This window comes from Janthinobacterium sp. 78, from assembly GCF_003096775.1.
GTDB lineage: Bacteria > Pseudomonadota > Gammaproteobacteria > Burkholderiales > Burkholderiaceae_D > Janthinobacterium > Janthinobacterium tructae.
This window is the reverse complement of record NZ_QENT01000001.1, coordinates 2,297,959-2,355,629: the sequence shown is the minus strand read 5'-3', so window position 1 is coordinate 2,355,629 and position 57,671 is coordinate 2,297,959. Positions and strand designations below refer to the sequence as shown.

At 62.3% G+C, this 57,671-nt stretch carries 37 protein-coding genes (2 of these 37 only partly in view); 7 read left to right on the top strand and 30 right to left on the bottom strand.

Annotated elements, in window-relative coordinates; translation table 11 throughout:
* Nucleotides 1-159, bottom strand: the start of a protein-coding gene (locus C8C92_RS10515) for a helix-turn-helix domain-containing protein (RefSeq protein WP_116743749.1). It extends 195 nt beyond the left edge of the window; only the first 159 of its 354 coding nucleotides appear in the window; the start codon lies at nt 157-159; its stop codon lies beyond the left edge, outside the window.
* Nucleotides 160-273: 114 nt separating this feature from the next.
* On the opposite strand from C8C92_RS10515, the gene C8C92_RS10510 reads away from it, so the two are divergent.
* Together C8C92_RS10510 and C8C92_RS10505 are read left to right on the top strand one after the other, a co-directional pair.
* Nucleotides 274-981 carry a glutathione S-transferase family protein gene (locus C8C92_RS10510; protein WP_116743748.1) on the top strand — a complete coding sequence of 236 codons (708 nt, stop codon included), beginning with the start codon at nt 274-276 and terminating at the stop codon, nt 979-981.
* A gap of 160 nt (nt 982-1,141) precedes the next feature.
* A complete protein-coding gene (locus C8C92_RS10505; protein ID WP_207781074.1) occupies nt 1,142-3,196 on the top strand; it encodes a S9 family peptidase in 2,055 nt (684 codons plus the stop codon).
* A 157-nt stretch (nt 3,197-3,353) separates the two neighbouring features.
* Here the strand turns inward: C8C92_RS10505 and C8C92_RS10500 are convergent, their stop codons facing one another.
* From C8C92_RS10500 to C8C92_RS10465, 8 genes are all read right to left on the bottom strand, one after another.
* Nucleotides 3,354-5,408: an esterase-like activity of phytase family protein gene (locus C8C92_RS10500; RefSeq protein WP_099759929.1), complete on the bottom strand. Its 2,055-nt coding sequence runs from the start codon at nt 5,406-5,408 to the stop codon at nt 3,354-3,356.
* A gap of 71 nt (nt 5,409-5,479) precedes the next feature.
* On the bottom strand, nt 5,480-6,406 hold the full coding sequence (locus C8C92_RS10495) for an AraC family transcriptional regulator (protein ID WP_099759930.1): 927 nt from the start codon (nt 6,404-6,406) through the stop codon (nt 5,480-5,482).
* 55 nt (nt 6,407-6,461) lie between these two features.
* Nucleotides 6,462-7,379: an AraC family transcriptional regulator gene (locus C8C92_RS10490; RefSeq protein WP_116743744.1), complete on the bottom strand. Its 918-nt coding sequence runs from the start codon at nt 7,377-7,379 to the stop codon at nt 6,462-6,464.
* A 14-nt stretch (nt 7,380-7,393) separates the two neighbouring features.
* Nucleotides 7,394-8,875 carry a mannitol dehydrogenase family protein gene (locus C8C92_RS10485; protein ID WP_207780991.1) on the bottom strand — a complete coding sequence of 494 codons (1,482 nt, stop codon included), beginning with the start codon at nt 8,873-8,875 and terminating at the stop codon, nt 7,394-7,396.
* Nucleotides 8,875-9,924 carry an ABC transporter ATP-binding protein gene (locus tag C8C92_RS10480; protein ID WP_116743742.1) on the bottom strand — a complete coding sequence of 350 codons (1,050 nt, stop codon included), beginning with the start codon at nt 9,922-9,924 and terminating at the stop codon, nt 8,875-8,877. The genes C8C92_RS10485 and C8C92_RS10480 overlap by 1 nt, the downstream gene beginning before the upstream one ends.
* A gap of 31 nt (nt 9,925-9,955) precedes the next feature.
* Nucleotides 9,956-10,774, bottom strand: coding sequence for a carbohydrate ABC transporter permease (locus C8C92_RS10475; RefSeq protein WP_070219870.1), 819 nt, complete (start codon nt 10,772-10,774; stop codon nt 9,956-9,958).
* Nucleotides 10,775-10,784: 10 nt separating this feature from the next.
* Entirely contained in the window at nt 10,785-11,645 is an 861-nt protein-coding gene (locus C8C92_RS10470; RefSeq protein WP_116743740.1) for a sugar ABC transporter permease, read from the bottom strand.
* 158 nt (nt 11,646-11,803) lie between these two features.
* Nucleotides 11,804-13,114, bottom strand: coding sequence for a sugar ABC transporter substrate-binding protein (locus C8C92_RS10465; protein ID WP_099759934.1), 1,311 nt, complete (start codon nt 13,112-13,114; stop codon nt 11,804-11,806).
* A gap of 309 nt (nt 13,115-13,423) precedes the next feature.
* Between C8C92_RS10465 and C8C92_RS10460 the strand changes: the two genes are divergently transcribed.
* Entirely contained in the window at nt 13,424-14,719 is a 1,296-nt protein-coding gene (locus C8C92_RS10460) for a carbohydrate porin (protein WP_116743738.1), read from the top strand.
* A 122-nt stretch (nt 14,720-14,841) separates the two neighbouring features.
* Here the strand turns inward: C8C92_RS10460 and C8C92_RS10455 are convergent, their stop codons facing one another.
* The 14 genes from C8C92_RS10455 to xsc form a co-directional block, all read right to left on the bottom strand.
* Complete coding sequence (locus C8C92_RS10455) at nt 14,842-17,196, bottom strand: glycosyl hydrolase family 18 protein (RefSeq protein WP_116743736.1); 2,355 nt, start codon at nt 17,194-17,196, stop codon at nt 14,842-14,844.
* 102 nt (nt 17,197-17,298) lie between these two features.
* A complete protein-coding gene (locus tag C8C92_RS10450) occupies nt 17,299-18,726 on the bottom strand; it encodes a glycoside hydrolase family 19 protein (RefSeq protein ID WP_243420170.1) in 1,428 nt (475 codons plus the stop codon).
* 290 nt (nt 18,727-19,016) lie between these two features.
* On the bottom strand, nt 19,017-19,859 hold the full coding sequence (locus tag C8C92_RS10445; protein ID WP_099759938.1) for a sulfotransferase: 843 nt from the start codon (nt 19,857-19,859) through the stop codon (nt 19,017-19,019).
* Between the two features lie 148 nt (nt 19,860-20,007).
* Nucleotides 20,008-27,501, bottom strand: a complete 7,494-nt coding sequence (locus tag C8C92_RS10440) for a YDG domain-containing protein (RefSeq protein WP_116745918.1) — start codon at nt 27,499-27,501, stop codon at nt 20,008-20,010.
* 31 nt (nt 27,502-27,532) lie between these two features.
* Entirely contained in the window at nt 27,533-29,200 is a 1,668-nt protein-coding gene (locus C8C92_RS10435; RefSeq protein ID WP_243420169.1) for a ShlB/FhaC/HecB family hemolysin secretion/activation protein, read from the bottom strand.
* Nucleotides 29,201-29,868: 668 nt separating this feature from the next.
* The gene (locus C8C92_RS10430) at nt 29,869-30,483 is read right to left on the bottom strand and encodes a c-type cytochrome (protein WP_116743732.1); all 615 of its coding nucleotides are present in this window, start codon (nt 30,481-30,483) and stop codon (nt 29,869-29,871) included.
* A 10-nt stretch (nt 30,484-30,493) separates the two neighbouring features.
* The gene (locus C8C92_RS10425) at nt 30,494-31,714 is read right to left on the bottom strand and encodes a molybdopterin-dependent oxidoreductase (RefSeq protein WP_116743731.1); all 1,221 of its coding nucleotides are present in this window, start codon (nt 31,712-31,714) and stop codon (nt 30,494-30,496) included.
* A complete protein-coding gene (locus C8C92_RS10420) occupies nt 31,707-33,140 on the bottom strand; it encodes an amino acid permease (RefSeq protein ID WP_116743730.1) in 1,434 nt (477 codons plus the stop codon). The genes C8C92_RS10425 and C8C92_RS10420 overlap by 8 nt, the downstream gene beginning before the upstream one ends.
* 291 nt (nt 33,141-33,431) lie before the next feature.
* Nucleotides 33,432-34,226 carry an ABC transporter permease subunit gene (locus tag C8C92_RS10415; protein WP_243420403.1) on the bottom strand — a complete coding sequence of 265 codons (795 nt, stop codon included), beginning with the start codon at nt 34,224-34,226 and terminating at the stop codon, nt 33,432-33,434.
* A 79-nt stretch (nt 34,227-34,305) separates the two neighbouring features.
* Nucleotides 34,306-35,121 carry a taurine ABC transporter ATP-binding protein gene (locus tag C8C92_RS10410; protein ID WP_034788398.1) on the bottom strand — a complete coding sequence of 272 codons (816 nt, stop codon included), beginning with the start codon at nt 35,119-35,121 and terminating at the stop codon, nt 34,306-34,308.
* Between the two features lie 85 nt (nt 35,122-35,206).
* On the bottom strand, nt 35,207-36,256 hold the full coding sequence (gene tauA, locus C8C92_RS10405) for a taurine ABC transporter substrate-binding protein (protein WP_207780990.1): 1,050 nt from the start codon (nt 36,254-36,256) through the stop codon (nt 35,207-35,209).
* 115 nt (nt 36,257-36,371) lie between these two features.
* On the bottom strand, nt 36,372-37,811 hold the full coding sequence (locus tag C8C92_RS10400; RefSeq protein WP_116745917.1) for an FAD-dependent oxidoreductase: 1,440 nt from the start codon (nt 37,809-37,811) through the stop codon (nt 36,372-36,374).
* A 25-nt stretch (nt 37,812-37,836) separates the two neighbouring features.
* Nucleotides 37,837-38,265: a nuclear transport factor 2 family protein gene (locus C8C92_RS10395; protein WP_099759946.1), complete on the bottom strand. Its 429-nt coding sequence runs from the start codon at nt 38,263-38,265 to the stop codon at nt 37,837-37,839.
* 283 nt (nt 38,266-38,548) lie between these two features.
* Entirely contained in the window at nt 38,549-40,369 is a 1,821-nt protein-coding gene (xsc, locus tag C8C92_RS10390; RefSeq protein WP_116745916.1) for a sulfoacetaldehyde acetyltransferase, read from the bottom strand.
* 208 nt (nt 40,370-40,577) lie between these two features.
* Here xsc and C8C92_RS10385 point away from each other — a divergent pair, with 208 nt between their 5' ends.
* The 3 genes from C8C92_RS10385 to C8C92_RS10375 are packed head-to-tail and all read left to right on the top strand — an operon-like array spanning nt 40,578 to nt 44,165.
* Nucleotides 40,578-41,423 (top strand): IclR family transcriptional regulator, encoded by an 846-nt coding sequence (locus tag C8C92_RS10385; protein ID WP_092719716.1) that lies wholly within the window; start codon nt 40,578-40,580, stop codon nt 41,421-41,423.
* Between the two features lie 40 nt (nt 41,424-41,463).
* Nucleotides 41,464-42,438 (top strand): AAA family ATPase, encoded by a 975-nt coding sequence (locus C8C92_RS10380; protein ID WP_165829366.1) that lies wholly within the window; start codon nt 41,464-41,466, stop codon nt 42,436-42,438.
* Entirely contained in the window at nt 42,435-44,165 is a 1,731-nt protein-coding gene (locus C8C92_RS10375) for a cobalt chelatase (RefSeq protein WP_116743728.1), read from the top strand. The genes C8C92_RS10380 and C8C92_RS10375 overlap by 4 nt, the downstream gene beginning before the upstream one ends.
* A gap of 4 nt (nt 44,166-44,169) precedes the next feature.
* Here the strand turns inward: C8C92_RS10375 and C8C92_RS10370 are convergent, their stop codons facing one another.
* The 5 genes from C8C92_RS10370 to C8C92_RS10350 form a co-directional block, all read right to left on the bottom strand.
* Entirely contained in the window at nt 44,170-45,309 is a 1,140-nt protein-coding gene (locus C8C92_RS10370) for an AAA family ATPase (protein ID WP_116745914.1), read from the bottom strand.
* Nucleotides 45,309-46,196, bottom strand: a complete 888-nt coding sequence (locus tag C8C92_RS10365) for an RNA ligase family protein (RefSeq protein WP_116743727.1) — start codon at nt 46,194-46,196, stop codon at nt 45,309-45,311. The genes C8C92_RS10370 and C8C92_RS10365 overlap by 1 nt, the downstream gene beginning before the upstream one ends.
* 319 nt (nt 46,197-46,515) lie before the next feature.
* Nucleotides 46,516-48,180: a ShlB/FhaC/HecB family hemolysin secretion/activation protein gene (locus tag C8C92_RS10360; protein WP_116743726.1), complete on the bottom strand. Its 1,665-nt coding sequence runs from the start codon at nt 48,178-48,180 to the stop codon at nt 46,516-46,518.
* A gap of 29 nt (nt 48,181-48,209) precedes the next feature.
* On the bottom strand, nt 48,210-54,782 hold the full coding sequence (locus C8C92_RS10355; RefSeq protein WP_165829364.1) for an MBG domain-containing protein: 6,573 nt from the start codon (nt 54,780-54,782) through the stop codon (nt 48,210-48,212).
* A gap of 193 nt (nt 54,783-54,975) precedes the next feature.
* Complete coding sequence (locus C8C92_RS10350) at nt 54,976-55,281, bottom strand: hypothetical protein (protein WP_133250731.1); 306 nt, start codon at nt 55,279-55,281, stop codon at nt 54,976-54,978.
* A gap of 88 nt (nt 55,282-55,369) precedes the next feature.
* Here C8C92_RS10350 and C8C92_RS10345 point away from each other — a divergent pair, with 88 nt between their 5' ends.
* Complete coding sequence (locus tag C8C92_RS10345; RefSeq protein ID WP_116743723.1) at nt 55,370-56,053, top strand: response regulator transcription factor; 684 nt, start codon at nt 55,370-55,372, stop codon at nt 56,051-56,053.
* An 11-nt stretch (nt 56,054-56,064) separates the two neighbouring features.
* Here C8C92_RS10345 and C8C92_RS10340 read toward each other — a convergent pair whose 3' ends face one another.
* Together C8C92_RS10340 and pta are read right to left on the bottom strand one after the other, a co-directional pair.
* Nucleotides 56,065-56,826 (bottom strand): sulfite exporter TauE/SafE family protein, encoded by a 762-nt coding sequence (locus tag C8C92_RS10340; protein ID WP_243420168.1) that lies wholly within the window; start codon nt 56,824-56,826, stop codon nt 56,065-56,067.
* A gap of 1 nt (nt 56,827) precedes the next feature.
* On the bottom strand, nt 56,828-57,671 hold the 3' portion of the coding sequence (pta, locus tag C8C92_RS10335; RefSeq protein WP_099759954.1) for a phosphate acetyltransferase. The gene runs 158 nt beyond the window's last position; only the last 844 of its 1,002 coding nucleotides appear in the window; its start codon lies off the right edge, out of view — the gene reads right to left on this strand; its stop codon occupies nt 56,828-56,830.

Here is a 57,671-nt window from a genome sequence, read left to right as displayed (position 1 = left end):
CAGGGTCAGCATGCGCTGCGAGATATTCGGCACGGCGCGGCGGATTTCGCTGAAACGCTTCGGCCCCGCCATCAGATAGCTGAGCAGCACGATGCGCCAGCGGCCACCCAGCAGTCGCATGGCTTCTTCCACGGCGCAGCCGGAGACATTGTCTTTCATGGTTCGCTTCCCACCTGGTATAAAAAATGTACCTATACCACATTATTTTGCCTTCTTCCAAATAGTAACCATTACCCTTAGACTGCCCTTCCCTCATCCAATTGGAGCTCCAGCATGGAAACCACCCTGATCTACAGCGTGCCGTTCGGCTGCTCGTTTGCCGCCATCGCCGCCCTCGAATGGAGCGGCTTGCCGTATCGTTTGGCCCGCGTGGAAGCACGCGACCCGGCCAGCAAGCAGCATCCCGCCTTTCTCGCCATCAATCCGCTGAGCCAGACGCCGGCCCTGCTCACGCACGCGGGCGCGCCATTGCTGGAAAGCATGGCGATCCTGCTGCACCTGGCCGCCCGCGCGCCAGGCAGCAAGCTGGGATTTGCGCAAGGCACGCCGCAATACGACCGATTGAACAGCGTGCTCTCCTTTTTACACACGACGTTTCACGCGGCCTTCATGCCCGCCTTCCAGGCGTCGCGCGCCGCCGATAGCGATGCGCGCGCGGCCGTCTGGCGCGAGATGGCCGTCGAGAAGGTGAATAAATGCCTGGCGCATCTGGAACGCCTGCTCGCTGGCCGCACCTGGCTCGCCTCCGATGCCGCACCGAGCATCGCCGACGCCTACCTGGCCGCCACGGCGCGCTGGGCCGAACCGCTGCAACTGGCCAGCCTGGCCGATTATCCGCACGTGGCACGCGTGCTGGCCGCGCTGGAACAAGACTCCGGCATCCGCTTTGCCCACGCCATCGAAGACGGCTTGCAGGCCACCAGCCAGGGCGGCTTCCTGGGCCACGTGGCACTCGACCAACTGGCACTGCCAGCCGGCTAACCGGCGGTCAACTCCCGCAGCAAGCGCATCTTTATTGCTATGATGTCGGGCTGCCGGCGGTACAGCCGGCCACGTCAATACCATATCAATAACGTCGTCATCAGAATCGGGAGTTTGAATGAGTTTACGTCTGCTGCTCTTGGGAGCATTCAGTGCCGCCATGGCCACCACTGCCGCCGCCGTTGCTGCAGAACCTGCATTGGCCGCGCCGCGCGGTTTCACCGTGGAAGACATGGTCGCCATGGAAAGAGTGGGCAGCCCCGTGCTGTCGCCGGACGCCACGCGCGTCGTCTACACGGTGCGCACGACTAACCTGGACAAAAACCGCGGCAACACACAGCTGTGGATGATCGACCTGCGCGCGCCGAACGCGGCGCCACGCCAGCTCACGCGTGGCGATGCCAGCGCCAGCGACCCGCAATGGTCGCCGAACGGCGACGCCATCTACTTCCTGTCCGGCCGCTCCGGCTCCTCGCAAGTGTGGCAACTGCCCCTGAACGGCGGCGAAGCGGCCAAGGTCACCGACCTGGCGCTGGACGTGGACACTTATCGATTGTCGCCGCAGGGCGACCGCCTGGCCTTCAGCATGGGCGTCTTCCTCGATTGCGCGGACATCGCCTGCACGAAAAAACGCCTCGATGAAAAAGCCAAGAACAAGGCCAGCGGCATGGTCTACGAGCAGATGTTCGTGCGCCACTGGGATACCTGGGCCGATGGCCGCCGCAACGCGCTGTACTCGGCGCCCATCGACGCCAGCGGCAAGGTCAACGCCACGCCCGTCAGCCTGAGCGGCACCCTCGATGGCGACGCGCCATCGAAACCGTTCGGCGACAATGGCGAATACCACTTCAGCCCGGACGGCAAGACGGTGGCTTTCTCCGTGCGCGTGGCCGGCCGCACGGAAGCGTGGTCGACCAACTTCGACGTCTACACGATCCCTGCCGCCGGCGGCCAGGCGCCGCGCAACCTCACGGCCGACAATCCGGCCTGGGACGCGAAAGCCACGTATTCGCCCGATGGCCGCACGCTGGCCTATGTCGCCATGACCAAGCCCGGCTTCGAAGCGGACCGTTTTCATTTGGTGCTGATGGATGTCGCCACGGGCAAGAAGCGCACCCTGGCTGACGACTGGGACCGTTCCGTGGCCGACTTCCGCTGGACGCCGGATGGCAAGGCCTTCCTGGTCGCCGCCGATGACGTGGGCCAGCACCGCTTGTTCCACATCGACGCGGCCAGCGGCAAGGTCGCGGCATTGACGGGCAAGGGCGCCGTGGGCGACTTCGACGTGCGCGGCAACACCATCGTGCTGGCGCAAGCCAGCCTGGCCTCGGGCGCGCAGCTGTACACGCGCAAACTCGACGCGAAGTCGGAAAACGCACCGCTGCAGCAGTTGACGAAGCAGAACGCGCAAGCGCTGGCCGACGTGCGTTTCGGCGAATATGAACAGTTCTCGTTCGCCGGCGCGAATGGCGAAACCGTCTACGGTCATGTCATGAAACCGTGGAACGCCAAGGCCGGTGAAAAGTATCCGGTCGCCTTTTTGGTCCACGGCGGCCCGCAAGGCAGCTTTGGCAACAGCTGGAGCTACCGCTGGAATCCGCAAGTGTATGCGGGCGCCGGCTACGCCACCGTCTTCATCGACTTCCATGGCTCCACCGGCTATGGCCAGAAGTTCACGGATTCCATCAGCGGCGACTGGGGCGGCAAGCCGCTGGTCGACTTGCAAAAGGGCCTGGAAGCGGCCACCAGGAAATTCCCGTGGCTGGACCGCGAGCGCAGCTGCGCGCTGGGCGCCTCGTACGGCGGCTACATGATGAACTGGATTGCCGGTAACTGGCCGGACGGCTTCAAGTGCCTGGTCAACCACGACGGCGTGTTTGACAACCGCGGCATGGCTTACGCAACGGAAGAACTGTGGTTCACCGAGTGGGAAAACGGCGGCCCGTACTACGACGCGCCGGCCAAGCACGAACAGTTCAACCCCGTCAATTTCGTGAAGAACTGGAAGACGCCGATGCTGGTGGTACAGGGCGACCTGGATTTCCGCATCCCCACCGCGCAAGGCCTGGGCACCTTCACGGCGCTGCAGCGCCGCGGCATCCCGAGCAAGCTGCTGGTCTTCCCCGACGAGAACCACTGGGTACTGAAGCCAGCCAATTCGCTGCTGTGGCATCACACGGTTTTGGATTGGTTGAATACCTATACCAAGAAGTAACGGGAGAGTGTCGGATTACGGCCTTCGGCCTAATCCGACCTACCCTCGATTTCCACAATAAAAAGCCGCGCGGTGCATCTCTGCACCGCGCGGCTTTTTGTCATGCAGGTCGGATTAGCGGCGCGCAGCGCCGCGTAATCCGACACTGCACATCACATCAATACGTATTGAGCGCCTTGGCAAACTTCACGATCCACAAGCGGCTAGGACGCTCGCGGTCGTCGCCGCGCGCCACGCGGATGGTGTTGGCGGCATTGCAGCCGGCCGCGCTGCTGGTGACGATTGTGCCGTTCGCATCGACCGTGCACTTGGTCACGTCGGCATCCGCCACTTCCACGCCATTCGCGTCGAAGATCTTGGTTTTCAGGCCGAAGTCATTGTCGTTGGCCAGCGCAATGGTGGAGTCGTCGATCAGGGTCAGGCCTTCGGCCTTTTCCGCCGCCCAGCCGATGGCGTTCAAGTCCAGCAGCACGGTTTTCTTCAGCGGCGTGACAGCCGCCCAGTCGGCGCCATTGACGGCCGCGCCGCCCATGCTGCTTTTTTCCAGGTCCGAGCTCGTCGCGTTGAAGGCGGCGGCCGCAATGTCCGTGGCGCCCTTCAGTTCGACCAGCATCAGTTTATTGAAGACCTTGCCCGACGGCGCCGCGCCCTGTTCGATGACGAGGAACTTGCCGCCGCCCAGCGCCACCATGTCACCCAGCTTGGCGTTGCCCGTGCGGCCATCCTGGTAGTCGGCCGCATTCAAGGGGTAGGCGAACATCTTGCCGCTGCTGCCCGTCGTCGGGTCGAATTCGATCCAGCGCGTGAAGCGGGCGAAGCGCTCGACCTGTTCATTCTTCTTCGTCACCGTATATGGTGCCGTGCCGTCGGACAGAGGGCTTTGCAGGAAGGCGTACAGCTTGTCATTGCTCGTGTCTAAGGTCATGCCTTCCATGCCGCGGTTCGCGCGGCGCTTGGCGAACAGCGCCGGCAAGCCCTTGCCCGGCTCGTACTTGGCCTGGATGATGCCTGTGGCCGCATCGATCTTGATGATGAAGGGGCCGTATTCGTCCGAGACCCACAGCGCATTGCGCTTCGCGTCGACGACGATGGCTTCCGAATCGAGGCCGCCCGCATTGAAGACGGCCTTGCCGGCAGCATCGAACTTCATCGCATCCATGACGGGAATCTCGGCCGAATTGCCCACCGCGCCCACGGGCACGGGCAAGCCCGAACTGTTGACGGCGGTCGACACCTTGATCGGCGTGCTCGAACCCAGCACGGCGCCATTCTTGCCCACCGTGATCACGCCGAACGAAGGCGTAAAGCTCGGCGACGGGAAGATCTTGCTGCCGATCGTGCCCTTGCCCGATGGGTTGGGCACCAGCGGGCCGTCGCCGTTCGGGCCACGGTCCGTCAAGCCATAGAATTCCAGGTCGCCGGCTGCATTCTTGCCCTTGTAGGCCAGGCCCGAGCCATACGATGGCAAAAAGCCGTTCGGGAATTCGCCCTTGATCTTGGCATTCGCGCCTTCGTACGGCACATAGTATTTGTCCGCCGCCTGGATCTGGTAGCGCGTCACGGTGACTTTCACTTCGCCCACCGGATTGGCTTGCGTCAGCGCTTCATTGACGGGCACGCCCGCTTTCGAAGCCAGCGTGTCTTCGAAATGCTCGCGCACGAGCGCGCGGCGCTCGGCATCGACCGTGCGGCTGGCGAATTTCCCGCCCACCGCCGCCAATTGCCCGGCCAGCGCCGTGTTGAAGACGGCCGGCACGGTGGCAAAGTCCAGCGTCTTGCCGGTCAGCGCGGCCTTCACTTCGGCCGTCAGCTTGATGCCGTTCGACGGATCGCTGTCGTCGTCAAGCAGTTGCAGCGCCAGCAGGCGGTTGACGACCTTGTCGTCCGCCACATTCGTGCTGGCGGCCAGCGCCAGCGGCGTGACGACGGCGCCGCATGGCGCCGAACCCAGGGCCAGGCCACCCACGCTGAAGGCCACCGTGTCGCCCGGGTTGCAAATGAATTCGCCCTTGGCATTGGTGCTGGCCTTGGCCGCGCTGCCGGCCACGTAATCGAGACCTTCCACCGCGCCGTCGAGGAACACGCCCGTCTGTGCCACGGGCTTGGCCGGTTCCGCCGGCGTACTATCGCTGCCGCCGCAGGCGGACAGGCACAGGCTGGCGGCGATGGCCAGCAGGGTCAGTTTCGGGGTCGACGTTACGGCAGCGTTCATGCATTCCTCGGCTAAAGTGGGATTGAAGCCGTGGAGAGTAACTGGGCAAAGTGACAAGCCCGTGACAGCCTTCAAGCCCGTGGCGTATCCGCAACAGGCCCGCCGATGCCGCCAAAGCGGCCATCGGCCTGACGCCGGAATTCCTTCGGCGTGACGCCCTTCACCTGCAGGAAGCGGCGGTTGAAGTTGGCCACGTTCTGGAAACCCACGTCGTAGCAGACGTTCGACACGTATTGATCCGTGTCCATCAACAGCTGGCAAGCCTTGTTGATGCGCAGCCGGCTGATGAAATCGGTAAAACTGTTGCCCGTCGCCTTGCGGAAGAAGCGCGAGAATTTACTCAGCGACATGCCCACCTGCTCGGCCAGCATTTCCGCCGAAATCGGCTCGCGGTAATTGTCCGTGATGTAATTGAGGACGGCATTCACCTTGGCCAGGGTGGCGTCATCATCGTAGGAACGCAGCGAAGCGCTCGACAGCAAGCGATAGTTGGCCGTGCGCGCCAGCTTGCTCATCAGTTGCACGAATGCGGCGAAGCGCTCGGCGCCATGCGTGGCGCGGATGCGCGCCAGGTGCTGCTCGGCCTCGTGACCCATGTCGAAAAACTCCACGCCATAGCTGGAGCGCTCGAGCAGCGGCAGCAGCTCGCGCAGTTCGGGGATGACGCGCGCGGCGCCGGCCAGCGGCGCGTGGGCGAACTGCACGATCATGTCGCGCAAGGCCACGCCCCCTTCCGGCACGACGTTGGAAATCCAGTTGTGCGGCAGGCGCGGGCCCGTCAGCACCAGGTGGCCGGGCGAGAATTCGCCGATATAGTCGCCCACGAACAAGCGCCCGCTGGTGGCGACGATCAGGTGCAGCTCGTATTCTTCGTGGCAGTGCCAGCGCACGCGCGAGCTGGGATAGCCGTGTTCCAGGTAATTGATGATGCCATCGTAGCTTTCGCGCTCCAGTTCGGGCGCCTTGCGCTCGCTGTCCTTCTGCCACAGGTATTCCATGCTTGTCTCTCCCAGGCGGTCCCCGCCCGTGCCATCGAATGTACCTTAAAAAACCTCAGGCGCCAAAACGGCCCTGCGCCTGCTGGCGAAACTCCTTCGGCGTCATGCCCTTCAATTCCAGGAAGCGCCGGTTGAAATTGGCCACATTATTGAATCCTGCTTCGTAGCAGATGTTGCTGACGTAGCGCTCCGTCTCCATCAGCAGCTGGCACGCCTTGTTGATGCGCAGGCGGTTGACGAAGTCCGTGAAGCTGTTGCCCGTGGCGCTGCGAAAGAAGCGCGAAAACGTCCGCTCGGGCATGTCCACCTGCTCGGCCAGCTGTTTCAGCGAGAACTGGCTGCTGTAATTGTGCACGATGAAGTTGATGGCTGAACTGATGCGCGCCAAAGCCACGTCGTCATCGCTCGACTGCATCGGCACCGTCGACAGCAATTGGTAATCGCTGGTCTGCGCCAGTTCGCCCAGCAGGGTCAGAAACTCGATGAAGCGCGGCAGGCCGCTGCTGTCGCGGATACGCTGGAAGCGCCGCAGCGACTGCTCGCTGACGCCGAAAAATTCCACGCCATGCAGGGCGCGCTGCAGCAGCGGGAAAATCCCTTTCAGTTCCGGGATGGCGGCGGCCATCGACGCCAGCGGCGCATGCGAAAACTGAAGCACCATGTCGCGCAGGGCCACGCCTTCGGGCGGCGTGTCGAGCGAGACCCAGTTGTGCGGCACGCGCGGCCCCGTCAGCACCAAATGGCCGGGCGCGAACTGGCCGATATAGTCGCCCACGAAGACCTTGCCGCTCGTCTCGACGATCAGGTGCAGCTCGTACTCGTCATGATAATGCCAGCGCACCAGCGCATTCGGAAAGCCGTGCTCCAGGTAGCGGATGAAACCGAAACTGCCTTTCGGCTCGAAGCCGGGCGTGGCATCGCGCTGCTGTTCCAGCTCCATCTGCGGCAAGACAGCATCGGCTTTGCGTGGCATGGCGCGCCCTCCCCTCAAGCCACGCTCTGTTCCAGCGCCGCGCGCGCGCCCAGCCCATACAGGCTGGCCAGCGCTTCGCCCACCGCCAGCGTGAACGCCGGTGTGTCGCAGAGGTCGCCGAACAGCTCGCGCAGGGACAGCAACGGCGTGGCGTCCGAGCCGCCCTGCAGCGCCAGCGCGCGCAGGCGCGCCGCATACGGGTCGTTCAGGGGCATCTCGCGCCCCTGCTCGTCGTGGCCCTCCAGGTAGCGGAACCAGCACGCCACCGTGAAGGCCAGCAGCTTGATGGCGCCGCCCCGGGCCAGCGCTTCGCGCACGGACGGCAGCACGAATTTCGGGATGCGCGCCGAGCCTTCCGTGCCGATGCGCGCCAGCTGGTCGCGCACGGCAGGATTCGAAAAGCGCTCGATCAGGGTGGCCTTGTACCGTTCCAGATCGATGCCTTCCACGCTATCGAGCAGCGGCGTGACTTCGTCATCCATCATGCGCCGCACGAGCGCGCGGATGCCAGGGTCACCCATCGCTTCATGCGCAAACGTATAGCCGAGCTGCATGCCGATGTAGCACAGGGCCTGGTGGCTGGCATTCAAGAGGCGCAGCTTCATCTTTTCATACGGCAGCACGTCGTGCGTCATCTGCGCCCCCACCTTTTCCCAGGCCGGCCGGCCCTGCGGGAATTCGTCTTCGATGACCCACTGGCGGAATGGCTCGCACACGACGGGCCAGGCGTCGACGATGCCAAAAGACTCGCGCAGCAGCGCCCGGTGTTCATCGGTGGTGGCCGGCGTGATGCGGTCGACCATGCTGTTGGGGAAGCTGCCATGCGTGGCCAGCCAGCGCGCCAGTTCCCCGTCGCGCAGGGCGACAAAGGCCAGCAGCATCTTGCGCGTCACGTCGCCATTGTTTTGCAGGTTATCGCAGGACATGATGGTAAACGGCGCCAGTCCCCGCTGATGGCGCAGGGCCAGCGCGGCGGCCAGGTAGCCAAACGAGCAGCGCGGCGCCTGCGGGTGCGCCAGTTCATGCACGATGTCGGGGTGATCCGCGTCAAACTCGCCCGTGCCCTGGTTCACATAGTAACCACCCTCGGTGATGGTCAGCGCGACGATGCGCGTGCCGGAGTCGGCCAGTTTTTCCAGCACGGCTTGCGGCTCGTCGGGCGCATACAGATACTCGCCGACGCTGCCGATGATGCGCGCCGAGTCGCCGGCCGCGCTGCGCTCGACCACCGCATACAAGCCATCCTGTGCCTGCATGGCGTCGCGCATGGCCGCGTCATGCGGCAGCAAGCCCACGCCGCAATAGCCCCACTGCGCGTGTTCCTGGCCAGGCAAGGCCAGTAAATCATCGAGGTACACGGCCTGGTGGGCGCGAAAAAAACCGCCCACGCCGATATGCACGATGCTGGCCACGAGCGTCTCGCGCGCGTACGCGGGCACGGCCACGTTGGCGGGCAGCTGCGCCAGGTTCGCCTGGTTCAATGCGATGGCGTCCATTACAGCGCTCCTTTCGCCGCCGCGTAAGTCTTGCCGGCGCGGTCAAAATAGTGGACGAAGCCCGGCTCGAACGTCAGATGCGTCTGCTGGCCCGGCTGCAGGCTGCTGCGCTCCGCCCCGCGCGACACTACCTGCACATTGTTCGGCAGGCGCACATAGGTCAGGGTTTCCACGCCCAGGGACTCCACCAGGTCGACCGTGACGGGCACGCTGCCCGGCTGCGCCGCGCCCAGGTGCACGTGTTCGGGGCGGATGCCGACAAAGCCGTCGGCCTGCGCCGCGCTGCCCGCCTGCGCCAGCAACTGCGGCGCAGCGTCGGCCGGTACCACGTTCATGCTGGGCGTGCCGATGAATTGCGCCACAAAACGGTTGGCGGGATGGTCATACAGTTCCAGGGGCGAGCCATGCTGCTCGATCTGGCCGTCGCGCAGTACCACGACCCGGTCGGCCAGGGTCATCGCCTCGACCTGGTCATGCGTGACATAGATGGTGGTGGCGCCCAGCTCGCGGTGCAGCTTGGCGATCTCGATGCGCGTCTGCACGCGCAGGGCCGCATCGAGGTTGGACAGCGGTTCATCGAACAAAAACACCTTCGGGTCGCGCACGATGGCGCGGCCGATGGCCACCCTCTGGCGCTGGCCGCCCGACAGCTCCTTCGGCGTGCGTTCCAGGTATTTTCCCAGGTCGAGGATGGCGGCCGCCTTGTCGACTTTCTCGCGGATGATGGCCGGATCGACGCCGGCCAGTTTCAGCGCGAACGACATGTTCTGGAACACCGTCATGTGCGGATACAGCGCATACGACTGGAACACCATCGCCAGGTCGCGCTTGGATGACGGCACGCTGGTGATGTCGCGCCCGTCGAGCGCCAGCTTGCCGCCGTCGATCGGCTCCAGGCCCGCGATCAGGCGCAGCAGGGTGGATTTCCCGCAACCGGACGGCCCCACGAAGACGACGAACTCGCCCTGTTGGATGTCCAGGTCGATGCCCTTGATGGCGCGGTGCTCGCCAAAGAATTTTTCGATATTGCTCAGTTGAAGGTAAGCCATGATTGTCTCAATTCTGATTTGTTTTTCGATGCTACTTGACGGCGCCAAAGGTCATCCCCTGGACCAATTGTTTCTGGCAGAACCAGCCCAGCGCCATGATGGGCGCAATCGCCATCAGCGACGCGGCCGACAATTTGGCCCAGAACAGGCCTTCCGGGCTGGAGTAAGAAGCGATGAGCCAGGCCAGGGTGCCCGCGTTGGAAGCGCCCAGGTTCAGCGACCAGAACGATTCGTTCCACGACCAGACCATGCACACGAGGGCTGTGGAGGCGATGCCGCCCACGGACAGGGGCAGCACGACGTGGCGAAATTCATCCCACACGGTGGCGCCATCCATGCGCGACGCTTCCAGGATTTCGCGCGGCAGCTCCTTCATGCTCGTGTACAGCAGCCAGATCATGATGGGCAAATTCATCAGCATGAACATGATGGTCAGGCCGATGCGCGTGTCGAGCAGGCCGAAGTACTGGTAGCAGATATAGATGGGCATCAGGGCGCCCACGCCGGGCATGTAGCGCGAGCTGAGCATGAATTTCAGCAAACCGATGGTGCCGCCCGTGGGAAAGAAGGCCATCGAATACGCTGCCGGGATGGCGATCAGGAGGCCAATGGCGGTGGAGACCACGCTGGTAAACAGCGAGTTCCACGCGTAGCCGAAGTAATTGTCGCGCGCCAGCACTTCGCGGAAGCTGTCGAGGGTCGGCGTGAAGAACAGCAGCGGCGGCGTGGAAATGGCTTGCCCTTCCGTCTTGAAAGCCATCAGGCCCAGCCAGAAGATGGGAAAGAACAGCAGCAGCGCGCACAGCCAGGCGGCGGCCGTGCGGCCATACAAATTGAGTTTGCTATGCATCAAGGTCTCCTTATTTCGACAGATTCTTGCCGATGACGCGCATCAGGAAGAAGGCGGCGATGTTGGCGATGAGCACGGCGAACAAGGCGCCGGCCGAAGCCGCTCCCACGTCGTACGACAGCAGTGCCTGCTGATAAATCATGAAGGTGATGGTGGTCGTGTCGAAACCGGGACCGCCGCCCGTGGTGGTGAAGATTTCCGCAAAGATCGACAACAGGAAAATCATCTCGATCATCAGCACCACCGAGACGGCGCGGCCCAGGTGGGGAATGTAGAGATAGCGCAACTGCTGCAGATAGGTGGCGCCATCCATGCGCGCCGCTTCCAGCTGTTCCCGGTCCATCGATTGCAGGGCCGTCATGAAGATCAGGCAAGCGAATGGCAGCCATTGCCACGAGACCATCATGATGATGGAAAACAGCGGGTGGGCCGACAGCCAGTCGACGGGCGTGGCGCCAAAGAAGATGCTGATTTGCGCGAACAGGCCGTAGATGGGATTGAGCAGCATGTTTTTCCACATCAGGGCATTCACGGCCGGCATGACGAGGAACGGCGAGATCAGCAGCACGCGCACGATGGCGCGCCCGGGGAATGCTTCATTGATCAGCAAGCCCAGCGCCGTGCCCAGCACCACCGTGATCAGCATGACGGAAAACAGCAAAGTAAACGTGTTCTGCAAGGCCGGCAGGAACGAGGCATCGGTAAAGAAAAAGTGGAAATTGGCCAGGCCATGGAAAGGATGGCCGCTCGGATCGAGCATGGAATAGCGCACGAACGAGTAAAACAGGGTGATCAGCAGCGGGATCACGGAAATGACGGAGACGGCAAGCACGGCCGGCGTCAGCAAAGTCCGGGGGATAATGCGTTTCATAATGTTCTCTTGGGGCGTGAGGTATCTTTTAAACCCGCAAGGCTGAAGTACCGGGGTCGGACCCTGAGGGTCCGACCCCAGCTTTCGCCATTCGGGTTACAACAGCGTCACCTGTTTGCAAACTACAAACCGCGCAGTAGGTTTGTCAGGCTATCTTCCTACTTGTAGTACCCACCCTTGCGCATCTCCCGCTCCGCCGTCTGCTGCGACAATTCCAGCGCCTGCTCCACCGTCACCTTGCCCAGCAGCGCTGCCGCCATCTGCTGGCCGGCCGCCACGCCGATCACCTGGAATTCGGGGATCGATGCGAATTGCACGCCCACGTACGGCGACGGCAGCATGGTGCTTTGCACGGCGCGCGTGGTGGCCAGGGCCTTGCCTTCGGCGGCGGCAAATTTCGCCACTTTCTGAAACTCGGGGCTCGCGTATGTCGACTTGCGCGTGCCCGTCGGCACGTTTGCCCAGCTGGTTTCCCTGGCCACCAGTTTCACGTAATCGGGCGAGGTAGCCCAGTTGATGAAGCGTTGCGCTTCATTCGGGTGCTTGGAACTGGCGGGAATGGCCAGCGACCAGATCCACAACCAGTTGGCGCCCCGCTCCGTCACGCCGATGGGCGACTGGGCAAACGCCACCTTGTCGGCCACCTTGCTTTGCTTGGGGTCCGTGATGAAGGAAGCGGCGATCGTCGCGTCGATCCAGATACCGCACTTGCCCTGGTTGAACAGCGCCAGGTTTTCATTGAAACTGTTGGCAGCCGCGCCGGGCGGGCCGTATTTTTTCATCAGGTCGACATACATGGTGACCGCGTCCTTCCACGGCTTGCTGGTAAATTGCGGTTTCCATTGCATGTCGAACAACTGGCCGCCGTAGGAATTGGCCATGGTGGTGATCAGGGCCATGTTGTCGCCCCAGCCCGGCTTGCCGCGCAGGCAGATGCCGTACACGCCGTTGGCCGGATCGTGCAGCTTTGCGGCCACGTCGCGCAACTGGTTCCAGGTAGGACGATCCTCGATCGTCACGCCCGCCTTTTTGACCAGGTCGCTGCGGTACATGATCATCGAGCTTTCGCCATAGAACGGCGACGCGTACAGCTTGCCGTCGCCGGAGAGGCCTTCGCGTATGGCCGGCAGCAAGTCGTCGATATCGTATTTGGCGTCCGGCTTGATGGGGATCAGCCAGTTTTTCTTGCCCCAGATCGGCGTTTCATACAGGCCGATGGTCATCACGTCGAACTGGCCGCCCTTGGTGGCGATATCGGTGGTCATGCGCTGGCGCAAGACGCCCTCTTCCAGGGTCACCCATTTGAGCTTGATGTCGGGGTTGGCTTGCTCGAAGAACTTGCTGAGCTTTTGCATTTCGATCATGTGGCCGTTGTTGACGGTGGCGATGACCAGGTCGGTGGCGGCAATCGCGGACGAAGCGAAGCAGAAGGCGCCGGCGCACAGCGCGGCAATGGCGGAACGTTTCATTGTGTGTCTCCAGTGTTTTTTGTCGTTGGCAATGCTCAGGTACTTAGCACCACGACCACAATGTAGCACCGGACTTTGATACTTTCTGATACTCCAAAACCGCAATTCGATACTCTTTTGCAGACCCGCTATGCACCAGAGTATCGATATTGAGTAAAAACAACACTTTGAAAGAAAGTATCGTCACTTGTACGTTTTGTATCGGTCTGGTTAAAAAAGCGCTGCTAGACTTGGTTTTCGGCATTAGACCGTATGCGCTGCCCGTCCTCCGGGCGCCAGCGCTACCACTTACATTTTTCTGGAGACCGCATGAATCGCACTGCATTGAAAACTTTACCTGCCCTGCTCCTGGCCATCGCCAGCGCTTCCGCCCTTGCCGACCCGATGTACCCAAGTGATGCCGAAGGCTTCCACGGCTACCTGCGCGCCGGCGCCGGCAGCAATACGTCGGGCGACGGCGGTTCGCAAGGCTGCTTCGGCCTGGGTGGCAATACCATGAAATACCGTCTGGGCAATGAGTGCGACGCCTACACGGAATTCGGCTACACCAAGTCCGTCGCCAAGTCCGGCGGCGTGAACTACCTGGCCACCATCTGGGTCAACGCCTACGCGCCAAACTCCGATTTCGGCGACAACAAACTGGGCATCGTCAAGGCCTACGTCGAAGCGCAGGGACTCGATTTCCTGAACGGCGGCACGGCCTGGGTCGGTAAACGCTTCTACTACCGTCCTGACATCCACATGCTGGATCTGCAATACATCAACATGAACGGCACGGGCGCCGGCCTGGACCGCATTCCTGCCGGTCCGGGCAAATTCTCCTACGCCTTCTTCAAGGACAACGACATCGTCCAGCGCGATGACGACAAAGGTTCGCGCAGCGGCGTACCGAACGCCTACCTGGGTACCAAGTCTGCCGTGCGCCAGAACTTCATCTACGGCGAAATTCCCGTCAATGAAAACGGCACCCTGGACCTGGCCGCGACCTACATCATCGGCGAAGGCAAGGATGACGCCATCCTGGGCAAGCGCAATAACGGCTGGCAACTGTCGGCCTTCCACCGTCAAGGTAAAGTATTCGGCGGCGGCAACACCTTTGGCGTGCAGTACGGCGTCGGTCCTGGCACCGGCAATGGCGCGCAGTTCGGCGCGTCGGGCGACACCAATTTCGGTTCGGACGTGAAACGCACGCGCATCTTCAATGACATGGCGATCCAGCCGATGGCCAATTTCGGCATGGAATTCGTCGCCCTGTGGCAAAAAGACGAGTCGAACGCCAAAGGTTCCTCGACCTGGACCTCGGTCGGCGTGCGTCCCGTATATGCATTCACCGACAACTTCAAGCTGGTGGGCGAACTGGGCACGGACAGAGTGACGCAATCGGGCGGCCAACCGGCCAAGCGCCTGACCAAGCTGACCATCGCGCCGACGATCTCGGCCGGTCCTGGCCTGTGGTCGCGTCCTGAACTGCGCGCTTTTGTGACCTACGGCAAATGGAACGATGCGGCCACCGCGTCGGTCAATACGTCGAACAACGGCGGCCCGATCTACAACAACAATACCAGCGGCACGTCGTATGGTTTCCAGGTAGAGACGTGGTTCTAAGCTGAACCCAAAAGCACGCCGGGGTCGAACCCTGAGGGTCCGACCCCAGTACTTGCATTCGGGTCAAAAAAAGGGCGGAACCACGGTTCCGCCCTTCTCTGTTTACCCTACCGTATCACTGCTTACGGCAAGGCCACCGGCAATTCCGGATACTCTTGCGTCAACGCATATTTAGTGCCGCCCACGGTCACCGTGTAATTGGCCGGTCCCGAGATCGGCAGGCGGTAGTTCAGGGTCAGCGCCACGGAGCCGCCCGGCGCCAGCGATTGCCAGGCGGGAATCGCAAAGCGGGCGCGGTTGTAGTTCTTCGTGAAGCCGCCGATATTGTTCGGTCCCGTGTAGCCGGCATTGATCACCGTCAAGCCGAAGCCCGACTGGTCGCTCATGTCCGATGGCGCCGACACGGGATAATCGAACTCCACCACGGTGCCGCCCGGCAAGGTCGAGGTGGTGTTGTTCTTCACCGTCATCACCGGGTTGATGGGAAAGTTGTTGTCGCCCAGCTTCCAGCCGCCCAACGTGATGCTGACGTTGGCCGCCGTGCCCGGCATGGCGATTTCAGCGCGCTTGTTGCCATACACGCCAGCCGTGCGGAAAGCCTGGTACAGCACGTCCGTCAGGGTGGTACCCATGAAGTACTCGCCCTTGCCGCCATTGCGCGTGGCATCCCAGGCATAGTCGCCCGCCATTTCCCAGATCATCACGCCACCGATATTGTTGTTGACGATGTACTGGGCCTTGGCCGCGATCGATTGCGTGGTTTCCGTGGAAAGGAACACTTTCTTGGTCGCATTCCACAGCCACGGCGCCACCATGGTGCTGCTGTAGTACGGCACATACGTGCCCACCAGCGCCTTGTCCGTGACTTTATAGGCGTCCAGGTAGCTTGGCACGATGCCGTTTTGCAAGTTCAGCGCATGCCAGATGGGGTTGCCGCCACCGGGCGTGGGTTTGCCTTGCGAGTCGAGGTCGTACCACACGTTGTCGATGCCGGTGGCGCCCATGCCGCAGGTTTTCACGCCCGCGCAGGTGACGGTGGAATTGGTCAGCGCCGTCGTGCCCCACAGGCCGTTGGTGCCGCCCGTCACGTCCTTCCAGCCCCGCGTGTAGAACGGCACGCCGATATTGATGCGTCCCGCCTGCATGGCGCCCCGGTAGTAGCGGTAGGCCCAGTCCGTGTTCAGATAGCCGATGTTCTGGTACTGGTAAGCGTTGCCAGCACGCAATTCGCCATCGTTGCCATCGTCAAACAGCGCCGCGTTCGGTCCCACATACTGGTTCCACGCGCCGTGCAAGTCGTAGGTCATCAGGCTGGCGTAATCGAGATATTTCAATCCCGACATGTTTTCTTCGCCACGCAAGACCCAGCCCGAGGCGGAGCCGGCGATGGTGAGCAGATAGTATTTATTGTCCTGCACGGCCGCTTCGTCGAGCTTCTGGCGCAGCACTCTCAGCAGCACGTTATAGCTCGTCATCAAGCCCGCCAGGCGCGGTTTCGAGACGGCGAAATCGTTCGGATTGCCCGCTTCATTGTTGGTGGTCGGGTGTTCGTAATCGACATCGACGCCATCGAAGAAGTTGTACTGGCGCACGAATGCCACCATGGAATCGGCCAGGGTATTGATGCCGGCCGTGTTGACGCTGCCGTCCGCATTCGTCGTCGCCGTGTAAAAGCCGCCGCTGCCGGCCCAGCCGCCCACGGAAATCATCAGTTTCACACCTGGATACTTCTTCTTGTATTGCGACAGCAAGTTGAAGTGGCCCTGGTACGGCAAGGATGGGTCCATGGCCGCCGCCGGCACGTTCGGCCAGGTGAGGCCCGTATCGGGATTGGCCGCGCCGCTGCCGATGGCGATTTTCGAGGTGGCCGGATCGACGGAAGCGAATGCATAGTTCAAGTGGGTGATCTTGTCCCACGGCAAGTTATTCACCAGATACGTCGGGCTGCCATCGACGCCCGTGCGCCAGCTGGCGAAATAGCCGACGATGCGCCGGTTCAAGCCATTGGTCAGCACTTCGCGGCCATTCGCGTCATATACCTTGCAATACGGCACATTCGGCACGGCCGAGATCAAGCCGTCGGGACGGCAAGCCGTGGGTGTCGGCGTTGGAGTCGGGGTCGGCGTTGGGGTCGGCGTTGGTGTTGGTGTTGGTGTTGGTGTTGGTGTTGGCGTTGGCGTTGGTGTTGGTGTTGGCGTTGGCGTTGGTGTCGGCGTCGGCGTATCCGTCACGGCCCATGGTCCCCACTGGTCGGTGGCGCTGGGGACATTGCCCTGCGTCCACCACTTGGCCTTGTAGCTGACGCCCTGGTACAGCACGCACTGGCCGCCCGTATAGACGGTGGCGGCATCCCAGACGGCGCACGCTTCCACGGCGGCGAGCAAGGTGTTCGGGGTGGCGGTCGTGCCTTCCTGGCCCCCGCCGCAAGCGACGAGCACGCCGCTGAGCAGGGCCATCAATAATGCATTCGATTTCATGAGGTGTCTGTCTCCGTTATGGTTATACATCGAGAGCTGTTGCAGGCCCCTATGGGGGCTCTTGTCAACTGTGATCCCTGGCCGGCTATCCTGCGCTTGCTGTTACTGCAACTTCACATTCCAGTTGGCTTCCACGCATTTCACGTAGTTCCCGGCCAGCAAGGCGCTGTACGGGGTTTGATAGCTGACCAGCTGGCATTGGTTGTCGCCACCCGAGCTCCAGTTCTTTTCCCAATAGATGTTGTAGGAAGCGGAACTGGCCGGGGTGAAACGTTGCATGTTGGCGCAAGACAATTGTTCGCCGGAATAATCCCAGCCCATGTCGGCGGCAAATTGCTTGTAGTAATCGATGCGGTTTTGTGCGGCCTGCTTTTCCGTGCCCTGCCCGCACTCGGCATTGATGATCATGATGGTGGTGGCAAAGTTATTGCCCGCACCGGCTGTCGTATCGGCCGCGTTCGGCACCCAGGTACCGTCCAGCACATGCAGCATCGACGGTTTCGGCGGTTGCGGATAGACAAAGAAGAACGTGGCCGAGGCCAGGTTCAGCCAGGTCGAGGCGACGAGGTCCGGGTTTTTCAGCAGCACCGTTTGATCGCCGTCATGCATGGCTTGCGAAAACGGACCGTAGTTGTAGTTGTACGACAGCTGCTTGGCGCCGCGGCCAAAGTATTTCTTGAAGCTGCCGTCGGCATTGGTGCCGCAGGTCCAGACCTTGTTGAAGACGGGGTCGGCGCACTCGATGTTGTAGCCGCAGCCGGCGCCCGTCTCGTCGCAGCCCAGTTCGCGCAGATACTTCAAGCCCTGGCGCCATTGCGGCAAGGGGCTGCTGGCGTTATGGTCGCCCGTTTCCTGGCCGAAGTGGGCAAACATGGTGGCCAGGCTGTGGCGGCAGATGGCGTCCGCATTGCGCCCGTCGCCGTAGTCGTCGCACACGGCGGGGAACTTGGCCACGGCTTGCAGGAAGCGCTGATAGGTATAGCTGGCGTCGCGCGCGGCAAAATAGTAATCCCACTTCGCCGCCGGCAGCAGGCGTTCGACGCGCTTGACGTTGAGCGGATTGCCGGCCAGGCCAGGCTGCACGGCTTCGACGGCCGCATTGCCCAAAGTGCGGATCGAGGCCTTGACCTTGCGGAAGAAATCATTGTTCGTCAGCGCCGCCTCGTTGGCCTCGGCCTGGGCTTTGGTGGGCACGCCTGGCGTGGGTGTCGGTGTCGGGGTGGGCGTCGGTGTCGGCGTTGGAGTCGGGGTGGTGGTATCGAGGCTCCACGGCCCCCACTGGTCGTTGCCCGGCACCGTGCCCTGCACCCACCATTTGGCCCGGTACACCTTGCCGTCGTACACGGCGCACTGCCCTGCCGTGTAGACGGCGCTGGCGCTCCAGGCCGCGCAACTGTCGCTGGCAGTGGTCGCGGCCAGCAGGGTCGATGGGGGTTCGGTGGTGGAATTGCCGCCGCAAGCGAGCAGCGCGCTGCCCAGCAGGCCAGCCATGAATGGCGTAGCCAGCCGGCTTGATTGCCGTGTTTTCACATTGTCTCCTGAACGTTATACGAAAACTATCGAAGTAGCTTTTTATGTTGTACGTAAAGAAAGCACAGCGCAGCATCGGCTTTCTGCACAGAGAATGCGACGCCGAAAATTGGTAGTCAAGTGGTTTTATATAACGGTGTTTTTTACAATACCAGTGACTTCAGTCGGTACGGCTACAGCGCGCCAGGCAAAGAGTAAGGGAAGAGAAAAAAGGAGGATTTGCGCCAGCTGCCGGCAATACCGCGCCGGCAGCGGTGCGGCAAGTGGTATTAGCACTGCCGCAGGTGTTTTCAGGCCGATGGCGTTGCCGCGCGCTGGTGTTGCGGATAATACAGTTCATAAAACCAGCCGTACGCCTCCTCGATTTGCGCCTGGATGCGCGGCGGTATCGCATGCGGCCTGGGCGCGCTGATGGTCGCCTGCTGGCGGTGCGTGTATTTCATGCGGTAATGGCTGTCGCTTTCCTGTATCCCCACGGCCAGATGATGCGGATCGATCTGCCATGGCGCCAGGCCCAGCCACGCATACAGGTGCGACATGCATTCCACCGGCCGCGCCATCAAGTCTTCGAAACGCACGAAATACAGCTTTTTCTGCACCTCGAGCGGCAGGTCCAGCACGGCGTGCAGCGAGCTCAAGGGCGCGCCTATGGTGCGATCCTTGGCAAACAGCATGTCGGCACGGCCCAGACGGTCAAAATCGGCCAGGTGGTCGATAAAATCGAGCAGGATGGTGCGCTGGTGCTGCGCTTCGATGGAGCCGTAGACCTGGCCCAGTTCGCGCACACAGACGATGACTTTCGCTTCCGGCGCGAGTTGCAGCAGCATCTCCACGCAATGCAGCCAGGCGCGGTTCTTGTCCACCACACCCTGCTTGCCGCAATCCTGGTACCAGCCGCGCAGGAAGCCCTGCATGGCCGTTTTCAGATGGCCATAGCTGGCGTCGAAGGTGCTGTCGAGCTGCGACAGGAAAAAAGAATCGTCGCTGACCATGCGCCGCATGCCCAGCAAGGTGTTGCACAGGGGGGAGCTATTGCCTTCGCAATGCAGGTCGGGATGCTGCGCCAGCAATTGGCACAGCAAGGTGGAGCCAGCGCGTGGCAAGCCGGCCACGCCGATGAAATGGGATGTCATGCGATGGTACTTTCTGTTCAGCACTGCTCTTCTGACGGAGGATGGTGCAGCCATTATAAAACTGTTGCGACGACGCGACGGCATAAAAAATGCCGCTTCGAAACACGAAGCGGCACTCCGACGCCACCATCGGGTGACGCAGCGGGCTTTACTGGCTTTCCTGGCGCGTGTTGCCGCCAGCTTCGGTCGGCAGGCGCAGGCCGCTGTCGACCACGCTCAAGCGCAGGCCTGGCAGGACATTGCTGACGACGTTGCTGGCCAGTTGCACCACCGGCGCGCTGCCTGCGTTACCCGTATCTCCCTCGCGCGGCGCCTCCTGCGTGGTGGCGGGCTTGCCTGGTGCCGATTCGCCACTGACGATCATGTCTGCCTGCACCATATTGCCCTGCGACGGTGCCACGGCAACGGCCGCGATCACGCTGGCGACTGCGCTTTGCAGCGCTTCCGTCGGCTTGACTTTCAGCACGCCGTCCACATAGTTCAAGGCGTAATTGTTCGACGCCTGGCCCGATGCCGAGACCAGATAATTGCCGGCCGCGGATGCCGTCGTCGCCGGCGTGCTGAACGCCAGGTTGCCGCTCACTTCGGCGGCCACCGTGTCGCCACCGAGCAGGCCGCTGTAGCCGGCGCTGAAGTCGGGGTTGACGCGTCCCTGGTCTTTTTCAGTGTTATCGACTTTGACCGTCAGCGCTGCCTGCGAGATCGTGGCCGTGGTGCTGGCGCTGGTGTTGACCACGTAATTGCCCGCATCCGTGCCGCTCAGGCTTATGCCTGCCACCGTCACCGTCTTGCCCACGCCCGCATTCTTGTCGCTGAAACTGGCGCCATTGCTGGCAATACTCAGCTGGTCATTACCGATGCGGTTGTCGCGCAAGGAGACGGCGGCATTCGTGGTGGCGTCATACACTTTGTTGACGCCGCTGGCGCTGACCGTCAGGGTGGCTGGCGTGATATCGGCCGTGGTGCTGGCCTGGCTGCTGGCCAGCACATAGTTACCCGCATCGGCACCGGCCAGGCCCAGACCGCTGATGGCCACGGTCTTGCCCAGCGCCGCATTCTTGTCGCTGAATGTGCCAAGGACGGGGCCGCTGGCCAGGCTCAAGGCGTCGCCGGCCACCATGCCATTGAAACTGGCGCCCGCCAGGTTCAGGCTGGCCGCCGTGCCACCGTCATACACCTTGTTCGCTGCCACGATACCGGCAATGGCACTGATGGACACCTTGCCGATATCGGCCCGCACCCCGCTGGCATTGCTGAAGGCATAGTTGCTGACCAGGCCAGTGCCGTCCGTGACCGTCGCGCCCGTGACATTGACCACCTTGTTGCTGCCCGCGTTCTTGTCGCTGAAGGCGCCTGTCTGGTTCGCCAGATTCAAGCTCAGCGTTTCCATGCCGACCAAGCCGCTCAGGACGCCGCCCGACAGCGCAGCCTGCTGCGTGCCGTCATAGTCCCGGCTCGCCGCCGTCACGCCCGTCACCGTCAACGCCTTCGGCGTGATAGTGGCCGTCACTCCGCTGGCATTGCTGAAGGCATAGTTGCTGGCCAGGCCAGTGCCGTCCGTGACCGTCGCGCCCGTGACATTGACCACCTTGTTGCTGCCCGCGTTCTTGTCGCTGAAGGCGCCTGTCTGGTTCGCCAGATTCAAGCTCAGCGTTTCCATGCCGACCAAGCCGCTCAAGACGCCGCCCGACAGTGCAGCCTGCTGCGTGCCGTCATAGTCCCGGCTCGCCGCCGTCACGCCCGTCACCGTCAACGCTTTCGGCGTGATAGTGGCCGTCACTCCGCTGGCATTGCTGAAGGCATAGTTGCTGGCCAGGCCAGTGCCGTCCGTGACCGTCGCACCCGTGACATTGACCACCTTGTTGCTGCCCGCGTTCTTGTCGCTGAAGGCGCCTGTCTGGTTCGCCAGATTCAAGCTCAGCGTTTCCATGCCGACCAAGCCGCTCAAGGCGCCGCCCGACAAGACCACATCGAGCGTGCCGTCATACACGCGGTTGCTCGCGCTCACGCCGCTGACGGTCAACGCCTTTTGCGCAATAGTGGCCGTCACGCCGGTGGCGTTGCTGACCGAATAATTGCTGGCCAGCCCAGTGCCATCGACCAGGGTCGCGCCCGTCACCGCGACGGCCTTGCCCGTGCCCGCGTTCTGGTCACTGAAACTGCCCACCTGCCCCGTCAATCCCAGTGTTTCACCGCCCACCAGGCCATCCAGGGTACCGCCCGACAGGCTGGCCTTGGTATTGCCGTCGTAGGTCTTGTCGCTGGCCAGCACGCCGCTCACCGTCAAGGCTTTTTGCGTGATGCCGGCCTTCACGGTGGTCGGATTGCTGACCGTGTAATTGCTGGCCAGCCCCGTGCCGTCGGCCAGGCTGCTGCCGCTGACGACGATGGTTTTGTTGCTGCCTGCGTTTTTGTCGCTGAACACGCCCGTTGCGCCGGACAGCAGCAGCGTTTCACCGCTGACCAGACCCGACAGACTTCCGCCGGACAAGGTCGCGTCGAGCAGGCCGTCATAGACTTTGTTGCTGGCCGTCATACCCGTCACCGTCAGCGCCTTGGGCGTGATGTTTGCGCTCAGTCCGCTTGGGTTGCTGATCGTATAGTTGCTGGCGAGGCCGCCATTGCCGCCATTGACCAGGGTCGAGCCGCTGGCGATGACGGTTTTGCCGGTGCCGGCATTCTTGTCGGAAAAACTTGCTGAAAGTCCCGTCACGCCCAGCGTTTCCGAACCGACCAGGCCGCTGATCGAACCGCCCGACAAGGTCGCCTTGGTGTTGCCATCGTAGACTTTATTGACGGCCGACATGCCGGTGATCGTCAGCGCCTTCGGCGTGATATCGCCGCTGCCGCTGCCGGTGCTGAGCGTCAGATTGTAATTGCCCGCATCCGTGCCGGCCAGGGCGATGCCGCTCACGGCGACTGTCTTGCCGCTACCGACGTTCTTGTCGGCAAACGTGGCCGTCGTCGCGCTGAACGACAGGCTGTCGCCGCTGAACATGCCATTGAACGTGGCGCCGCCTGCATTGATGGTGGCCTTGGTGTTGGCGTCATACACCTTGCTGTTTGCCGTGATGTTCGTCACGCTGCTGATGGTTGCCTTGCTGATATCGGCCGTCAGGGCGCCCGGATTGCTGACCGTATAGTTGCTGGCCAGCCCAGTGCCATCGACCAGCGTGGCGCCGCTCAAGCTCACGCTCTTGCCCGTGCCCACATTCTTGTCGGCGAACACGCCGCTCAAACTGGACAGGCCCAGGGTTTCCCCGCCTACCAGGCCACTCAGGGTACCGCCGGACAGGGCCGCATTGCGCGTGCCGTCATACACGCGGTTGCTGGTGGTGACACCCGTGATGGTCAGGGCCTTGGCCGTGATATCGGCCAGGGCGCTACCCGTCGTGCCGGCAAGGATATAGTTGCCTGCATCGGCGCCGCCCAGGAACAAACCGCTGATGCTGACTGTTTTCCCGCTGCCGGCATTCTTGTTGTCGAAAGTGCCCGTGCCGCTCAACGTCAGCGCATCACTGCCGATCTTGCCGGCTAATACAGCCGCGCTGGTGTCGAGCGCAGCGCCAGTCAAGCCGTCGTAGACCTTGCTGCCGGCCAGGATGCCGCTGATGCTGCTAATCGTCGCCGGCGTGATGTTGCCACTCACGCCAGTCAGCGGCGCCAAGATATAGTTGCCGGCTGCGCTGCCGCCGAGGGTGGCAGTCGCATTCACGGCGATGCCATTGCCGACATTCTTGCTGGCATAGGTCCCCAACAACGAGAGCAGGTTGACATTGCCAAGATCCCCAGCCAACAGGCCCGCCAACGTGCCGCCGCTGATGATGGCGGTGGTGTTGCCGTCATAGACCTTGTTGCCGGCGCCGGCGCCGTTCAGGCTGAGCTGGCGCTGCGTGATCACCAGGCCGCCATCGATATAGCTGATCGCATAGCCGGACTGCCCGCCCGTGGCATACAAGCCGCTGGCCGACACGCCATACGTGCCCGCATTCACGGCACCTGTGGCATTGCCTACATACACGAGCGTACCGAGCAGATCGGCGCCTGCCACCGTGTTCGAATATGTGACGCTATTGCTGCCGCCAGCGTAGGCCACTCCGTCATACACCTTGCTGTCGTAAGAAACGCGCACGGCGATCTGCTGCATGAACGAACGCAGGAAAGGCGCACTCTGGCCATCGTAGGCGACCCACATCTGGCCCAGATCCCAGCCTGCGCCCGTATAGTTCGACAGCGTCTTGAGCCCGCTCGTGGTCAGGTCCGTGCCGCCCGCGCTCGTTGCCTTGCCACTGGCAGTGCTATCCCAGTAACTGCCCGTGACGCTGCCTGTGCCCGTGCCGACCAGGCCGCCGCCGGCGCCGCTCACGCTGCCATTCGCATAGCTGGTGGCGACGGTGCCGCTGTTGCTGCCCACCAAGCCGCCCGCGCCGCTGCTGCCAGTCACCACGCCGCTGGCATAGCTATCCTTGATGGTGCCCGTGCCAGTGTTGCTGCCCACCAGGCCGCCGACATTGTTGGCGCCCGTGACGGCGCTGGTGGCAAAGCTGCCGCTGACGCTGCCGCCATTCGTGCCGACCAGGGCGCCCGTATTGTCGCCACCGCTGATCGTGCCACCAGACAAGCCCACATTGGCGATCACGCCGCCGCTGCCGACGACGCCAAACAAGCCCACGCCCGCCACGCCCGACTTGATAATATTGAGGTTGGAAACAATATGCCCGGTGCCGTCGAGGCTACCCGTGAAGGCCGACCCGGCCGTGCCGACCGGGATGAAGCCCGTACTGCCCCACACGTCATTGCCGTTCGCGGCCGTGCTGGCTGCGCTGAAGCTGCTGCCCAGCGTGTAGCTGGCGGCCTTGCTCATCGCCATCAATTGCAACTGGTGCGTGGAATTGATGGTGTTCGACCATTCCGACGCCAGCATGGGGCGCGTGCCGGCGCTGGCGCCATTGATGGAACCGTCGCCGCTGACGATCACCCAGTTGTTGCCTGCCGCGCCGGCCGTGGTGGTGAAATTGAAACCTGCGAAATTACTACCTTGCAACATCTGCGCGCTGGTCAGGCCTTGGGCAACGGTAGTTGCACCATTGCCTACATGGCCAACGGCAGTTGCCGCCGGATTCAGCGTGCTGTTGAAGTAGGCATTGACAATGGAACCACCATTGTGATCGCCAACAATAGCGCCGTTATTAATGCCGGTCGTCGTGAGCTTGCCCGAATAATATGCATTGGTGAGGGCAACACCAATGTTGTAGCCCACCACGCCGCCCACGGTGGAGTTGCCCGTCACATTGCCGGTGGCATAGCTGTTGCTTATCGGACCGGCGGACACGCCAACCAGGCCGCCGAGATTATTCGTCCCGGTCACATTGCCGGTGGCATAGCTGTTCGTTACCGCGCCGCTTTCTATCCGCCCCAGCAAGCCACCCAGGCCGGAAGCTCCCGTGACATTGCCCGTCGCATAGCTGTTCGTGACCGTGCCTTCGCCCGTGTTAATGGCCGCCAGGCCGCCGCCATAGCTGCCGCCCGTGCCGCCAACGCTGACGGCGCCCGTGGCATAGCTGTCGCTGATCGTGCCTCGGTTGTAGACGGCCAGGCCGCCAGCGAAATAATTGGTGGATGTGGCAGCCACGGCGCTGGAACTGTTCTTGATGAAGCCGCCCGCCGCGTTCTCGCCCACCAGGCCGCCTGCCGCGCCAAAAGCACCGGCAACGACCGTGCCTGCCGCGCGGCTGTTGCTGATCGTGCCCGCGTTGGTGCCCACCAGCGCGCCCATGTTGATATAGCCAGAACCATGCACGGCGCCGCTGCTATAAACGTTATCGATCTTGCCATTATTAACGGCGGCCAGCGCACCGATGCCGGCGTAGCTACTACTGGCATAGGCAGCTACCGACCCTGCAACGCTGACGTTGCCCAAGCCCATGTTGCGCACCGCCCCGCCCGTGCCGATATTGCCGAACATACCGATGGCCATTTCCGGACGGTTGATCGTCAACCCGATGATTTCATGGCCCAGGCCATCGAGCGTGCCCGTGAATGGTGTCGTATCATTGCCGATAGGCATAAATCCCTTGCCACTCTCCCAGCTGCCCGTGGCGCGCGCGTCGATATTGCTGCCCAGCACATAGTTGCCGGACAAATTGCCCTCCAGGCCCTGCACGTCGTTGCCGGTAGTGCTGTTGAAGGCGCCGAGGCTGTTGATGACCTGATGCACGGTCACGCCGCCATCGCTGCCCAGCTTGGTACTGAAGTTATTGCCCGATGGCAGATCGACTTCCGCCTTGACGTTGTAGGTGAACAGATTGCTGGCGGCGACGGCACTCTGGCCGTATTCCAGCGCCAGGCTGGCCGTGCCCGAGCCGCGCATGGCCTTGTTGATATTGATATTGTTTTGCGCCGTCAGGGTCAGCTTGTTGGCCGACCAATTGACGTTATCGTTGACGTTGATGTTGCCTTGCGTACCGCCGGCACCCGATACGCTCTGGATCTGCACGTTGCCGGACTTCAAGGAATTGCTGAGGAAGGTGCCCGTCATGTCGCCGCCGGAGACGGCGATATTGAAGTCCGTGGGATCGATCAGCCAGGTGCCTGACAGGCCCTTGTTCGACGCCGTCGTCACCTTCAGCGCATCATCGATCTTCACGTGCGCGGCCGAGGTGTCGACAAAGCCGCCATTGCCCGTCAGGGGCGCGCTGGCGTCCAGCGTGCCGCCCGCGTTGACCGTGCCGCTCTGCATGTCGCCTAGCAACTTGATCGTGCCGCTGCGCGTGTCGATCGTCTGCGCCTCGATCACGCCCGTGTTGTTGACGACGGTTTTCAGCAAGTCGCCGGCCGCCTGCGCGCTCAAGAGTACGCTGCCGCCGTCAGCCTTGATCATGCCGCCATTGCTGACCAAAGCGCCCACGGCGCCCGCGTTGACGGCGACATTGAGCAAGCCGTCGCCCGCCACGTCGAGGGTGATGGCGCGGCCCGCCGCCAGGGCCACCGAACCCAGGCGTGCCTGGATCGTGCCCTCGTTCGACACGTTGGCGCCCAGCAAGGCCACATAGCCGCCCGGCGCGCTGATCGAACCCTGGTTCAGGACTTTACCTGTGCCATTGCCGCTAAATTGGTACTTGCCCGACATGAAATCGCTATTCGAAATGTCCAGGGTCGAGGCCACCAGGCCCGCCGTGTTGACCGAGGCTCCCTGGCCGAACAGCACGCCGTTCGGGTTGACAATAAAGACCTTGCCGTTAGCCGACAAGTTGCCGAGGATGGTCGTGCCATCGCTGCCCAGCACGCGGTTCAACGCCACCGCATTGCTGTTCGGCTGCACGAATTGCACCGACTCGCCCTTGTTGATATTGAAGTTGGCCCAGTTGATCACCGCGTTCTGGCTGCCCTGCTTGATCACCGTCGAACCTGGCGCACCGGTGATGCTGGCCTGGCCCGCCACCACCGTGCCGCCCGCCGGCCCCGCCAGCGCCAGACTGCCGTAGCCCAGCAGCAGCGCCGCCGCCATGCTGGTCAAGGCGAAATGCGCCCCGCCTCCGCTGCATCCTGGCATCGAGCGCTTGCCGGCCGATTTGACGTTTTCGGACACGGCGGCGTAAGCGCCCGTGGCCTGGTTCCAGATGGAGCGGTAGATGCGGTTCATGGCGGTGTCCTGATTTTTTAGCTTGTATTAATTAGAAGTACTTGACTGCTTGCAGCCAGAAGCGGCCGGCGGAGTCCGGTGCGGACGTCGCCTTGGCATTGCCCAGCTTGTGTGCGTAATACGCTTTCAGGACGAGCGCGTTGGCACCCGTCCACGTCACGCCCACGCCGGCGCCGCTCAGGGTGCGGCGGTTCTCGCCGGCGCTCCAGGCGTCGCGGTTCAGCTTGACGGTACCCGTGTCGGCAAAGGCCAGCACCTGCAACTGACCGGGCAAGGATGTAAACGCAGGGACGGCCGTCAGGTTCTGCCGCAGTTCCAGATTCAGCACATAGCCCTGGTCGCCATACGCCTCGCCGCCCGGATAGGCGCGCACGCCGCCCATGCCGCCGATGCCCATCTTTTCCGACACGTCGAGATTTTTCGACGCCGCCTGGCCGCTGAGGCTGCCGAACAAACTGGTCTCGCCGCCCAGGCTTTGCAGGCGCGCCGCATTGAAAGCGAGCTTGTTGAAGTGGCCGTTGCTCTTCACCGTCAGCCTGTCGATCAGACGCGCCTCCGGCGATTCGATGTCGATCTTGCCGGTGGTGTAGGTCAGCGAATAATTGCTGATGCCACCGCCACCCACGCTATCTTTGCTATCACCGTTGAGATTGAACAGCCAGACCTTGGCTTTCTTGTCGTTGACGCTGCCCGTCGATTCCGTGCGGTCCTGGAAGGTCTTGTCGTCGTAGCTGACTTGCGCATACAGGTTGCTGCTGCGCGAGCGGATCATCGGATAACTGCCATACGCGCTGGCGATCTTCGCCGTGCCCTTGGCATCGAGCACGGCAAATTCCTTGCCCAGCTTGTAATCCATATACGTGTAGGCGCCGCCCAGGCGCAGCAAACCGGCCTGGCCCTGATACGCCAGGCGGCCGTAGTTCAAGCCGTCGGCCGAGGTAAACGCGCGCACGCTGGCCACGTCGCCGATGCCGGCCAGTTCATTGATGTTCAAGGTGGCGCCGATGCGGTTGCGACCCGTGTAGCGGTTGCCCTGGTTATCGACGTCGATGCTGCCGTTGAAACGCGATCCCGGCTGCACGTCGACGATCAGGTCGGACGCGCCCAGCGAGGCCCCCGGCGCCAGGGTCGAGCTGACCTGCACGCCCGGCAAGTCCGACAGCAGCAGCAAGCGCCGCTCCAGCGGCGGCGTGGAAATCACTTGCCCGTCGAGACCGGCCAATATCGTGCCGGCCAGGCCGTCGGACAACTTGCTCTGGTTGCGTAGCTGCACTTGCCCATACTGGCCCGGCAGCACGCTGATTTGCACCACGCCATCCTCGATATCCTGCGCCGGCAGATACGCTTGCGCCAGGAAATAGCCACGCTGCTGGTAATAGCTGGCAATTTTTGACGCCATGGCGCGCAGCTCGCCCAGGGTCAGCTCGCTGCCCGGCACGAAACCCGTGCTGGCGATCAGTTCGCTCTCGGTAAACACGGGCGGCGCCGTCACCTGCAGGCGCTGTACCGTGATGCGCGTGGTATCGCCCACCGTGGTGGCCGGTACATTGCCCTGTTGCACGCGGATGGCCGGCGGCGCCTTCGGCAACTGGGGCGCGACGGGAATCTGCTGCAGCTGGCTGCCTGCGCTGGGGGGATCGACAGCGTACGCGTTCTGGATCAACAGCAGCAAGGTCAGCGGAAGTAATTTGGTGTTCAAGGTCATCCTTTCTGGCGGCGCGCCCGCGCCAGGCACACCGCTTCCGGCTGCATCAACGGGGGAATACAAAAGCTGAAACGGGAGTATTTTTTGACATCAATGTTAAATTTGATGGCAACTGAAAAATTAAGTTCCGTTCAGCAACATTGATCCATTCTAGCCCCTTGCCAGACGAGAAAATACCTATCTGATGACCTCGTTCACCACATTGGTGCGACCTCAATGGCGACAGCCCTAAAATCAGGAAACTTCCATGAAAATGCGCGTTTCAACTGAAAAATTCGTTGTCTCACCGCAACAATATTGCAATACCATCCCTATCGACATGCTAGTCCTCGCACGCACCACATTTGGCAATTTGGCAAGGCATTAGCATTACTGCAATACAAAACAATGTTATTTTTTCCATACGAGGATACGACTTCCACGACACACTTTCTTTTGGCGCCTTGGTATGTCACACACTTGCGAAAATTGATTTCCAATACATGAATATTGATATATAAATTATTTTTGACGATGCGGTACGGGGATGGGCGGCCGCTTAAATTTACGCGAGGAACACCGGCGTAGCAGGCCTGCAACACCTCAGCCAGGGGTTGAGGTGTTGCAGGCCTGTGGAGAGAAAGAAGAGCGGAAGTGCGCTACTGCACTGCTCTGGCCAGGCGCTATCTGGACAGCACGTATTTCGCCAGGGTCGCCGCATCGGCTGCACTGAGCTGGCTGAATGGCGGCATGGGCACGGGGCCCCATTTGCCGGCGCCGCCACTGCGGATGTTCGCCGCCACGGCAGCGACGCCATCCTTGCCCTTGTATCTGGCTGCCACCTCGGTAAAACCCGGGCCGACCACTTTCTGGTCGAGGGCATGGCATGCCATGCAGCCATTCGCCGCCAGCAAGGTGTTGACATCCTTGCCGCTGGCGGCCGGGACAGCCGCTGCGGCTGGCCTGGCCACGGCCGCGGCAGGTGCGGCGGCGCCCCGCTCCGCGCCATAGGTTTTCACCAGGTAGTCGACCATGGCCGGCATGTCCGCATCGTCAAACTGGGCGCCGAACGGCTTTTTCATCTTCTTGACGGTCGCTTCCCAGTAGGCGCGCGGCGAGGCAGGCGGCTGGCTCGATGCATACTGGGCCGCGTGGCAGGTCATGCAGTTGCGCTGCACCAGCTGGTAGCCGGGCAATTCGCTGGCTTTGTAAGTCGCCGTTTCCGGTGGCAAATGGATTTCCAGCGCGCAGGCGCTGCCCGCCGCCGACAGTGCCAGCGCGGCAAACAAGATCTTCATATGGTTCTCCTTACACTGCGTCGATGCGCGTGGTTTCCACCACGTTGCGCATATAACCCATGGGATTCCACAGGGCTTTCATCGGTTGGCTCTGGCCGATGCGGTTGACGGCGCGCACCATCAGCACATGCTTGCCCTTGCGCGGCGCCTTCAGGACCATCGTCCATACACGGAACGAGAAGCGCCCCAGGTCCTGGCCCAGCTTTGCTTCCTGCCAGCTGTGGCCACCATCAAGCGACACCGCCACTTCGCTGATGCCCTGGCCGCCATCGAAAGCGATGCCGCGCAAGGCCAGGTCGCGCCCCGCTTTTACCTGCGCGCCATCTTGCACGCTGGTAATAAAGGAGCGCACGTTGAGGCGGCTGATGGGCGTCGTCTTGCCCACCGGTGTACCCGGCTCGATGAAACCGGAACCATTGTCGGGGATGCGGTAACCCGTGCTCATCCAGAAGCCGTCGAAGGGCTTGGCGAGCACGCTGATGTCGCTCAGGTGCTTGACCCAGTAAGTGCCGTAATAGCCGGGCACGATCAGGCGCAGCGGGTAGCCGTTGAGGAAGGGAATGTCTTCGCCATTCATGGCCCAGGCCAGCAGCACGTCGCCGGCCATGATGTGCTCGACGGACAAGGCTTTCTGAAAATCGGGGCCGTCGCCCACGGGCGGCGTTTCCATGCCATTGAAAGCCACTTGCACGGCGCTGGCGGCGATGCCGGCCTTTTCCAGCACGGTTTTCAGGGGGATGCCCGTCCAGCGGGCATTGCCCATGGCGCCATTGCCCAGCTGCCCGCCATTCGCGCGCGGGGCGAAGAAGCCGCGGCTGTTGCCCGAGCACTGCGTCACGGCCACCACATCGACGGGCTCGGCCAGTTTTTTCAGCTCGGCCAGCGACAGTTCCAGCGGCGTTTTCACCAGGCCGGCGATGCGCAAGCGGTAGCTGTCGCCATCGATGCTGGTAGGCAAGCCGCTCCAGTGATAGCGCACGAAAAACGCATCGTTGGGGGTAATCGCGCCTTCATTGAAGACGCTGAACGGCGTTTCCAGCTGGGGCGGACGGCTGGTCAGCAAGATCAGCGGACGCTTTTGCGGGAAGGCCACCAGTTCGCGCTCGCCGTTTTCAAACGGCAAAGTGACGGACTCCGCCAAGGCTGGGCCGGCCACGGCGGCGGCGCCCAGGGCGGCCGTGGTGCGCAGGAAGCGGCGCCGGCTTGCAGGCAACAAAGTTGTGTCAGACATGTTTGAGCTCCACTTTGGTGTCGGCTGCTTCGCCGCCGTTGCGGTCATCGTTGACCAGCTTCTTGATGTAATACATGACGCTCATGATGACCACGCTCAACAGGCCGAACCAGAACGACACACGCTGCTCCGTATCGGACGACACGCTCATGGCCCCGAGGATCACCAGCATGGCGATGATGGTGAAATACGTCAGGTAGGGGAACAGCCACATGCGCACTTTGATGCGTTCGGGACATTCGCGTTCCAGCCGGCGGCGCAGGCGCAATTGAGATATCGCAATGAGCAGGTAGACAAACAGGATCAGGATGCCGTAGGAATTGACGATGAAGGGGAAGACCAGGTCAGCCGACACATACGATACGGCAATGGCGAAATAGGCGAACAGGGTGCTGAACAGGATGGCGCGAATCGGCACGCCATTCTTGCTCAGCTTGACCAGGCCGGTCGGCGCGTCGCCGCGGCGCGTCAGCGCGAAGATCATGCGCGAGGAGGCGTACAGGCTGGAATTGAGGGCCGACAGCACGGCCGTCAAAATGATGGCGTTCATGATGTGGGCCGCGTAGGGAATGTTCATGACCGTCAGGGCGCTGACGAACGGCGTGGCGATGGCCGGCGAATCCCAGGGCACGATGCAGACGACGACAAACATGGACCCCACATAAAACATCAGCACGCGCGTGATGACGGAATTGGTGGCGCGGGCAATGGCCTTGGCCGGGTCCGACGTTTCGGCGGCGGCGATGGTGACGATCTCGGCGCCCGAATAAAAGGCCGTGGCAGCGACGGCGCCACTGAGCACAGGGCCCCAGCCGTGCGGCATGAAGCCGCCATTGCTGGTCAAAAAGCCCAGGCTTGGGATGCTGTTGGGCAAGCTGCCCGTGATGAACAAGGCGCCGACAAACAGGAAGACGACGATGGCGACCACCTTGATCGAGGCGAACCAGAATTCGAATTCGCCAAACGCTTTCACCGAAAACAGGTTCAGGATGGTCATCGATACCAGCAGCACCAGGCTGATAGCCCACGACGGCACCTCGGGCAGCCAGAAGTTGACCAGCTTGGCGCCGGCGATGGCTTCCAGGGCGACCACGACGACCCAGAAATACCAGTACATCCAGCCGCTCATGAAGCCGAGGAATTTCGATACTTTCGGCTTGTCATCGAAGGCCAGGCGCGCGTATTCGTAAAAGGAGCCGACCACGGGCAGGGACGAGGCCAGCTCGCCCAGCATGCGCATGATCAGGACGACCAGGCCGCCCGTGAGCAGGAAGGAAAGGATGGCGGCCGGGCCGGCGGCCTTGGCGATGACGCCGCTGCCGACAAAGAGGCCGGCGCCGATCACGCCGCCGATGGCGATCATGCTCATGTGGCGTTGCTTGAGCGAGTGCTGCAAGCCGGTATTATTGTGGTTGTCGCTAATCATTTTTGTCTCCTAGTAATATCTGAAGCTCGGTGCGCCCTCGCCTGCTGCGGCTTGTTTCTGCCGCGCGGCTTTGTTTTATTGGGGCAACACCGTCAAGCAGCATCGATACATCATCAAATCAGTCTGGTTGGCTGCATGCCATAAGTCAATCTGGAAATGCAGCGGCCCGGCGCGCCAGCCGTAGGGCAAGCGCGCTGGAGAATACGTACGGGGTATTGCTGAGTTATTGCAGCTTGAAAAAAAGGGAGCGGCGGCAACACTTGTGGCGTGCGCGCCACTCCCGGGAACGTCTTACACCTTGCCCTTCCATGGCACGAGGGTACGTTCGAGGTAGCGCATCATCAAATCAAACAGGAAAGCAAAGAAACCGATCACGATAATTCCCATGATCACCACGTCGCTGGCGAGGAACTCGGAAGCGCTCAGCACCATGTAGCCGAGGCCGCGCGTGGCTGCCACCATTTCGCCCGCCACCAAGGTGGTCCAGCCCACGCCGATGCCGATGCGCATGCCGGTGAGAATTTCCGGGATGGCGGCACGCAGAATCACATGCACGATGACCTGGAAACGCGTGGCACCCATCGAATAGGCCGCGTGGATCTGCTCCAGCGACACCGAACTGACGCCGGCGCGGGCAGCGATCGCCATCGGCGCGAAGATGGCCAGGAAGATCAGGTAAACCTTCGAAAATTCGCCGATGCCGAACCAGATGATAACCAGTGGCAAGTAAGCGAGCGGCGGCAGCGGGCGGTAGAACTCGATCAAGGGATCGAAGATGCCGCGTGCCACGCGATTGACGCCCATCATCACGCCGATGGGAATGGCCAGCAAGCAAGCCAGGCCGAAGGCACCGAAGACGCGCACCAGGCTGGCGACCGTGTGTTCCCACAAAGTGGCACCGCCGAAGCCGGTGGTGGCCGCCATGATGAATTTCTCATAGACGGCTTGCGGCGATGGTAAAAATAAGGGTTTCACCATGCCGCTGGCCGTCACGCCAAACCACAGCAACAGCACGGCGATGACGGTAACGCTGGCGATGCGGCTGGAATTGCCCTGCCCCGGCGCGCCGAACGCTTCGCCAGGCATGGCGCAGCGGGGAGCGAACAGACGGCCAAAGAAACCGGCGCGCTTGGCGGTGGTGGGAGGAAATCCCACGACGGATGGGCTATGCATGGGACACCTCCAGCTCTTTATTGACTGCGCGCTCGTCGCCATAAATGATGTTGAGCACTGTTTCGCGCATCTTGATGAAGTCCGGGCTCGATTTCACGGCGCGCGCATCGCGGCATTCGAGGAAGCGCTTGTTGAAATCGAGTTCGTAGGTATGCGTGATGCGGCCCGGACGGGGCGACATGACGATCAGCCGGTTCGCCAGGAACAGCGCCTCGTCGACGCTGTGGGTAATGAAGAAGAACATGGTGCTGGACTTGGCCCAGATATCGAGCAGCAATTCCTGGATGGTTTCGCGCGTCAGCGCGTCGAGCGCCGCCATCGGCTCATCCATCAGCAGCATGGCGGGATTGCTGGTCAGGGCGCGGGCGATGCCCACCCTTTGCTGCATGCCGCCCGACAATTGATAAATCATATTGTCGTGAAAGTCCTTCAAGCCGACCAGCGCCAGGTTTTTCGCCGCCTGTTCGCGCCGCACGGCTTTCGCCACGCCTTGCAGTTTCAAGCCGAATTCCACGTTTTCCATCACGTTCAGCCATGGCAGCAAGGCATGTTTCTGGAACACCACGCCACGGTCGGCGCCCGGCCCTTCGACTTTATTATCCCCGAGCATGATTTCGCCCTTGGACGGGGCAATAAAACCCGCCATCAGGCTCAGCAAGGTTGTCTTGCCGCAACCGGAAGCACCGAGCGCGACGACGAAGTCGCCGCTATTGATGGTGAGATTGATATTATTTAAGGCATGTACGCGTTCACCGGCCGTCTTGCCCGGATAAATTACGCTGACATCCTTGACGTACAGGTTTTCCATCGTATCCCCGCATAGGTGTAGTAACTTCAGTTCAACGCATTGTGTTCGTGTCGGCGCGCCCGCAAGCGCGCCGACACGCCACCGTTTACTTCAGCAGGCCGGCGGCCTGTGCATACCTGGGTGTCACATACTTGGCGTAATCTGTTGCCAGGGTGTCGATCTTGCCTTCGCCCTTCAAAAATTGCGCCGTGGCCAGCAAGGCTTGCGCCACGCCGCCCTTCGCGCCGCCACCGAGCCAGGCCGGCGAGGCCTGCTCCTGCAACGATGGGTAGGCGTACAGGGCCACGGAAGCGGCCACGTCCTTGGCAGCCGCGCCCGAATGCTTGACGTTGGCTTTGACTTGCGGGGAATCGATGGTCCACGCTTTCGGATTGGCGCGGTAGTCGGCGTCGGCCGCGGCCATCACCTTGACGAACTTGGCCATGAAGTCGGCGTTCGCTTCGCCCCAGGCGCGCTCGACGGCCATGCCGTCAAACGTGGCCTTGCCCTTCTTGCTCAGTTCGCCGGACGTGACGAGCACCTTGCCGTTTTGCTTGAGTTTGCTCAAGGCCGGGTCCCACACGAAGGCGGCATCGATGTCGCCGCGTTCCCAGGCGGCGGCGATCTGGTTCGGCTGCATATTGAGCAGCTTGACTTCGGATGGCTTGATGCCCCACGTTTCCAGCGCGAACATGGTGTGGAAGTGCGTGGTGGAAACAAACGGCACGGCGATCTTCTTGCCGCGCAAGTCGGTGGGCTTGCTGATGCCGGCGCCATTGCGGGCCACCATCGCTTCGGCTTCGTTGATGTCGTCGATGATCCAGAACAGCTGCAGATCGACGCCGCGGCTGACGGCCGCCGTCAGGGGGCTCGAACCGATGACGCCGATCTGCACGTCGCCCGACGCCATGCCGGTGGCCACCTTGGCGCCCGAATCGAACTTGCGCCAGTTGATTTTATAGCCGGTGGTTTTTTCCACTTCGCCGCTGGCAATCGCCACCAGGAAGGGACCGTTGATTTCCTGGTAGGCAATCGTCACTTCCTTGCCTTGCGCAAAGACCGTACCGCTGGACGCAAGGGCCACGCCCAGCACCAGGGTGCCGAGGACGGCGCGGCGCATCGTTGAAAAAACCGTTTTGCTCGTATTTGTGTTCATGTCTCACTCCAAGTTTATTGTTATGTGTGAACGTGCGGGCAATCTCATCCCTTTCGGGAGGCGCCGCTGTTTGCTCTTTGTCAACCATGCGGCGGCTTAGTACGGCTACTGCTATTTAAAACACTTCATCCTTCAAGTGATACCAGCGGTACAGGAAGCGCTGGCCCAGGCGGCGGAACGGTGCGAAGGCTTGCGACTCGACCAGTTCCATCATGTTCGGGTACGGCAGTTTCGAATTGAAGATCGGCAAGCCCGTGTCGCTGGCCTTGCCCGCGATGCGCTCGGCCATGCGCCGCCCTGCCTGCGCCGAATACATGACGCCGTTGCCGCCGTAACCGAGCGAATAGAAGATCGACTGCTTCGGGTCCGGCTGCACGATGCGCGGCATCATGTCGTGGCTGACGTCGACCCAGCCCCACCACGAGTAATCGATGGGAATACCGGTCAGCGCGGGGAACTTGCGGTGCAGATCGTTGATCAAAAACTGTTTGTATTTGTCGTCCGGCGCGTCGGCGCCCGTAATGGCGCTGCGGCTGCCGATCTGCACGCGGTTGTCCGGCATCAAGCGATAGTAATGGCGCAAAATACGCGTATCCGTGATCACCTGGTGGGTGCGGAAATTGCATGCCTCGATTTCCGCCGGGGTCAACGGACGCGTGACGAGCGAGTTGGACAGGATAGGCAGCAAGCGGTTCTTCACTTGCGGATGCAGATGCGGCGAGGTGTAGCCGCCCGTGGCCACGGCCACGGCACGGGCGCGCACCACGCCGCCTGGCGTTTGCAGATAATGCACGCCGTTGCGCGTTTCCCAGCCCATCACGGGACTGGATGGATGCACCTTGGCGCCCAGCGCGCGCGCCTTGCGCAGGTAGCCAAACGCCAGCTTGCCCGCGTGGATGCCGATGCCTTCCGGCTCGTGCAGCGCGCCGGCCGCTTCCTTGTCGTCGACGAATTCGCGCTTGACGGTGTCGGCGTCGAGGATGCGGGCGTCGTACTTGAAGACCTCACGCATGAGCTTTGCTTCCTTGATCAGGGCGGGCATGGCTTTCGCCTTGTGGGCGATGTACAGGTGGCCGCCCGGCTGCGGCTCGCAATCGATGTCGGCCGTGATCTTCTTGAACGTTTGCATCGCGTCGCACACTTCCGTGTGCAGTTTCAGGGCCGTGTCCAGGCCGTAGCGGTCTATCCACTGCGAGCGTTTCAGACGGCCCGTCGTGCATTGCGCCTGGCCGCCGTTGCGCGTGCTGCAGCCCCAGCTGACCCGGTTCGCTTCCAGCACGGTGGCCTTGATGCCGTGTTCCTGGGCCAGGAAGATGGCGCAGGAGAGACCGGTAAAACCCGAGCCGATGATGGCCACGTCGACGTCGATGTCATGCGTGATGGGGCCGTCGTCGGCCGGCGGCTCGCCGGCCGTGCCGATCCAGTAGGTGGGCGCGTAGGCATTGCCGTGGCCGGGACGCTGGGCCACCAGCGGATCGAAGGCGGGATCGTAAGGCGTGCGGGCGGCGGTGCTGTTGCCCAGTACGTCAGATGGAGTGTCGACAGGTTTGTTCATGATCATTCCCGGTGAACGTGCTGGCTCAGGCTTTGTTGCCGGTAGCGACCGGTGGGCGATCCTTGCGGAAGGCGTTCTTCACGGCGATCTTGCCATCGCGGAAAGTGAAGATGTCGACCATGCGCGCTTCGATGCGCGTGCCGTCCGCCTTGGTGCCGGCAAACGTCGATTCCGTCACGCCGCGCTCGCCGCTGACGAAGTGTTCGGGATTGAGCCAGGCGGCATCGGGGAAGGTTTGCCAGGCCAGCTCAAAACCGGCGCGTACGGCGTCGCGGCCAATGAAACTCTTGCCCAGCAAGTCAGGGCCGGCCACGGCGTGAAATTCGCAGTCATCGGCCATGGCGGCCATCAGGGCCTCGATATCGTGGCGGTTCCAGGCATCGCCGAACGCTTGCAGGAAGTCGGTGGTGACAGCGGTGGTGACGGCGCCGGTGTGCGGTACAGGGTGGTTCATGGTGGTCTCCGTAAATCGTTTTTGATACGCTACGTTCCGTTTTTTGTCTTTTATTGAATTTAAGCCTTAAGCATGGCCTTGTCAAATCAAATAATCCAAAAAACGGGACGGTTTGTATTCTTTAATGAAATTATGATGTTTTGGTGACAATCTGTGAGAATTTGGTCACAGCGCTTTGTCGGATTACGCCGGGCTCGCGCCCGGCTAATCCGACCTACACAGTCACGTAGGTTGGGTAGGTTGGATTAGCCTGAAAGGCGTAATCCAACACTCCAGCAGCAAATCAGACGTAATCTTTATATTTATCCAGATGCCGCACAGGTTTGCTCAGCGCATCGCGGCGGAACGGGTCGCCCAGCTCGCGCGTGCACATGATTTCGATGATGGTGGTCTTGCCTTCATTCATCTGCATGGCTATGGCCTTCTTCAAGGCTGGCCCCACGTCTTCCAGCTTGTCGACCGTGATGCCTTCGGCGCCCATGGCGCGTGCAATCTCGGCGAAGCTCTGGTTGTCGAGTTCACCGGCGACGAAGCGGCGGTTGTAGAAATCGACCTGGTTTTTCTTTTCCGCGCCCCACTGGCGGTTGTGGAACACCACCGCCGTCACCGGAATGTTGTGGCGCACGCAAGTCATGGTTTCCATCAGGCTCATGCCCCAGGCGCCGTCACCCGCATACGACACGGCCGGACGGTGCGGTGCGGCCACTTTCGCGCCGATGATGGTCGGAAATGCATAGCCGCAGTTGCCAAAGCTCATCGCCGCAAAGAAGCTGCGCGGTTTTTCAAAGCGCAGATAGCTGTTGGCCACGGAGTTGATGTTGCCGATGTCGGTCGACACCATCACGTCTTCCGGCATGGCTTTTTCCAGCTCGCGCAAGACCTGGCGCGGGTGCAAGTAATTGCCCGGCTCTTTCTTTTGCTCTTCGATCATGTCCAGGCTGTACGCATCTTTCTCGTGCGTCCAGTTGTCCAGTTCGTTTTCCCACGCGGCCTTCTCGGCTTGCACAGTGGCAAAGCGCTCCTCGCGCGTCGCATCGCAATCGAGCGTCTTGCCATCCAGGCGAGAAAGAATCGCTTTGGCGGCCGCCTTGGCGTCGCCGCAGATGCCCACCGAAATCTTTTTGACCAGACCCAGCATCTTGTTGTCCGCGTCGATCTGGATGATCTTGGCATTCTTTGGCCAGTAATCCATGCCGTGCTGCGGCAAGGTGCCGAACGGTCCCAGACGCGAGCCGAGGGCGACGACGACGTCGGCTTGGGCGATCAGTTTCATGGCCGCTTTCGAGCCTTGATAACCGAGCGGACCGCACCACAGCGGATGGCTGGCGGGGAACGAGTCATTGTGCAAATAGCTGTTCACCACTGGCGCGCCGAGGCGTTCGGCCAGCGCCTTGCACTCTTCGATCGCTTCGCCCATGACCACGCCGCCGCCCGAGATGATGACGGGGAACTTGGCCTTGGCCAGCAGTTCGGCCGCCTCATTGAGGCTGTGTTCGCCGCCGGCGCCACGGTCCAGGCGGTTCGGTTTGGGGATTTCCGCCTTGATTTCGCCATAGAAATAGTCGCGCGGGATGTTCAGTTGCGTCGGGCCCATTTCCGACATGGCGCGGTCAAAGCAGCGGCCCGTAAATTCCGCCATGCGGGCCGGATTGGTCACATGACCCTGGTACTTCGTAAATTCCTCGAACATCGGCAGCTGGTTCGCTTCCTGGAAGCCGCCCAGGCCCATGCTCATCGTGCCCGTTTCCGGCGTGATGATGACGACGGGGGTGTGCGCCCAGTAGGCGGCGGCAATCGCCGTGACGCAATTGCTGATGCCGGGGCCGTTCTGGCCGATGACGACACCGTGGCGGCCCGATACGCGGGCATAGCCGTCGGCCATGTGGCCGGCGCCCTGTTCGTGCACGACGGGAATCAGGCGGATGCCGGCCGGGGCAAAGATGTCCATCGGATCCATGAAGGCCGAGCCCATGATGCCGAACATGTCGGTCACGCCATTGGCGGCCAGGGTTTCCACGAACGCTTCGGAAGGCGTCATCTTTTGCGGGCCAACAGAGGCCGGAGGATTTACTGCGGCGGCTGCGGCGGCTTTTTGCTCGGTCATGTCATTCATGGGTGTCTCCTGGTCTGTTGTAATGAACTGCAGTGTAGTGATCAACTTATTTATCAAAAATCGGTATATTTTGTTCCGAAATTTGATATAAAATTCAATTTAAGCGTTCGGCAATCAAAAGTCAAACAGATTTTCAAGGAAACGGTACAATTTGAGTTCGAAAATGAAATAACACGACAGACACCACACCGAGGCCACCATGGACATGATTTCATCCCCAAAACTTGAGCCGGAAAAACTGGAAGGCGACACGCCCACGATGCGTTTGTTTGCCTTGCTGGAAGTGATTGCCGAGAAAGACCAGTTGCTGTCGCTGCAAGCGCTGGTGGAAGAAACGGGCTTGCCGAAACCCACCCTGCACCGCATGTTGCAGCAACTGGAAAGCGTGGGCGTGCTGCAGCGCGAAAGCGATGGCCGCCACTACAGCACCGGCGTGCGCCTGCGCCGCCTGGCGTCGAACCTCTTGATTAACAACACGTTCCATGGCGCCCGCCGCATGGTCTTGCGCCAGTTGGTCGAGGAAGTGGGCGAAAGCTGCAACCTGACGGCCTTCAGCGGCAGCGAAGTGGTGTACCTGGACCGGGTGGAAACGGCGGCGCCGCTGCGCTTCTACCTGCACCCTGGCTCGCGCGTGCCGGCCCACTGCTCGTCCAGCGGCAAGCTGTTCCTGGCGCAAATGACGCCCGTGCAACGGCGCCGCCTGCTGGGCCACATGGAATTGACGCGCTTTACGGACAAGACGGAAACGGACCCCGTCAAGCTGGAACGCGAACTGGAATTGGTGCGCCGCAACGGCTATGCGCTGGACGATGAAGAATTCCTGCCCGGCCTGCTGTGCGTGGCCGTGCTGGTGCCGAACCCGAACGGCCGCTCGAACCTGGCCGTGGCGATCCAGGCGCCCATCATCCGTTTGACGCACGACAAGGCTTTACATTTTTTGCCAGCATTGCAACGCGCCGCGCAAGCCCTGGCCGCCATCGAATCGGAAACCATGCCGACGACGGGCGGGGACGACGACGCCGCATTACAAACCGGTCATTCATAACCGCCGTAGCGCCCATGCTGCGGTTTCACAGGAGAACAAGGTGCCAGATTCACGCCAACATCCCCCCGCCGCCGCAGCGCAAACCTTGCAGTCCGTGCGCAGCCTGTTCGCTATCGACAGCGACCTGCTCGTGCCCGTCTTCACGGAACGCGACGCGCACGTGCCCGACATCGATCCCGCCTACCGCTTCAACCAGGATGTGACTCTGGCGATCCTGGCCGGCTTCACGCATAACCGCCGCGTGATGGTGCAAGGCTTGCACGGCACGGGCAAGTCCACACATATCGAGCAAGTGGCGGCGCGCCTGAACTGGCCTTGCGTGCGCGTCAATCTGGACGGCCACATCAGCCGCCTGGATCTGGTCGGCAAGGACACTATCGTGCTGCGCGAGCAGCAGCAAGTCACCGAATTCCAGGAAGGCATCGTGCCCTGGTCCTTGCAAAGGCCCGTGGCCCTGATCTTCGACGAGTACGATGCGGGCCGCCCCGACGTGATGTTCGTCATCCAGCGCATCCTCGAGCGCGACGGCAAATTTACTTTGCTCGACCAGAACCGGGTCATCACGCCGCACCCGCACTTCCGTTTGTTCGCCACCTCGAACACGGTGGGCCTGGGCAACCTGAACGGCATGTACCACGGCACGCAAGTGCTGAACCACGCGCAGATCGACCGCTGGAACATCGTTGCCACCTTGAATTATTTGCCGCAGGCGGAAGAAACGGAAATCGTGCTGGCCAGAGTCCCGGCCATGAACGATGCCGCGGGCCGCCAGTTGGCTGCGTCCATGGTGGCCGTGGCCAGCCTGACGCGCCACGGCTATGCGGCGGGCGACCTGGCGTGTCTGATGTCGCCGCGCACGGTGATTACCTGGGCGGAAAATTGCCAGATCTTCCGCGACCCGGCGCTGGCCTTCCGCCTGTCCTTCCTCAACAAATGCGACGAGGCCGAGCGGCCCATGGTGGCCGAGTATTACCAGCGCTGTTTTAACGAGGAATTGCTGGCGAGCCAGGCATGAGCGCCGAAGCAACTGTTCCTGCCGCCTACACGCGCGAGCAGCAGGAAACGGATGAACTGTGCGCGGGCGCCATCCGCGCCCTCAGCGCTTCTCCCTCGATACGCTACCGGGGCCGGCGCCTGCACGACGGCCACTGTCCCCTGCCCATTCACGCCGCCCATCTGCAGCCCGATGCGGCGCTGCAGGATTTGCCCTCGCTGCGCGGCGCGGCCGACAGCGTGGCGCTGCGCCTGCTGCATACGGATGCCGCCCTGCACAAGTCGCTGTGCCCGCTTGACCCCGTGGCGCGCCTCGTCTTCGAGCTGCTGGAACAGTTAAGGGTGGAAACGCTTGCGCCAGATCAACACGCTGGCGTCATCAGCAACCTGCGCCACCGTTTTACGGCATGGTCGCACGCGTTTTACGATTCCGGCCTGGCCGAAGGCGCTTCGGGCTTGCTCTTGTATACAGTGTTCCAGATGTGCTGGTCGCGCCTGACGGCCAGGCCCGTGCTGGAAAAAACGGAAGATTTTATCGAGGCCACGCGCTGGTCAGTCTCTTCACAATTGAGCGGCGACCTGGCGGGCTTGCGCCGCCACCGCCTGGATCAAGCCGCCTTTGCGCGCCACGCGCTGGCCATCGCCCACGCCGTCGATGCCATGCTGAAAGAGGCGCAGGCGGCGCGCGACGGTAGCCAGGACGATGGGGGAGACGCCAAGGCGCAGGCAGCGTTCAAGCTGCTGCTCGATTTCGACAGCGACAACGACCACCTTCCCGATGCGGCGCCCTTGGGCGACAGCCGCGCCTTCAGCGATGGCGATGGCGCCTACAAGGTTTACTGCACGGCGTATGACCGCGAAGAAAACGCGGGCGAACTGGTGCGCCGCGCCCTGTTGCTCGACTACCGCGAACGCATGGACGAGCGCATCGCCAGCCTGGGCATCAACACGGCGCGCCTGGCGCGGCGCTTGACGCAATTGCTGGCCGTGCCCCAACGCGACGGCTGGTCATTCGGCGAGGAAGAGGGATACATCGACGGGCGGCGTCTGGCGCAGCTGATCAGCTCGCCGTCCGAGCGCCGGCTATTCCGCAAGGAACAATTTTTGCCGCAAGCCGATTGCCTGGTGTCCTTTCTCGTCGATTGCTCCGGCTCCATGAAGACGCATGCGGAATCCGTGGCCGTGCTGCTCGATATTCTGCTGCGCGCGCTGGACCAGGCCGGCATCACCACGGAGTTGCTGGGCTTTACGACGGGTGCGTGGAATGGGGGCAGAGTCAAACGCGACTGGATGCGCGCCCGCTCGCCGGCGAATCCGGGCCGCTTGAACGAACTCGTGCACCTGGTGTTCAAGGATGGCGACACCAACTGGCGCCGCGCGCGGCCCGATATCGCGGCCCTGCTGAAAGCGGATCTGTACCGCGAAGGCGTCGATGGCGAAGCCGTGGATTGGGCCTGTACGCGCATGCTGGCGCGCCCGGAACGGCGGCGCATCCTGCTCGTCGTCTCCGACGGTTGCCCGATGGATACGGCCACAAATCTGGCCAATGACGAGTTTTACCTGGCCCAGCATTTGAAACAAGTGGTGGCGCGCCGCGAAGCGCAGGGCGCCGTGGAAATCTGCGGCCTGGGCCTGGGCCTGGACCTGGGCGCCTATTACAGCCGCAGCCTGGCCACCACCGTGCCCGCCTCGCTGAACAATGAATTGTTCAGCGAGATCGCGCAGCTGCTGGGTGGGGGCAAACGCTAAACGTTCAGCTGACCTCGTAGCGCACCGCGTGCGCTTCCATCGGCAGCGGAATTTCCCAGTTCCACAGCATCGCTTGCAGCTTTTTGTTGCTGAGCGATGTGTCGCGCTGGCCGTTGCGCCTTAATAACTCCTTGCGCGGCTGCTCCAGGTATACCAGCTCCACTTGCGCGTGGTATTTGTACAGCAGGTTGAGCGTCTTTTCGCGCATCAGTTTTGACAGATGCGTGGCGTTCCACACGAACGGTTCACCACGGCGCAACAGCTCGCGCGCCCGCTCTTCCGCGTAGTCGCCAACCTGGCCTTCGTTCTTGCCGTGCTTCAAGCCCAAGGCCGTGCGCGCATCGTCAAACGACACGACGGGCAAGCGCGGATGGTGCTTGTCCACCCACGTGTTCTTGCCCGACGCGGGCAAGCCCGACATGACGATCACGTGCGAACCCGGCTCCTGGAACAGGGAATAATCGGGATGCGCCTCGGCGCCGCGAAAATATTTCACGCGCGTGTGGTCGTCGACGAAGGCCCTGCGCTGGCCGTAGCAGCCCTCCTCGCGCGCCAGTTCGCGGAACAGCTCGATGGCATCCAAAATGCGCTGCGGATCGGGGCAGATCCGGCCGCGGATGTCGGCCTCGGCCAGCATGGCCAGCAAGCGGATATCGACTTGCCACGACAACTCGCGCACGGTGAACTCGGGCGTGACACCGCGCCGCGATGTTTCCAGCGCAAAGAACGGCACCTGGTGCACATTGATCAGGCGACAGATTTCCTCGCGCACGGCAAACGGCACATCGCAATCCCACAGGGCGATGCGCGCATCGAGCGCGCCCTTGCGCGAGTGGCCAGGCTGGCCGATGGCGCCCGTGACCGGATCGATCACCGTGGTGCTGCACTTGGCCACGTCGTGCAGCAAGGCGGCCAGGAAGACGATTTCCTGCTCCGCCCGCGTGGCTTGCTGATACTCAAGCATGCCCAGCAAGGACTCCACCACCATCATGGTATGCGTCCACACATCGCCTTCCGCGTGGTACACGGGGTTTTGCGGCGTCGTCTTGGCCAGTTCCAGCTGCGGGAAGGCGGCCAGGCAGGCATTGAAGTCGGGCGACTGTCCCGCTGGCGGCACCAGTTGTTGCAGGGTTTTCCAGTGCATCATGTTGTACTCCTTGAGTAGGCAGCCAATTCATCGAGCGAGCGGCAGGTATGTAAACCCAGGCTTTCCCACGTGACCAGCGGCTGCGGCGCGTACAGGTCCACGCCGTCGGCCAGCTGGTTCGGGATCAGGGGCCGCGTGCTGTGGTGCGAGCCGCTGTCGAGGATGGTTTGCGTAAAGTCATGGCGCACCAGCTTGTAGCGGGCCAGCACTTGCTCGTCGTCTTCCACCTTCAGGTACAGGCCTTCCGCATGGTCGGACTTGTCCGTCTGCTTCCAGCACAGGTCCAGCGGCAGGCGCTCGCGCGCCACCACATTGTCAAAGGCGTCGCGCCACAAAAGGGACTTGGCCAGCGAATGGCGCAGCAGTTGCCACAGCTGTTTCGGCGACGTGGGCATCAGGCCCGCATACAGCACGGGGACCGATAGCACGGGCGAGCCGGCCAGCATGGCGTGGCGGCGCGCCGTCGACAAAAACATCTGGCTGCGCCGGCAATACACGTCAAACTCGTTGAAGTAATGGGGCAGCCGGTCGTAAAACACGGAATGCTTGCTGTACGACCATTCGCCAAACAGCACATACTGATCTTCCAGCAGATGCAGCAAGGCGTGTTCATGCGCATGCGCCCACGGTTTCAACAGGTTGAACTGGCGTTCGCTGCCGCCGCCCGCCAGGTAATGGCCGCGCGACTGCAGCAGCACTTCGCCCGCGTCGCTGAACGACACGGCGGAGTTGGCGCCATCGATTTTTTCCTCGATGACGACGTACTGGCCGGCCAGCTTTTTCAGGGGCATCTGATCCGAGCCGTCGTCGCCGTCCTGCAGGCGCGAGCCTTCCAGGTGCGGCGTGCGCGGGTATTTGAATAAAGGTAAAGATTGTAAAAACATAGCGTCCCACGCCGCGTTCACCGGGGCGTGTCCATACAGGGTCAGGGGTGCTGACGACGTGTTCGGGCGTGGACGATCAGGACGGTGGTCCTGGATACGTGTGCGGAAAGAGCAGTGCCGCAGCAATCGGGGGCGTCAACGCGCCGAACGATGCTGCAAGAGCATTTCGTCAGCGTTAGCAGGTGATGGCGAAGAAGCGAGGCACTTTTGGCTCCAATAAGGAAGAGGTTCGAGAAAGAACGGGGAATATAACGGGTGTCAGATTATTTTGCAAGGCGCACGCGTCAACCGTGCGCCTTGCCATCCGACGAACTAAAAACTAAAAGCGGTATTCCACATTCAGCCAGACGCGCGGCTTGGGATCGTTGTTCGTTTCCGACAGTGAACGGCCGCCTATGCTGCGCCAGGCCAGGGCCACGTCCGCACTCCATGCCTGCCGCTGGTAGCGCAAGCCCAGGCCGCCGCCGCTCAGGCTGCGCCGGTTGTCACCGGCCGCCACCGGCTTGGCGTTGACCGTGATGCGGCCCGCATCCATGAAGGCATATGGCGTATAGACGCCGGCGTCATAGCGCAGTTCCAGCTGTGCCAGCCCGCCCTCGTCGCCGGTGGCTTCACCCGATGGATACGCGCGCACGCCACTGGCGCCGCCCAGACTCAGCTTCTCGGACGAATCGAGGTTCTTGTTGGCTTGCTGCCAGCTCAGGTGAGCCATCAGGTTGAAACCGGCGGGCAAGGATTGCAGGCGCACCACGTCGAGGTTGACCTTGTGAAAACGACCGTTGCTCTTGTAATCATCAACGGCCGTCAAGCCCGCATCGAGTTTCAGCTTGCCTGGAGTCCAGCTCGCGCTGCCGTAGGTGATGCCATCGAAGGCGTCGCGGTAATCGAATTGCAGGGCCAGTGGCATGGACTGGCTGGACTTGCTTTCGTAGGTCCGGGTGCTATCGCGGTTATCGTGCAAATCCTTCGATTGATAGGTGGCGATCAAGGTCAGATTGGCCTTTTGCGAGCGCAGGATGGGATAGCTGAGGCCAGCGCTGGCAACCTTCGCCGTTCCGTTCGCATGCAGACTGGCGAATTCCTTCGCCAGCTCATAGCTGGTATGTGAGTAGCCGACATTGCCGCGCAAGCCGGACGTGCCCAGCGGCAGGCTGTAGCCAAGCGAGCCAAGCCACAATTTCTCCTCGCTCAGCAGCGCACGCACGGTGAGCTGGTCGCCCAGCAGGAAGGGACTATTGATGTCGACATTCGCACGCACGCGGTTTTTCCCCGTGTAGCGGCTGCCAGCATTGTCCAGGCCGATGTCGCCGCGCACGCGCTGGTCGCGGGCGATCTGGACGATCAAATCGCCCGTCCCCGCCTGGGTGCCAGGACGCATCGTGGCGCTGGTCTGGATGCCAGGCAAATCATCGAGCAACAGGGCGGCGCGTTCCAGCGGTGCACTGGCGATCACGCTGCCAGGAAGCAAGCCGTCGAGGAAGGCTGTCGCCTGCTGCGCCAGGACGCTATCGTCGCCCTGTGCCTGCACCACGCCATAACGTCCCTCGATCACCTCGATGCGCAAGTCACCGTTCGCCAGGTCTTGCGGCGGCAGGATGGCGCGGGCAAACGGGTAGCCGCCCGCCTGGTAAACGTCCGTGATGCGCTGGGCCAGGCCGCGCAAACCGGCCAGGTCGAACGTCTTGCCCGTGACGTCGCCCAGCGCCGCGCGCAGCGTTTCTTCGCTGAACACGGAATTGCCGCTCAGCTTGACCGTATTCAAGATGACGGCCGCCCCTCCCGGCGCAATGGGCGCGGAATCGAGCGGCGCCTGTATCTTCAAAGGCTGGCTTTCGCGCGGCGCTGCGATCGGCGGCTGAAGTTGCTGCAAGGTCTGGCCCGCGTCAGGCGGAACCTGCGCCTGTGCGGCGGGCGAAAAATGTATTAAGGCGACGCCCAGCGCCATGGCTACAGTGTTGCGCCGAGGTAGTTGTTGTTTTTTCATCGATTTTCTTGTTTGTTGAATCAGTACAATCATTGCGCTACTCCTCCGTCTACCGGGGCGGCAGCCAGCACATTAATGCCGCCGTTGACGACAAAGATGCGCGTAAAGCCAGGCGTGCCGCTTCCTCCCTGCGCTGGCGTGGCGTGCGCCGCATCAGTTACCGGCACCAGCGCCAGTCCGCCGATCAGGTTGACGCCGTTATCAGGCATACTGCCGGCGCCTGGCACGGCATTTGCCGCGACACCCGGTATGGCCAGTGCCCCGGCGTTTGCCACCGTGCCCGCCGCCACATCATTGGTGCCAGTGGTGACTTGGCGCCGCGCCAGGCGAATCGCATTTTCCAGTGCTGGATCGGCGGCAATGCTCAAGGCGCCGTTGCGCGCCGTCACCACATAATTGCCGTTGGCCAGGGCCGAGGCGTCGATCGTGTAGCTGCCCACGTTTTCACCGGCCGCGCGGCGCAAGGCGCCGGACAGGCTGTCGCCAGCGACCAGGCTGCCCTGCGTCACCTGGTACGTCAGGCCAGGATCCACGTTGCCGTAGACCTTGCTCTTCGCATCGGCCGTTACCGTGATCGGGCGCGCAGCGATGCTCAAGGCGCCGTCGTGCGCCGTCACCACATAATTGCCGTTGGCCAGAGCCGAGGCGTCGATCGTGTAGCTGCCCACGTTCTCGCCAGCAGCGCGGCGCAGCACGCCGGACAGGCTGTCGCCTGCCACCAGCGTGCCCTGCGTGACCTGGTACGTCAGGCCAGGATCGACGTTGCCGTAGACCTTGCTCTTCGCATCGGCCGTCACCGTGATCGGGCGCGCGGCGATGCTCAAGGCGCCGTTATGCGCCGTCACCACATAGTTGCCGTTGGCCAGGGCCGAGGCGTCGATCGTGTAGCTGCCCACATTTTCACCGGCCGCGCGGCGCAGGATGCCGCCCAAGCTGTCGCCTGCCACCAGCGTGCCCTGCGTGACCTGGTACGTCAGGCCAGGATCCACGTTGCCGTAGACCTTGCTTTTCGCATCGGCCGTTACCGTGATCGGGCGCGCGGCGATGCTCAAGGCGCCGTCGTGCGCCGTCACCACATAATTGCCGTTGGCCAGGGCCGAGGCGTCGATCGTGTAGCTGCCCACGTTCTCGCCAACTGCACGGCGCAGCACGCCACCCAGGCTGTCGCCCGCGACCAGGCTGCCCTGCGTCACCTGGTAAGTCAGGCCAGGATCGACATTGCCGTACACCTTGCTCTTCGCATCAGCCGTTACCGTGATCGGGCGCGCGGCGATGCTCAAGGCGCCGTCGTGCGCCGTCACCACATAGTTGCCATTGGCCAGGGCCGAGGCGTCGATCGTGTAGCTGCCCACGTTTTCACCGGCAGCACGGCGCAGTATGCCGTTCAGGCTGTCGCCAGCGACCAGGCTGCCTTGCGTCACCTGGTACGTCAGGCCCGGATCCACGTTACCGTAGACCTTGCTTTTCGCATCGGCCGTCACCGTGATCGGGCGCGCGGCGATGCTCAAGGCGCCGTCGTGCGCCGTCACCACATAATTGCCGTTGGCCAGGGCCGAGGCGTCGATCGTGTAGCTGCCCACGTTTTCACCGGCCGCGCGGCGCAAGGCGCCGGACAGGCTGTCGCCTGCCACCAGCGTGCCCTGCGTGACCTGGTACGTCAGGCCAGGATCGACGTTGCCGTAGACCTTGCTCTTCGCATCGGCCGTCACCGTGATCGGGCGCGCGGCGATGCTCAAGGCGCCGTTATGCGCCGTCACCACATAGTTGCCGTTGGCCAGGGCCGAGGCGTCGATCGTGTAGCTGCCCACATTTTCACCGGCCGCGCGGCGCAGGATGCCGCCCAGGCTGTCGCCTGCCACCAGCGTGCCTTGCGTGACCTGGTACGTCAGGCCAGGATCGACGTTGCCGTATACCTTGCTCTTCGCATCGGCCGTCACCGTGATCGGGCGCGCGGCGATGCTCAAGGCGCCGTCGTGCGCCGTCACCACATAGTTGCCGTTGGCCAGGGCCGAGGCGTCGATCGTGTAGCTGCCCACGTTTTCACCGGCCACGCGGCGCAGCACGCCGGACAGGCTGTCGCCAGCGACCAGGCTGCCCTGCGTCACCTGGTAAGTCAGGCCAGGATCGACGTTGCCGTAGACCTTGCTTTTCGCATCGGCCGTTACCGTGATCGGGCGCGCGGCGATGCTCAAGGCGCCGTCGTGCGCCGTCACCACATAATTGCCGTTGGCCAGAGCCGAGGCGTCGATCGTGTAGCTGCCCACGTTCTCGCCAGCAGCGCGGCGCAGCACGCCGGACAGGCTGTCGCCTGCCACCAGCGTGCCCTGCGTGACCTGGTACGTCAGGCCAGGATCGACGTTGCCGTAGACCTTGCTCTTCGCATCGGCCGTCACCGTGATCGGGCGCGCGGCGATGCTCAAGGCGCCGTTATGCGCCGTCACCACATAGTTGCCGTTGGCCAGGGCCGAGGCGTCGATCGTGTAGCTGCCCACATTTTCACCGGCCGCGCGGCGCAGGATGCCGCCCAAGCTGTCGCCTGCCATCAGGCTGCCCTGCGTGACCTGGTACGTCAGGCCAGGATCCACGTTGCCGTAGACCTTGCTTTTCGCATCGGCCGTTACCGTGATCGGGCGCGCGGCGATGCTCAAGGCGCCGTCGTGCGCCGTCACCACATAATTGCCGTTGGCCAGGGCCGAGGCGTCGATCCTGTAGCTGCCCACGTTTTCACCGGCCACACGGCGCAGCACACCGCCCAGGCTGTCGCCAGCGACCAGGCTGCCTTGCGTGACCTGATAGGTCAAGCTTGGGTCGACATTGCCGTACACCTTGCTTTTCGCATCAGCCGTTACCGTGATCGGGCGCGCGGCGATGCTCAAGGCGCCGTCGTGCGCCGTCACCACATAGTTGCCATTGGCCAGGGCCGAGGCGTCGATCGTGTAGCTGCCCACGTTTTCACCGGCAGCACGGCGCAGTATGCCGTTCAGGCTGTCGCCAGCGACCAGGCTGCCTTGCGTCACCTGGTAAGTCAGGCCAGGATCGACGTTGCCGTAGACCTTGCTCTTCGCATCGGCCGTCACCGTGATCGGGCGCGCGGCGATGCTCAAGGCGCCGTCGTGCGCCGTCACCACATAGTTGCCATTGGCCAGGGCCGAGGCGTCGATCGTGTAGCTGCCCACGTTCTCACCGGCAGCACGGCGCAGCACGCCGCCCAGGCTGTCGCCAGCGACCAGGCTGCCTTGCGTCACCTGATACGTCAGGCCAGGATCGACATTGCCGTAGACCTTGCTCTTCGCATCGGCCGTTACCGTGATCGGGCGCGCGTCGATGCTCAAGGCGCCATCGTGCGCCGTCACCACATAATTGCCGTTGGCCAGGGCCGAGGCGTCGATCGTGTAGCTGCCCACGTTTTCACCGGCAGCACGGCGCAGTATGCCGTTCAGGCTGTCGCCAGCGACCAGGCTGCCCTGCGTGACCTGGTACGTCAGGCCCGGATCCACGTTACCGTAGACCTTGCTCTTCGCATCGGCCGTTACCGTGATCGGGCGTGCGGCGATGCTCAAGACGCCGTCGTGCGCCGTCACCACATAATTGCCGTTGGCCAGGGCCGAGGCGTCGATCGTGTAGCTGCCCACGTTTTCACCGGCCACACGGCGCAGCACACCGCCCAGGCTGTCGCCTTCCACCAGCGCACCTTTCGTCACCTGGTAAGTCAGGCTCGGATCGACGTTACCGTACACCTTGCTCTTCGCGTCGGCGGCCACCATGATGGGACGCGGGTCGATGCTGGCGCTGATGCCGCTGGCGTTCAACACATAATTGCTGTTGGACAGGCTCAAGGTGCTGGAATCGAAACTGCTGTAGCGGCCGGCATTGCGGCTGCCGACAGTGGCTGAACCCGATACGCTAGGCGCGCTGTCGCCATTGACCAAGCCAGACAGGACGAAGCCCGAATTGAAGGTGCCGCTGCCGTCGTAGGTCTTCGTCACGGCCACGTTCAGCGGGCGGGGCGTCACCGTCCAGTAGACAGGGCCGCCCGGCGTCAGGGTATAGCCCGTCTTGCCCAGCACCAAGCCAGTGTTGTAGCTGATCGTATAGACGCCGGCCGACGAAGTAGCCGTTGGCGCGCCCAGCCAGGAAACCGTGCCGCTCGCGCTGGCGTCGGCAACCAGCGTGCCGCCACTCAGCGCGTCGTACAGCGCATAGTTAAAGACCGGCACGTCGCCATACAAACTGGTGCCGGGCGTCAGGCGTACATAGACGGGTTTGGAGGCATTGCCTGCCGCGTTGTCGACGGTAACGATGGCATCCTTCAATTGCGCCACAGGCGCCGCCGCGTAATACACGGACAGGCCTCCGGACTGTCCAGGTGCCAGGTCGGCCACGCGCAGGAACATGGCATAGCTGCCGTCAGTCTGACCGGAAGCCACGGCCGTGCTTCGCGGATTCATGCTGACGGAGTTAATAAATTCACAACAACTGGTGTGTACGGTATCGACGCCTGCCGTGGTGGAGTAAAACAAAATCGCCGAACCGCTCGTCGTGCTATTGGTTTCAGTCACCATGATGGCATTCGATGCGCTCGTACCATTGGTCAAGGGAACGAACGCACCCGACACGACATTGCCTTTGATCTTGTAATTCTCGTCCGACTCACCGATAAAGTCGTCGCCCGTTCCCAGCCACATGCGGACATTCGTCAGCGGCGTCGTGCTCAGATTGGTAAGCCGGCTATCCATGTTGACGAAGGGCTCGCCTGCCTTCAAGGTGTAAGTGTGCGCGATGCTGGCCGACTGGTTCAGGCTGCTGAAATGAAGCGTCCCCGTCGTCACGACCGTTCCGACGCCTTCCTTGTAGCCGGCGATATTCAAGGAACGGTTGCTCAGCGCCGCGGAGTAACTACCGCCCATGTTCATGCCGGGGAAGTCGCCGCCCATACCGGGGAAGCCGCCGCCCATGCCATTGGAGATCAGAATCTGTCCATTGATGTTCCACGCATTGGCGCCAATGCCGCCAGCGGCTACGGCAAATTCCAACGGGTTCCCATAGGTCAGTGCGAACCAGCCGTTACGGCCAGGGGTGGTATTGTCGAAATAATAGGGCGTCTTTAACAGTCCCTCAGTGGTAAAAGAGTCTTCCTGCCCATAGCCGAAGCGTACCTTGCCGTTGTCAAGCACCAGATTCTGTACTGTGCCAGCACGGCCCTTCTGCCAGGTAAATGCGCTAGCGACAGGAATGTTGACGGCTACACCGGCAGCAACCTGGTAGCCACTGCCCACGCCATCGGCCGTCGCCTGGCCATACTGGTAAGCCAGCGACGCAGTGCCCGTGGCGTTCAGGTTCGCATTGATATTGATGTTGCGCTCGGCAGTCAGCGTGAGTTTGTTGGCCGACCAGTTGACGGCGTCATTCACATAGATATCGCCTCGGCCGCCCGTCGTGCCCATGCTGGTCGTCATGATGGAGAAATTATTGCTGGCCAGGGCATTGGACACATCGGCCCCCGTCATGTTGCCGCCACTGGCAGCGACCGTGAAGTCGTTCGGATCGATCAGCCAGGTGCCCGTCTTGCCGCGCGGTGCAGCTGTAGTGACACGCGCGGCGCCGATGTCCACCCGATTTGCGCTGGTTTCAATGAAGCCGCCGTCGCCGCCTTGCGGCGCACTGGCGTCGAGCACGCCGGCGACATGGAGGTTGCCCTTCTTCATATCGCCCAGCAACACGATCTGGCCTTTTTCACCGCTGGCCAGGGTATGCGCTTCGATCACGCCCGTATTATTGATGACACTCGCCGCCAGTTCGCCCGCCGCCTTGGCCGTCAGGTAGACCTGGCCGCCATCGGCCCGGATGGCGCCGCCATTCTCGATCAGGGTATCGAGCGCGCCTTGCGTCACCTGCAGCTTGACGGGACCACCGAGGTCCAGCGTGACCGCGCTGCCTGCACCCATCAGCACGCTGCCGGCATGGGCAGCGATGCTGCCGCTGTTGCTGATCTTCGCGGACACCAGCGCGACATAGCCACCATCGGCAGCACGGATGGTGCCCTCATTGACGATGCGTCCGCCTCCCTTGCCGCTGAAGACATGCTTGTTGCCAGCCAGGCTGGCAGTGTCGATATCGAGGGTCGAGGCAACGAGAGCACCCACATTGACCTGGGCCGTACGGCCGAACAGGATGCCGTTCGGGTTGATCAGGTAGACCTGGCCGTTGGCATTCAGGCGCCCGAGTATCTGCGAACCATTGCTGTCGAGAATGCGGTTGACGGCGAGCGCGCTGGCCGACGGTTGCACGAAGTTGACGGTTTCCTTGCTGCCCACATTAAAGCTGGCCCAGTTCAGCGAAGCTTGCTGGCTCGTCTGCTGAATCGTCGTTGTCGCGCCGGACTGGGTGATGGTCGCAGAGCCGGCCACTACCTGGCCTCCCGTGGGCCCGGCACAGGCGGGGCCTCCCAGCGTCAACGCCGCCATGGCGGCCGCGGCCGCGGCCAACTTGCGGCGCCCGCCCTTGCCGCGCCCGCGCGACGTCTCGGCAACGGCAACCCAGGCGTTCAGAACATGACTCCAGACGAGTCGATAAATGTGATTCAATGATCCGTGACGATGCATGCAGTCCATCCTTGTTGGTATTTTGTATACGGAGCACCCACGCGCCACCTCACCCGCGCCCCTGGCGGCGGGTGAAGTGGCGGAAATGGCGATATCGGCCATGCATGCGCCATGCGCACAGACAGCCTCTCCCTCGCTTCCATCCCTATTGCTTTTCACCACATAAATGTGGCCAAAAGCTACAGAAATTTCTTTAGGGAAAATATAACAAAGATTCCAGATTTATAAGTGAGCAAACCTGAGCGATTCCCGACTGATTCACTCGGGAATCGAGATGTATCCAGGCGGGTATATGCACGGGTATATGCAGCGAAAAACTGACGATGCCATCCATGCCGGCACTGTTCCGTAGCACCGCCATGCTGCGCAGAAAACTGATCAGGACAGCCGCGTAAAAGATGCCGAAAATCAGCAGGAAGGCGCGTGCCGGACGGTGTCCGCGCAGTGTGAGCCATGTGGCCAGCACGATGAACAGGACGATCAGCGGCAGCGGTGACACCGACAACGCCACGGGTAAAGCGGGGAAACAGCGCGGGCAATTCCAGTCAGACCTTCACGCCGTGAAAACGATCGGGTATCCTTGCCCCATGTTGAACCTTATTCTGCTTGAAGATGAAGACGTCCTGCGGCAAGAACTGACCGAATTTCTTGGCGATTGCGGCTATCGCGTCAGTGCAGTCGCCAATCTGGCCGACTTTCAAGCCTGTTACGCTCCCACGCAGCACCATATTGCCGTCATCGACCTGGGCTTGCCCGATGGCGACGGCATGGAACTGGTGCGCGCGCTGCGGGCGCAGGGCCGGCAACTAGGCATTGTCGTCTTTACTGCGCGCAGCGCGATGCAACACAAGATAAGCGGCTTGATCGACGGCGCCGATTACTATCTGCCGAAAAATACCGACCTCGATGAACTGGCTGCCACCCTGAGCAGCCTGCGCCGCCGCCTGGGCGAACCGGTGACCGCGCCCACATGGATACTCGAACTGGGGCCGCGCCGCCTGTTGCCGCCCGGTTGCTGCGCCATCGCGCTGTCGCAGCAAGACTTGATCGTGCTGCAAGTACTGATGGCAGAGCCCGAGCGCATCGTCAGCCGCCAGCAAATCGTCGAGTCGCTGGGCGAGGATTTCCTCGACTACGATCAGCGCCGCCTCGACACGCAGATCCGCCGCCTGCGCCGCAAGACCGAGCAAGCCACCGGGCTGTCCCTGCCCATCAATACGGCGCGCAACGCCGGTTACCGCTTCTTCGCCAACGCGGCAGTACGGCCCTGAACCCGCGCTCGCTAACTGAACAATTGCGGCACGGCCGCCGCCATCAGCGACAGGCCGATCAAGGTCAGCACGGCAAACGCGATACGGCGCATGCCGCGCTGGGCGATCGGTGGCGGATAGCGCTTGCCGGCCATGGTGGCCAGCACGCCGACGGGCAACGCCAGCATGCACAAAAGTAACACTTTCGCATCGAGCTGGCCCTGGCTGCCCGCCATCAGGGAGCGCCCGCCCGCGCTGATGGCGAACAGGAAGATCAGGCTGTAGCGGATGGTCTTTAAACTCATTTCCTGACGGTAAAACTGGTACACGAGCGGCGGGCCGGCCAGCGAAAACAGGCCCGAAAACAGGCCGCCGCACACGCCGCTGATGAAGAAACTGCGCTTGTCGGCCGCGCCCGGCCCTGGTGGCGCCTGCAGCAAAATGCTGACGCCGCCATACACGATGGCCGCGCCCAATAACAGTTTCAGGACGGGCGCATACGCCTGGTCCAGGTATCCCAATAGCAAGACGCCGGCCGCCATGGCCGGCAGCAAACCGATGCTGGCCGCGCGGATGGCGCGCCAGTCCAGGTGGTGCAAGGCGCCCGGCAAGGCTACCAGGCAATTGGCCAGCGACAACAAACTGACGAGAGCCGCCAGCGCGGGCACGGGCGCCAGGCCCAGTCCGCTGGCCACGCCCATGACGATCATGCCCAGGCCAAAGCCCGTGACGGTCTGGAAATACGTGCCTGCCGCCACCACGCCCAGCAGCGCCAGCACAGGCAGGCTGAACAACTCAGCGCCCACCCTGGGCCTGCACGGACGTGACCGCAATCACGTTATACACATCGTCGGCGCAGCAACCGCGCGACAAATCGTTGGCCGGCTTGTTCAAGCCTTGCAGCAAGGGGCCGATGGCGACGGCGCCGCCCATGCGCTCGGCCAGCTTGTAGCCGATATTGCCCGCATCCAGGTTCGGGAACACCAGCACGTTCGCGCGGCCGTTGACGACGGAATCCTTGACTTTTCTCTGCGAAATCTCGGCCACGATGGCCGCATCGAGCTGCACGTCGCCATCGATGGCCAGCAGCGGACGCTGGGCCTTGACCCGGTCCGTGGCCGCATGCACCTTGTCGACGGCCGCGTGGTGGGCGCTGCCGCTGGTGGAAAACGACAGCATGGCCACGCGCGGTTCTTCCATCAGCAACGCTTGCGCGCTGTCGGCGGCGGCCATGGCGATGTCGGCCAGCTCTTCCGCCTTCGGGTCGACCACCAGGGCGCAGTCGGAAAAGATGAAGCCGCCCTTCAGGCTGTGGAACGGTTCGCACAGCATCATCAGGAAAAAGCTGGACACGAGCTTGAAGGCGGGATCGACGCCGATGATCTGGATGGCGCTGCGCACCACGTCGGCCGTCGTGTGCACGGCCCCCGCGACGCAGCCGTCCGCGTCGCCCAGGCGCACCATCAGGTTGGCGTAGCACAGCGGGTCTTGCACGGCGATACGCGCCTGCTCCACCGTCATGCCCTTGGCTTGGCGCAGCACAAACAATTGCTGGGCATAGTGCTCGGACTCCTCGGAAGTGGCCGGGTCGACCAGGCGCACGGCATCGAGGTCCAGCGCATGTTCGCGCGCCAGGGCC

Bases quoted from the DNA above. Each gene is read 5' to 3' on its own strand.
- C8C92_RS10490 (WP_116743744.1), bottom strand. From the start codon at position 7,379: ATGCCACGCAAAGCCGATGCTGTCTTGCCGCAGATGGAGCTGGAACAG.
- C8C92_RS10485 (WP_207780991.1), bottom strand. From the start codon at position 8,875: ATGGACGCCATCGCATTGAACCAGGCGAACCTGGCGCAGCTGCCCGCC.
- C8C92_RS10385 (WP_092719716.1), top strand. From the start codon at position 40,578: ATGGACATGATTTCATCCCCAAAACTTGAGCCGGAAAAACTGGAAGGC.
- C8C92_RS10400 (WP_116745917.1), bottom strand. From the start codon at position 37,811: ATGAACAAACCTGTCGACACTCCATCTGACGTACTGGGCAACAGCACC.
- C8C92_RS10415 (WP_243420403.1), bottom strand. From the start codon at position 34,226: ATGCCTGGCGAAGCGTTCGGCGCGCCGGGGCAGGGCAATTCCAGCCGC.
- C8C92_RS10420 (WP_116743730.1), bottom strand. From the start codon at position 33,140: ATGATTAGCGACAACCACAATAATACCGGCTTGCAGCACTCGCTCAAG.
- C8C92_RS10445 (WP_099759938.1), bottom strand. From the start codon at position 19,859: ATGACATCCCATTTCATCGGCGTGGCCGGCTTGCCACGCGCTGGCTCC.
- C8C92_RS10360 (WP_116743726.1), bottom strand. From the start codon at position 48,180: ATGAAAAAACAACAACTACCTCGGCGCAACACTGTAGCCATGGCGCTG.
- C8C92_RS10365 (WP_116743727.1), bottom strand. From the start codon at position 46,196: ATGTTTTTACAATCTTTACCTTTATTCAAATACCCGCGCACGCCGCAC.
- C8C92_RS10425 (WP_116743731.1), bottom strand. From the start codon at position 31,714: ATGTCTGACACAACTTTGTTGCCTGCAAGCCGGCGCCGCTTCCTGCGC.
- C8C92_RS10505 (WP_207781074.1), top strand. From the start codon at position 1,142: ATGGCCACCACTGCCGCCGCCGTTGCTGCAGAACCTGCATTGGCCGCG.
- C8C92_RS10510 (WP_116743748.1), top strand. From the start codon at position 274: ATGGAAACCACCCTGATCTACAGCGTGCCGTTCGGCTGCTCGTTTGCC.
- C8C92_RS10465 (WP_099759934.1), bottom strand. From the start codon at position 13,114: ATGAAACGTTCCGCCATTGCCGCGCTGTGCGCCGGCGCCTTCTGCTTC.
- C8C92_RS10345 (WP_116743723.1), top strand. From the start codon at position 55,370: ATGTTGAACCTTATTCTGCTTGAAGATGAAGACGTCCTGCGGCAAGAA.
- C8C92_RS10480 (WP_116743742.1), bottom strand. From the start codon at position 9,924: ATGGCTTACCTTCAACTGAGCAATATCGAAAAATTCTTTGGCGAGCAC.
- C8C92_RS10410 (WP_034788398.1), bottom strand. From the start codon at position 35,121: ATGGAAAACCTGTACGTCAAGGATGTCAGCGTAATTTATCCGGGCAAG.
- C8C92_RS10460 (WP_116743738.1), top strand. From the start codon at position 13,424: ATGAATCGCACTGCATTGAAAACTTTACCTGCCCTGCTCCTGGCCATC.
- tauA (WP_207780990.1), bottom strand. From the start codon at position 36,256: ATGAACACAAATACGAGCAAAACGGTTTTTTCAACGATGCGCCGCGCC.
- C8C92_RS10370 (WP_116745914.1), bottom strand. From the start codon at position 45,309: ATGCACTGGAAAACCCTGCAACAACTGGTGCCGCCAGCGGGACAGTCG.
- C8C92_RS10375 (WP_116743728.1), top strand. From the start codon at position 42,435: ATGAGCGCCGAAGCAACTGTTCCTGCCGCCTACACGCGCGAGCAGCAG.
- C8C92_RS10495 (WP_099759930.1), bottom strand. From the start codon at position 6,406: ATGGAATACCTGTGGCAGAAGGACAGCGAGCGCAAGGCGCCCGAACTG.
- C8C92_RS10500 (WP_099759929.1), bottom strand. From the start codon at position 5,408: ATGAACGCTGCCGTAACGTCGACCCCGAAACTGACCCTGCTGGCCATC.
- C8C92_RS10430 (WP_116743732.1), bottom strand. From the start codon at position 30,483: ATGAAGATCTTGTTTGCCGCGCTGGCACTGTCGGCGGCGGGCAGCGCC.
- C8C92_RS10475 (WP_070219870.1), bottom strand. From the start codon at position 10,774: ATGCATAGCAAACTCAATTTGTATGGCCGCACGGCCGCCGCCTGGCTG.
- C8C92_RS10455 (WP_116743736.1), bottom strand. From the start codon at position 17,196: ATGAAATCGAATGCATTATTGATGGCCCTGCTCAGCGGCGTGCTCGTC.
- C8C92_RS10470 (WP_116743740.1), bottom strand. From the start codon at position 11,645: ATGAAACGCATTATCCCCCGGACTTTGCTGACGCCGGCCGTGCTTGCC.
- xsc (WP_116745916.1), bottom strand. From the start codon at position 40,369: ATGACCGAGCAAAAAGCCGCCGCAGCCGCCGCAGTAAATCCTCCGGCC.
- C8C92_RS10395 (WP_099759946.1), bottom strand. From the start codon at position 38,265: ATGAACCACCCTGTACCGCACACCGGCGCCGTCACCACCGCTGTCACC.
- C8C92_RS10440 (WP_116745918.1), bottom strand. From the start codon at position 27,501: ATGAACCGCATCTACCGCTCCATCTGGAACCAGGCCACGGGCGCTTAC.
- C8C92_RS10355 (WP_165829364.1), bottom strand. From the start codon at position 54,782: ATGCATCGTCACGGATCATTGAATCACATTTATCGACTCGTCTGGAGT.